General features: G+C 73.4%; 36 protein-coding genes (2 of these 36 only partly in view). 17 read left to right on the forward strand and 19 right to left on the reverse strand.

Features of this window, described 5'->3' with window-relative positions; translation table 11 throughout:
• Positions 1-8,477: the 5' portion of an SDR family NAD(P)-dependent oxidoreductase gene (locus IOD16_RS17775; protein ID WP_201440927.1), read on the reverse strand. The gene continues 3,970 nt to the left of window position 1, outside the view; the window shows 8,477 of its 12,447 coding nt (coding positions 1-8,477); the start codon lies at positions 8,475-8,477; its stop codon lies off the left edge, out of view.
• 196 nt (positions 8,478-8,673) lie between these two features.
• On the opposite strand from IOD16_RS17775, the gene IOD16_RS17780 reads away from it, so the two are divergent.
• Positions 8,674-9,048: a YybH family protein gene (locus tag IOD16_RS17780; protein WP_123741749.1), complete on the forward strand. Its 375-nt coding sequence runs from the start codon at positions 8,674-8,676 to the stop codon at positions 9,046-9,048.
• A gap of 1 nt (position 9,049) precedes the next feature.
• Complete coding sequence (locus IOD16_RS17785; protein ID WP_201440928.1) at positions 9,050-10,498, forward strand: aspartate aminotransferase family protein; 1,449 nt, start codon at positions 9,050-9,052, stop codon at positions 10,496-10,498.
• 475 nt (positions 10,499-10,973) lie between these two features.
• Here the strand turns inward: IOD16_RS17785 and IOD16_RS17790 are convergent, their stop codons facing one another.
• The 8 genes from IOD16_RS17790 to IOD16_RS17825 all read right to left on the reverse strand — a co-directional run bounded on the left by IOD16_RS17790 (position 10,974) and on the right by IOD16_RS17825 (position 20,714).
• A complete protein-coding gene (locus IOD16_RS17790; RefSeq protein WP_442978124.1) occupies positions 10,974-12,542 on the reverse strand; it encodes an acyl-CoA carboxylase subunit beta in 1,569 nt (522 codons plus the stop codon).
• An 11-nt stretch (positions 12,543-12,553) separates the two neighbouring features.
• Positions 12,554-13,078, reverse strand: coding sequence for a flavin reductase family protein (locus IOD16_RS17795; protein WP_123741751.1), 525 nt, complete (start codon positions 13,076-13,078; stop codon positions 12,554-12,556).
• Between the two features lie 64 nt (positions 13,079-13,142).
• Positions 13,143-13,559, reverse strand: coding sequence for a YybH family protein (locus IOD16_RS17800; protein ID WP_123741752.1), 417 nt, complete (start codon positions 13,557-13,559; stop codon positions 13,143-13,145).
• A 191-nt stretch (positions 13,560-13,750) separates the two neighbouring features.
• Positions 13,751-15,283, reverse strand: a complete 1,533-nt coding sequence (locus tag IOD16_RS17805; RefSeq protein ID WP_201440929.1) for a GMC family oxidoreductase — start codon at positions 15,281-15,283, stop codon at positions 13,751-13,753.
• A gap of 31 nt (positions 15,284-15,314) precedes the next feature.
• On the reverse strand, positions 15,315-16,727 hold the full coding sequence (locus IOD16_RS17810; RefSeq protein ID WP_201440930.1) for a flavin monoamine oxidase family protein: 1,413 nt from the start codon (positions 16,725-16,727) through the stop codon (positions 15,315-15,317).
• A gap of 29 nt (positions 16,728-16,756) precedes the next feature.
• Positions 16,757-17,911, reverse strand: coding sequence for an acyl-CoA dehydrogenase family protein (locus tag IOD16_RS17815; protein WP_201440931.1), 1,155 nt, complete (start codon positions 17,909-17,911; stop codon positions 16,757-16,759).
• Positions 17,908-19,161: a cytochrome P450 family protein gene (locus IOD16_RS17820; protein WP_201440932.1), complete on the reverse strand. Its 1,254-nt coding sequence runs from the start codon at positions 19,159-19,161 to the stop codon at positions 17,908-17,910. Before IOD16_RS17820 ends, IOD16_RS17815 begins: the two co-directional genes overlap by 4 nt.
• Complete coding sequence (locus IOD16_RS17825) at positions 19,158-20,714, reverse strand: aspartate aminotransferase family protein (protein WP_201440933.1); 1,557 nt, start codon at positions 20,712-20,714, stop codon at positions 19,158-19,160. The genes IOD16_RS17820 and IOD16_RS17825 overlap by 4 nt, the downstream gene beginning before the upstream one ends.
• A gap of 305 nt (positions 20,715-21,019) precedes the next feature.
• Between IOD16_RS17825 and IOD16_RS17830 the strand changes: the two genes are divergently transcribed.
• Positions 21,020-21,904, forward strand: a complete 885-nt coding sequence (locus IOD16_RS17830) for an NAD(P)-dependent oxidoreductase (RefSeq protein WP_201440934.1) — start codon at positions 21,020-21,022, stop codon at positions 21,902-21,904.
• Between the two features lie 244 nt (positions 21,905-22,148).
• Here the strand turns inward: IOD16_RS17830 and IOD16_RS17835 are convergent, their stop codons facing one another.
• Positions 22,149-25,313 carry a BTAD domain-containing putative transcriptional regulator gene (locus tag IOD16_RS17835; protein WP_236595068.1) on the reverse strand — a complete coding sequence of 1,055 codons (3,165 nt, stop codon included), beginning with the start codon at positions 25,311-25,313 and terminating at the stop codon, positions 22,149-22,151.
• A 193-nt stretch (positions 25,314-25,506) separates the two neighbouring features.
• Between IOD16_RS17835 and IOD16_RS17840 the strand changes: the two genes are divergently transcribed.
• The 8 genes from IOD16_RS17840 (at position 25,507) to qhpG (ending at position 36,786) form a co-directional block, all read left to right on the forward strand.
• Positions 25,507-26,361: an NAD(P)-dependent oxidoreductase gene (locus IOD16_RS17840; RefSeq protein WP_201440936.1), complete on the forward strand. Its 855-nt coding sequence runs from the start codon at positions 25,507-25,509 to the stop codon at positions 26,359-26,361.
• Between the two features lie 36 nt (positions 26,362-26,397).
• A complete protein-coding gene (locus IOD16_RS17845) occupies positions 26,398-27,897 on the forward strand; it encodes an MFS transporter (RefSeq protein ID WP_201440937.1) in 1,500 nt (499 codons plus the stop codon).
• An 87-nt stretch (positions 27,898-27,984) separates the two neighbouring features.
• Positions 27,985-30,108 carry a BTAD domain-containing putative transcriptional regulator gene (locus tag IOD16_RS17850; protein WP_201440938.1) on the forward strand — a complete coding sequence of 708 codons (2,124 nt, stop codon included), beginning with the start codon at positions 27,985-27,987 and terminating at the stop codon, positions 30,106-30,108.
• 325 nt (positions 30,109-30,433) lie between these two features.
• A complete protein-coding gene (locus tag IOD16_RS17855) occupies positions 30,434-31,861 on the forward strand; it encodes a ferritin-like protein (protein ID WP_201440939.1) in 1,428 nt (475 codons plus the stop codon).
• A complete protein-coding gene (locus IOD16_RS17860; protein ID WP_201440940.1) occupies positions 31,858-33,249 on the forward strand; it encodes a hypothetical protein in 1,392 nt (463 codons plus the stop codon). The genes IOD16_RS17855 and IOD16_RS17860 overlap by 4 nt, the downstream gene beginning before the upstream one ends.
• The gene (locus tag IOD16_RS17865; protein WP_123741763.1) at positions 33,246-34,112 is read left to right on the forward strand and encodes a hypothetical protein; all 867 of its coding nucleotides are present in this window, start codon (positions 33,246-33,248) and stop codon (positions 34,110-34,112) included. The genes IOD16_RS17860 and IOD16_RS17865 overlap by 4 nt, the downstream gene beginning before the upstream one ends.
• Positions 34,109-35,440: a radical SAM/SPASM domain-containing protein gene (locus IOD16_RS17870; protein WP_201440941.1), complete on the forward strand. Its 1,332-nt coding sequence runs from the start codon at positions 34,109-34,111 to the stop codon at positions 35,438-35,440. Before IOD16_RS17865 ends, IOD16_RS17870 begins: the two co-directional genes overlap by 4 nt.
• Positions 35,437-36,786 carry a flavin-dependent monooxygenase QhpG gene (gene qhpG / locus IOD16_RS17875; protein ID WP_201440942.1) on the forward strand — a complete coding sequence of 450 codons (1,350 nt, stop codon included), beginning with the start codon at positions 35,437-35,439 and terminating at the stop codon, positions 36,784-36,786. The genes IOD16_RS17870 and qhpG overlap by 4 nt, the downstream gene beginning before the upstream one ends.
• 23 nt (positions 36,787-36,809) lie before the next feature.
• On the opposite strand, the gene IOD16_RS17880 is transcribed toward qhpG, so the two are convergent.
• Entirely contained in the window at positions 36,810-38,147 is a 1,338-nt protein-coding gene (locus tag IOD16_RS17880) for a glycosyltransferase 87 family protein (protein WP_201440943.1), read from the reverse strand.
• Positions 38,148-38,497: 350 nt separating this feature from the next.
• Between IOD16_RS17880 and IOD16_RS17885 the strand changes: the two genes are divergently transcribed.
• On the forward strand, positions 38,498-39,886 hold the full coding sequence (locus tag IOD16_RS17885) for a protein kinase domain-containing protein (protein WP_201440944.1): 1,389 nt from the start codon (positions 38,498-38,500) through the stop codon (positions 39,884-39,886).
• Positions 39,887-40,088: 202 nt separating this feature from the next.
• Positions 40,089-40,973, forward strand: a complete 885-nt coding sequence (locus IOD16_RS17890) for a Vgb family protein (RefSeq protein WP_201440945.1) — start codon at positions 40,089-40,091, stop codon at positions 40,971-40,973.
• On the opposite strand, the gene IOD16_RS17895 is transcribed toward IOD16_RS17890, so the two are convergent.
• Positions 40,974-41,582, reverse strand: a complete 609-nt coding sequence (locus tag IOD16_RS17895) for a TetR/AcrR family transcriptional regulator (protein ID WP_123741769.1) — start codon at positions 41,580-41,582, stop codon at positions 40,974-40,976.
• 145 nt (positions 41,583-41,727) lie between these two features.
• Between IOD16_RS17895 and IOD16_RS17900 the strand changes: the two genes are divergently transcribed.
• Positions 41,728-43,461: an ABC transporter ATP-binding protein gene (locus IOD16_RS17900; RefSeq protein ID WP_123741770.1), complete on the forward strand. Its 1,734-nt coding sequence runs from the start codon at positions 41,728-41,730 to the stop codon at positions 43,459-43,461.
• Entirely contained in the window at positions 43,458-45,323 is a 1,866-nt protein-coding gene (locus IOD16_RS17905) for an ABC transporter ATP-binding protein (protein WP_123741771.1), read from the forward strand. The genes IOD16_RS17900 and IOD16_RS17905 overlap by 4 nt, the downstream gene beginning before the upstream one ends.
• Before the next feature lie 81 nt (positions 45,324-45,404).
• On the opposite strand, the gene IOD16_RS17910 is transcribed toward IOD16_RS17905, so the two are convergent.
• From IOD16_RS17910 to IOD16_RS17925, 4 genes are all read right to left on the reverse strand, one after another.
• Positions 45,405-46,955 (reverse strand): S8 family peptidase, encoded by a 1,551-nt coding sequence (locus IOD16_RS17910; protein WP_201440946.1) that lies wholly within the window; start codon positions 46,953-46,955, stop codon positions 45,405-45,407.
• A 217-nt stretch (positions 46,956-47,172) separates the two neighbouring features.
• Positions 47,173-48,033, reverse strand: a complete 861-nt coding sequence (locus IOD16_RS17915) for a TIGR03619 family F420-dependent LLM class oxidoreductase (protein ID WP_201440947.1) — start codon at positions 48,031-48,033, stop codon at positions 47,173-47,175.
• 97 nt (positions 48,034-48,130) lie between these two features.
• Positions 48,131-48,505, reverse strand: a complete 375-nt coding sequence (locus tag IOD16_RS17920) for an STAS domain-containing protein (protein ID WP_201440948.1) — start codon at positions 48,503-48,505, stop codon at positions 48,131-48,133.
• 195 nt (positions 48,506-48,700) lie between these two features.
• Entirely contained in the window at positions 48,701-49,816 is a 1,116-nt protein-coding gene (locus IOD16_RS17925) for a GDSL-type esterase/lipase family protein (RefSeq protein ID WP_236595069.1), read from the reverse strand.
• 170 nt (positions 49,817-49,986) lie between these two features.
• On the opposite strand from IOD16_RS17925, the gene IOD16_RS17930 reads away from it, so the two are divergent.
• Complete coding sequence (locus IOD16_RS17930) at positions 49,987-51,279, forward strand: sensor histidine kinase (protein WP_201440949.1); 1,293 nt, start codon at positions 49,987-49,989, stop codon at positions 51,277-51,279.
• The gene (locus tag IOD16_RS17935; protein WP_123741778.1) at positions 51,243-51,908 is read left to right on the forward strand and encodes a response regulator transcription factor; all 666 of its coding nucleotides are present in this window, start codon (positions 51,243-51,245) and stop codon (positions 51,906-51,908) included. The genes IOD16_RS17930 and IOD16_RS17935 overlap by 37 nt, the downstream gene beginning before the upstream one ends.
• 58 nt (positions 51,909-51,966) lie before the next feature.
• Here the strand turns inward: IOD16_RS17935 and IOD16_RS17940 are convergent, their stop codons facing one another.
• From IOD16_RS17940 to IOD16_RS17950, 3 genes are all read right to left on the reverse strand, one after another.
• A complete protein-coding gene (locus IOD16_RS17940) occupies positions 51,967-54,534 on the reverse strand; it encodes an ABC transporter permease (protein WP_201440950.1) in 2,568 nt (855 codons plus the stop codon).
• Positions 54,534-55,301, reverse strand: coding sequence for an ABC transporter ATP-binding protein (locus tag IOD16_RS17945; protein WP_236595070.1), 768 nt, complete (start codon positions 55,299-55,301; stop codon positions 54,534-54,536). The genes IOD16_RS17940 and IOD16_RS17945 overlap by 1 nt, the downstream gene beginning before the upstream one ends.
• A gap of 307 nt (positions 55,302-55,608) precedes the next feature.
• A protein-coding gene (locus IOD16_RS17950; RefSeq protein ID WP_201440952.1) for a helix-turn-helix transcriptional regulator crosses the window boundary here: on the reverse strand, positions 55,609-57,671 show its 3' portion. Its footprint extends 733 nt past the window's final position; 2,063 of the gene's 2,796 nt are visible here — the last part of the coding sequence; its start codon lies off the right edge, out of view; the stop codon is at positions 55,609-55,611.

Raw genomic sequence — 57,671 nt, forward strand, 5'->3', positions numbered from 1 at the left:
GCTTCGATCGGGTCGCCCAGCTTCGTCCCGGTGCCGTGCGCCTCGACCAGGTCGACGTCCGCCGCCGACAGCCGGGCGGCCGAGAGCGCGGCCTGGATCACCCGTTCCTGAGCCGGGCCGTTGGGCGCGGTGAGGCCGTTGGACGCGCCGTCGGAGTTCACCGCCGAGCCGCGCACGACCGCCAGCACGCGGTGGCCGCGCTTGCGCGCGTCGGAGAGCCGTTCGACCACCAGCAGGCCGACGCCCTCGGACCAGCCGGTGCCGTCCGCGTCGGCGGAGAACGACTTGCAGCGGCCGTCGGCCGACAGCCCGCGCTGGCGGGAGAACTCGACGAACGTGCTCGGCCCGGCCATCACCGTGACGCCGCCCGCCAGGGCCAGGTCGCACTCGCCGTGGCGCAGCGCCTGCGCCGCCAGGTGCAGCGCCACCAGCGACGACGAGCACGCCGTGTCGACCGTGATCGCCGGGCCCTCCAGGCCGTAGGTGTAGGCGAGCCGCCCGGAGATCACGCTGGAGGTGTTGCCCGCCAGCAGGAAGCCCTCGACCTCGGCGGGCGTCTCGGGCAGGCGTGAGGCGTAGTCGTCGTACATCACGCCGGTGAACACGCCGGACCGGCTGCCGCGCAGGGTCGCCGGGTCGATGCCCGCGTCCTCGAACGCCTCCCAGGCCGTCTCCAGCAGCAACCGCTGCTGGGGGTCGGTCGCCAGGGCCTCCCGCGGCGCCATGCCGAAGAAGGCCGCGTCGAACAGGTCCGCGTCGTGCAGGAACCCGCCGTGCCGGGTGTAGGTGGCGCCCAGCTTCTCCGGGTCCGGGTCGTACAGCGCGTCGACGTCCCAGCCCCGGTTGGTCGGGAAGCCCGAGATCGCGTCACGGCCCTCGGCGACCAGCCGCCACAGGTCCTCCGGCGACCGCACCCCGCCCGGGAAGCGGCACGCCATGCCGACGATCGCGATCGGCTCGTCCGCGCGGGTCGGGACCTTCTGCCCGGTCTTCCGGTTGCCCGCCACGAGGAACGCGGCCAGCGCGGCCGGCGTGGGGTGGTCGAAGACCAGCGTCGTGGGCAGCTTGCGCCCGGTGGCCGCGATGAGCCGGTTGCGCAGGTCGACGCCCGCCAGCGAGTCGAAGCCCTGGTCCCGGAACGCCTTCTCCGGGTCGATCGGGTTGCCGTCGGCGTGGCCGAGCGCGGCGGCGGCCAGGGAGCGCACCAGGTCCAGCGCGTTCGCCTCGGTCACCGTGGTCGACACGGTCTTGGCGGCCCGCCGCTTCACCAGACCGCGCAACGGCGGTGGCACGTCGCCGTCCACCCGGGACGGCTCCAGCGCGGCGGGGACGAGCAGGCCCGCGTCGCCCGCGAGCGCGCGGTCGAACAGCGCCAGGCCGTGCTTCGGGTCCAGCGGCGTGACACCGGCGCGTGCCCAGCGGGCCAGGTCGGCCTCGCCCAGCGCCTCGCCCATGCCCGCGTCCCACAGGCCCCAGGCCAGCGACACCGCGGGCAGGCCCTGCGCGCGGCGGTGCGCGGCCAGGGCGTCCAGGTAGGTGTTGGCGGCGGCGTAGTTGCCCTGGCCCGCCGTGCCGAGCACGCCGGAGATCGAGGAGAACAGCACGAACGCCTCGACGTCGCCGGCCAGTTCGTGCAGGTGGCGGGCCGCGAGCGCCTTGGGCGCCAGGACCCGGTCCACCTGCTCGTCGGTCAACGCCGTCGTGGTCGCGTCGTCCAGGACACCGGCGGCGTGGACGACGGCGGTGATCCGCTCACCGGCCAGCAGCTCGGCCAACGCCTCACGGTCGGCCACGTCCACCGCGGCGACCCGCGCGCCCAGCTCCTCGGCCAGGTCCCGCGCGCCGGGGGCGTCCAAGCCGCGCCGGCTGATCAGCAGCAGGTCGCGCACGCCGTGCCGGTCGTGCAGGTGCCGGGCGATGAGCGCGCCGAGCCCGCCCGTGCCGCCGGTGACGAGCACCGTGCCGTGCAGCCGCACGGGCTCGCCCAGCCCGGTCCGGGTCAGGCGCGGCACGAGGAACCGGCCGTCCCGCACGGCGACCTGCGGCTCACCGGTCGCCACGGCGGCGGGCACCTCGTCGGCGTCCTCGGCGTCCACCACGACCACGCGGTCCGGGTGCTCGGACTGCACGACCCGCGCCAGACCCCACACGGCGGCGTTGGCGAGGTCGTCCACCGGCTCGCCGGGCTCGGCCGCGACCGCCCGCCGGGTGTGGAACACCAACCGGTCGCCGGGGTCGTGCTCCTCCGCGAGCCAGTCCTTCACCAGCCCCAACGCCCGGCGCACGGCCACTCGCGGGTCGTCGGTCCCCGCCGGTGGCACGACCACCAGGTCGCCCACCGGCTCGTCCCCGGTGACCTCGGTCCAGGCCACGGCGAACGTGGAACTGCCCGCGAGGGCGTCCTTGGCGACGGCGCGCAACGTGATGCCGTCGATGCGCCCCAACGGCACGCCCGCCGTGTCGGCCACGTCGACGGCGAACGTGTCGCCGCCGGCGGGGGTGATGCGGACCCGCAGCCGGGTCGCGCCGGCCGCGTTCAGCTCCACCCCGCTCCACGCGAACGGCAGCCTGATGCGTCCTTCCCCGGCCGGTTCGAGCACGAGTGGGTGCAGCACGGCGTCCAGCAGCGCCGGGTGGACCGCGAAACCCCTGGCCGGCGCGGTGATCGCGACCTCGGCGTAGGTCGTGTCGCCGTCGCGCCACATCGCGCGCAAGCCGCGGAACGGGTCGCCGTAGTCGTACCCGAGAGCCGCCAGGCGGTCGTAGGCATCGCCGATCGGCTCTTCGTCGACCTCGGGGGGCCACGGGAACGGCTCAGGCGCGGTGGCGGCGTCGGTGAGCGTGCCGGAGGCGTGCCGCTGCCAGGAGTCCTGGCGCGAGTGCACGGTGAACCGGCCCTCCCGCACGGTGACCTGCACCGGCACCGACCCCGTCGCCGGCACCACCAGCGGCGCCTCCAAGGTCAGGTCCTCGACGCGCGGCAGGCCGACCCGCTCCCCCGCCGCCAGCGCCAGCTCCAGGAACGCCGTGCCGGGCACCAGCACCGAGCCGTTGACGACGTGACCGGCCAGCCACGGCTGGGCCGTCAGCGACACCTCGCCGGTGAGCACGACCTCCTCCCGTTCGGCCAGCTCGACCGCCGTGGTGACCAGGCCGGCGGCGCGGGGCTGGGCCGTCAGCCAGTAGTGGTCGCGGCGGAACGGGTAGGTCGGCACGTCGTCCGCGCGGTCCACGCCGGGCACGAACGAGGCCACGTCCAGCGGCGCGCCGTGGGCGTGCGCGTGGGCCATTCCCCACACCGCCGTCGCCGCCTCGGGCCTGTTCGCGCGCCCCAGCGACACCGCTGTGACGCCGGCGGCCTGCGCGAGCGGCGCCAGCACCGCGTCCGGACCGACCTCCACGAACACCGTCGCGCCGCGCTCCTCCAGGCCGCGCACGGCGTCCAGGAAGCGGACCGTGCCGCGGATCTGGCGCGTCCAGTGGTCGGCGTCGGGGACCAGTGGCGCGCCGGTCACGCTGGAGATGACCGGGATGCGCGCCTCGTGGTGGGCGACCGTCGCGGCGACCGCGCGGAACTCGTCCAGCACGTCGTCCATGTGCGAGGAGTGGAACGCGTGGCTGACCTTCAGCCCGCGAGCCCGCGGGAACCGGTTCGCGAACGCCGTGACAGCCGCCTCGTCGCCCGCGAGCACCAGCGAGGTCGGGCTGTTGACGGCCGCGAGCGCCACACCCTCCGGCAACTCCCCGAGGTCGGCCTCGGCGGCCTGCACGGAGACCATCACGCCGCCGCGCCGGGCCGCCTGCATGAGCCGGCCGCGTGCGGCCACCAGCCTGGCCGCGTCGTCGAGCGTGAGCACACCCGCGACGTGGGCGGCGACCAGCTCGCCGACGGAGTGCCCGGCCACCAGGTCGGGGGTGAGGCCGTGGTGCTCGGCCAGCCGGAACAAGGCGGTCTCGAAGGCGAACAGGGCCGGCTGGGTGCAGCGGGTCTCGTGCAGCTCCGGGCGGTCGCCGAACATCAGGTCCTTCAGCGGCACGTCCAGGTGCGGCGCGAAGGCGTCCACGACCTCGTCCAGGGCGCGGGCGAACACCGGGAACGTCTCGTGCAGCTCGCGTCCCATGCCCGCGCGTTGCGCGCCCTGGCCGGTGAACAGCACCGCCGTGCGGCCGTCCGGGACCGCGCGACCGGTGAGCGGCGCGGCGGTGGCGAAGTCCTCGGGCGTGACGCCGACCAGCACGGCCCGGTGGTCGAAGCGCGTGCGGCCGGCCAGCGCGCGGGCCACTTCGGCGACGTCGGTCCGACCACGGACCCGGTCCGGGCCGGCGACGGCGGCTTCGGCGTCCCGGCCGCTGAACACCCACGGCACGGGCGCGGTCACCTCGGCACGCGTCGGCTCGTGGACGTCGCCCTGTTCCAGCACCAGGTGCGCGTTGGTGCCGCTGATGCCGAACGACGAGATGCCGGCCCGGCGGGGCTCGGGCCACTCGCGCGCGTCGGCCAGCAGCTCGACCTTGCCCGCCGTCCAGTCGACTTTCGGCGTGGGCTCGCCGACGTGCAGGGTGCGCGGCATGACGCCGTGCCGCATCGCCTGCACCAGCTTGATCACGCCGCCGACGCCGGCCGCCGCCTGCGCGTGGCCGATGTTGGACTTGAGCGATCCCAGCCGCAGCGGCTCGTCGCGGTCTCGGCCGTAGGTGGCGAGGATGGCCTCGGCCTCGATCGGGTCGCCCAACGACGTGCCGGTGCCGTGGGCCTCCACCAGGTCGACGTCCTCGGCGGCGAGCCCGGCGTCGGCCAGCGCCTGCCGGATCACGCGCTGCTGCGAGCGGCCGTTGGGGGCGGTGAGACCGTTGGACGCGCCGTCGGAGTTGATCGCGCTGCCCCGGATGACCGCCAGCACCCGGCGACCGTGGCGGCGGGCGTCGGACAGCCGTTCCAGCATGACCATGCCGACGCCCTCGGCCCACGCCGTGCCGTCCGCGTCGGCGGAGAAGGACTTGCAGCGCGCGTCGGCGGCGAGGCCGTGCTGGCGGGAGAACTCCAGGAACATGCCGGGCGTGGCCATGACCGTGACACCGCCCGCGATGGCCGCGCCGGACTCGCCGCTGCGCAGCGACCGCACCGCCAGGTGCAGGGCCACCAGGGACGACGAGCACGCCGTGTCCACGGTGAGCGCGGGTCCGATCAGCCCGAGCTGGTAGGCGATGCGGCCCGACATCACGCTCGGCGTCGCGCCGGTCAGCACGTGGCCCTCGGCCTGGTCGGACGCCTCGTGCATGCGCGGCCCGTAGTCGGCCGCCGTGCCGCCGACGAACACGCCGGTCCGGCTGCCGCGCAACGACTCCGGGTCGACGCCCGCCCGTTCGACGGCCTCCCACGCCGTCTGGAGCAGCAACCGCTGCTGCGGGTCCATGGCCAGCGCCTCGCGCGGCGAGATGCCGAAGAACGCCGGGTCGAACTCGCCCGCGCCGGCCAGGAAGCCGCCCTCCCGCACGTAGCTGGTGCCGGAGCGGTCCGGGTCGGGGTGGTAGAGGTCGCCCGACCAGCCGCGGTCGGTCGGGAACGGGCCGATCGCGTCCCGGCCCTCGGCGACCAGCCGCCACAGGTCCTCCGGCGACTCCACGCCGCCCGGGAAGCGGCACGCCATGCCGACGATCGCGATCGGCTCGTCGTGCTGCTGCCGCTGCTCGAACACCTCCTCGGTGACGTCGTCGTCCTCTCGGAGGTACGCGATCACGGCTTGCGGCGTGGGGTGCTCGAACAGCAGGCCGGTGGGCAGCGCGCGGCCGGTCGCGACGGCCAGGCCCTCCCGCAGCTCCACGCCCATCAGCGAGTCGAACCCCAGGTCGCGGAACGGGCGGCGCGGGTCGACCTTGCCGGGGTCCGCGCCGAGCACGGCGGCGACGTGGCGCAGCACCAGGTCCGCGACGTCCGCCGACCGCTCGACCCGGACCGGCTTCGCCTCCTCGGCCAGCCAGTGCCGTTCGCGCTGGAACGGGTAGGTGGGCAGCTTCACGCGCCGCCCGGCGGGCAGGGCGGACCAGTCGACGGGCACGCCGCGCGTGTGGGCGGCGGCGAACGCGGCCAGCGCCGTGGTCACCTCGTCGTGGCCCCTGCGCATCATCGGGAACGCGCGCACGCCCGCGTCGGCCGCCATCGCCGAGCACACGCCGTCCGGCCCCGCCTCGACCAGCGTGGCGACTTCCAGCGCCCGCACGGCCTGGAGGAACCGGACGGGTTCGCGGACCTGGCGAACCCAGTGCTCGGGGTCGGTGAGGTCGGCGTCGGGGCGCACGGTCGACACCACCGGGATGACCGGCTGGTGGAACGTGAGACCGCGCACGACGTCCCGGAACTCGTCGAGCATCGGGTCCATCAGCGGCGAGTGGAACGCGTGGCTCACGGTGAGCTGCTTCGTGCGGTGGCCCGAACTCCTCGCGTAGGCCAGGACGGCGTCCTCGCGTCCCGACAGCACGACCGCACGCGGACCGTTGACCGCGGCGAGCGCCACGCCGTCCGGCAGGTCCAGTTCCTCCTCGGCCGCCTCGACCGCGACCATCGCGCCACCGGCGGGCAGCGCGCCCATCAACCTGCCGCGCGCGCTCACCAGGGCGCAGGCGTCGGGCAGGGACAGCACGCCGGCGACGTGCGCGGCGGCGATCTCGCCGATGGAGTGGCCCAGCACGACCCCCGGCACGAGGCCCCAGGACTCGGCGAGCCGGTAGGCGGCCACCTCGACGGCGAACAGGGCGGGCTGGGTCCAGGCGGTGTCGTCCAGGCCCTCGCCCGAGGTGATGACGTCGCGCAGACCCGGGTCGAGGTGCGCGCAGACCTCGTCGAACGCCTCCGCGTACACCGGGAACTCGTGGTGAAGCCGGGTGCCCATGTCGGGGCGCTGCGCGCCCTGGCCGGTGAAGACGACGCCGAGCGTGCCGTCCGCGACGGGGCCGCTGACGACGTTCGGCGCGGGCACGCCCGCCGCGACGGCGTCCAGGCCGGCGTCGAGGGAGACGCGGTCGGACGCGACCACCACCGCCCGGTGCTCGAACGTCGTGCGCGTGGTGGCGAGGGACCAGCCGAGGTCACGCGGCTCGCCCTCGGTCTCCTTGAGGAGGGCGGCGTGCGCGCGCAGCGCCTCGGGCGTGCGGCCGGACACCGGGACGACCGCGGGCGAGGACGTCCCGGTGACGTCAGGCGCGGCCTGCGGGGCAGGCGGTTCGGCGACGACCACGTGGCAGTTCGTGCCGCCCATGCCGAACGAGCTCACGCCGGCCACCAGCGGCCGGTCGGGGTGGGGCCAGTCCCCGTGGCCGGTGTGGACGGCCAGGTTGCGCTCCTCCAGCCGCGCCTCGGGGTTGGGCGTGTCGAAGTTCAGGCTCGCGGGCAGTTCGCGGTGCCGGATGGCCAGCACCGACTTCAGCAGGCCGACGATGCCCGCCGCCCCCTCCAGGTGCCCGATGTTCGTCTTCACCGACCCCACCGGCAGCGGCTCGGCCCGGCCGGCGAACGCCTCGCCCAACCCCGCCGCCTCGATCGGGTCGCCGACCGGCGTGCCGGTGCCGTGCAGCTCCACGTACTGCACCGCGCCGGCGTCCACCCCCGCCCGCCGCTGCGCCGCCCGCACCACCGCCGCCTGCGCCGCGGGCCGCGGCACGGTCAGGCCCGGCGTCGCGCCGTCGTTGTTGACCGCGCTGCCCCGGATCACCGCGTACACGTCGTCACCGTCGGCCAGGGCGGCGCGCAACGGCTTGAGCACCAGCACCGCCGCGCCCTCGCCGCGCACGTACCCGTTGGCCCGCGCGTCGAAGGTGAAGCACCGGCCGTCCGGCGACAGACCGCCGAACTTGTCCGCGCCCAGCGCGCCCTCGGCGAGGATGTTCAGGTTCACGCCCGCCGCCAGCGCCAGCGGCGACTCGCCGTTGCGCACGCTCTCCGCCGCGAGGTGCACCGCGACCAGCGACGACGATTGCGCGGTGTCCACCACGACGCTGGGCCCGCGCAGGTCCAGCGCGTAGGACACCCGGTTGGCGATGATGCCGCGGTGCGTGCCGGTGTTGGTGTGCTGGGTGATGGCGCCGCGCCCGAGCACCAGCCCGGCGTAGTCGTCGCGCAGCGAGCCGACGAACACCGACGCCGCCGTGCCCGCCAACGAGCCCGGCACGATCCCGGCGTCCTCCAACGCCTCCCACGCCAGCTCCAGCACCAGCCGCTGCTGCGGGTCGGTGGCGGCGGCCTCGCGCGGGGAGATGCCGAAGAACCCGGCGTCGAAGTCGCCGACCGCGTCCAGGAACGCGCCGTACCGCGCGCCCCGCGCCGCCTTGGTCTCCGGCGACAAGGTCTCCCATCGGTCCGCGGGCACCTCCGTCACCGCGTCCCGGCCGTCGCGCAGCAGCCGCCAGAACGCGGCCGGGTCGGTCGCGCCGGGCAGCCGGCAGGACACACCGACCACCGCGACCGTGTCGTCCAGGTTCGTCATCGACAAGCCCTTCGCGAGCGGGATGGTTTTCCGATCTCCGGTTCTACCGAGTAATTCCGCCCGCGCAGTCATGAAGCGGTAGGCGGGCGTTCTCCGGTCAGCGAATTACCGACCCGTGACCGAGTCCTGGTTAACGTCGGTCACGCCATTCCGAGCTACCCCGGAACCGACTGAGCCCAGGAAAGGACTGGTCCCCATGACCACGAAATTCCCGCTGCCCGAGGACGCCACGAAGATGACCGCGTTGTACGTCAGCGCGATGAACGCGGGCGACGCCGACGCCGTCCTGTCGCTCTACACCGAGGACGCGGCGTCGGTGTGGGACCAGGAGCAGGCCGTCAGCGGCGCCGAGCACGCGCAGGCCGTGAAGGAGCTCATGGCCAAGCGGCCGGTGATGCGCGCCGAGCTCAAGGAGTCGTACGTGACCGGGGACACCGCGCTGCTGGTGGTCGACTGGTCGTTCGACATCGAGGGCGAGGAGCCGCTGTCCGGGACGGGCCTCGACGTGCTGCGCAAGGGCCCGGACGGCAAGTGGCGCTACGCCATCGACAACCCGTTCGGCGACAACTGACATGGAGCCGCGACTGGCCGAGGCGCACTTGGGCGGCCTGTTGTCCCAGCTGGGGCTGGACGCCGAGTACGTGCGCGGCGAAGCGGACACGCTGTGGTGGCGCCGGCCGTCCGGTGACGAGGTGCCGGTGGTGGACTTCGTCGGCGGCTACGGTTCGCTGGTGCTGGGCCACAACCACCCGGAGATCGTGAAGCACGCCCAGGAGGTGCTGCGACGGCAGGTCCCGGTGCACGCCCAGTTCTCCTACCACCCCTACGCCAACGACCTGGCCCTGGCGCTCAACCGCGTGCTGTGGCGGGAGTTCGACACCGATGAGCCCTACTCGGCGATCTTCGCCAGCACCGGCGCGGAAGCCGTCGAGGTCGCCCTCAAGCACGCCGAGATGGCCCGCGGTGCGCGGGTGGCGGCGCTGCGGGAGGAGATCGAGGCGCACCTGGCCGACGCGCCCGCCGAGCTGGCCGAGCGGGTGCGCGAGCACAACGAGGACCGGTACGACGCGCCCCCGGTGTTCCTGACCCTGGAGGGGTCCTTCCACGGCAAGCTGGCGAGCAGCGTCCAGCTCACCCACAACGCGGGCTACCGGCTGCCGTTCCGGACGCTGGCCGTGCAGGCGAGGTTCGTGTCCGGGGGCGAGGTCGCCAAGGAGGTCGAGGCGTGCCGCGTCACGCTGCTCGACGTCCAGGACGGCGGACTGGTCGAACGCGACCTGCCCGTGATCGCCGCGTTCTTCGTCGAGCCGATCCAGGGCGAGGGCGGCATCCACGTCCTGGACACCGGGGTCGCGGCCGACATCCGCGCCGCGGCCGACGCCGGTGGCTTCCCCGTCGTGGTGGACGAGATCCAGACCGGTGTCGGCCGCACGGGCGCCTTCTTCGCCTCGTCGCACATCGGGCTGCTCGGCGACTACGTGCTGCTGGCCAAGGCGCTGGGCGGCGGCATCGCCAAGTCGGCGGTGACGCTGATGCGGCAGTCGGCGTACGTGCCGGACTTCGAGCTCCTGCACAGCTCGACGTTCGCCAAGGACGCGTTCTCCTGCCTCATCGGTTCACGGGTGGTCGAACTGGTCGAGCAGCTCGACGCCTGCGGACGTGCGGCGGAACGCGGCGCGGCGCTGGAGTCGGCGTTGCGCGCGGTGCAGGCCGACTTCCCCACCGTCGTCGCCGACGTCCGCGGTCGCGGCCTGATGCTGGGCCTGGAGTTCCACGACCAGTCCGGTGCCGCGGGCCCGGTGGGCGAGCTGGCCGGTCAGGGCCTGCTCGGCTACGTGCTGGCGGGCTACCTGCTCAACGCCCACCGCGTCCGCGTCTTCCCCACCGCCAGCGCCTCGCACACCCTGCGGTTCGAACCTTCGGTGTTCATCACCGACGAGGAGATCGGACAGCTGGCCGCGGGCCTGCGTGCCGTGTGCACGGCCCTGCGCGACAACCCGTTCGCCCTGCTACCCGGCTGACCCACACCCCCAGGGGTCGGCTGTCCCGACGGCCCACCGACCGCGTCCCCCCGGTCGGTGGGCCGTTCTCGGCTCTTCAGGACACCGAGGAACACCCGGAACGCCCGACTGGACCGAACAGCGACGTGCCCGACTCGCGGCTCTCGGCGTCCGGCCGTTCCGGCAACGCCCTCACCCGGTCGCGCGTTGCGAGTCGACGCAGTCCGCCGAGCGCTCGGGAACCCGGACCGGTGGCAGCTCTTGCCGCGACTCGGTCACCGGGCCGCCGCAGCGCCGGTCCGGCTGGTGCGGGCTGCCGTCGGCGTCCTCGACCGACCGAGGACGAAGTCCTGGGAACGGCGGTCGTGAAGCTCGACGATCGGCGCCGATCCCGGTGTCGATCCTCCCGGTCCGGCTGGTCAGCGACCCCACCACCGGGCACGAGGTCGAGGTCGCCGGGCGAGCCGCCCGACGACCTCGACCTCCCGCCGCCCGGCTACAGCGGCACGTTGCCGTGCTTGCGGGCCGGGCTGCGGCGGCGCTTGTCGCGCAGCATCTCCAGCCCTCGGCGCACCGCCGCCCGCGTCTGCGCCGGGTCGATCACGTCGTCCACGAGGCCGCGCTCGGCCGCGTAGTACGGGTGCGCCAACTCGTCGGCGTAACGGGCCACCAGCACCTGTCGCAGCTCGTCCGGATCGGCGGCGGCGGCCAGCTCCTTGCGGTGGATGACGTTCACCGCCGCCTCCGCTCCCATCACCGCGATCTCGTTGGTCGGCCACGCCAGGGACAGGTCGCAGCCGATGGACCGCGAGTCCATCACGATGTACGCCCCGCCGTAGGCCTTGCGCAGGATCACCTGCACCCGCGGCACCGAGGCCTCGCAGTAGGCGTACAGCAGCTTCGCGCCGTGCCGGATCGCGCCGCCGTACTCCTGGTCCGTGCCCGGCAGGAAGCCCGGCACGTCCACCAGCGTCACCAGCGGGATGTTGAACGCGTCGCAGAACCGCACGAAGCGGGCCGCCTTCTGCGACGCCGCGGTGTCCAGCACGCCCGCCAGCACCAGCGGCTGGTTGCCGACCACGCCGACGACCTCGCCGCCGACCCGGGCGAACGCGCACACCACGTTGGCCGCCCAGCCCTCGTGCACCTCCAGGAGGTCACCGTCGTCCACGACCTCGCCGATCACGGCCCGGATGTCGTAGGGCTGGTTGGGCGACACCGGCACCAGCGAGGCCAGTTCGGGCCGCACGTCGTCGGCCCCGTCAGGCGGCTCGCACGACGGCGGCGGCTCCAGGTTGTTCGACGGCAACAACGACAGCAGGTAGCGCACGTCGGCCAGGCAGCTCTCCTCGTCGTCGTGCACGAACGACGCCACGCCCGACAACGAGCCGTGCACGTCCGCGCCGCCGAGCTGGTTGTGCGTGACCCGCTCGCCGCTCACCGCCTTCACCACGTCCGGCCCGGTCAGGTACATCTGCGCGGTCTCGCGCACCATGAACGTGAAGTCGGCCAGCGCGGGCGAGTACGCCGCGCCGCCGGCGCACGGCCCCAGCACCACGCTGATCTGCGGGACGATGCCGGAGGCCTCGACCTGGCGGCGGAAGATGCCGCCGTAGCCGTTGAGCGCCATCACCCCTTCCTGGATGCGCGCGCCACCGCTGTCGTTCAACGCGATGATCGGCGACCCGGTGGCCACCGCCAGGTCCATCACCTTGTGGATCTTCTCGGCGTGGCCCGCGCCCAGCGAACCGCCGGAGATGGTGAAGTCCTGCGCGTAGACGAACACCCGGCGTCCGTCCACCGTGCCGGAGCCCGCGACCACACCGTCGGTGTGCGCGCCGGTCGTGCCCCGGCGGTACATGTCGACCTCGACGAAGGAGCCCTCGTCCAGCAGCAGCTCCAGCCGTTCCCGCGCGGTCCGCTTGCCCAGCCGGTGCTGGCGCTCCACCGCGACCCGGTCACCCAGGCCGATGCGACCGGCCAGCTCGTCACGCCGGTCGCGCAGCGCCCGCATGGTGCGCGGCGGTGGCGGCGACGTCGGGCGCACGGCCGGCCGCACGTCCATCTCGGAGATGCTCATCGTCGCCTTTCGCTCGTGTCGACCTGCCAGTACGCACCGTCGAAGAACAGCAGCCCCGCCGGGCCGTCGCCGCGGCCGGCGCCCAGCACCCGGCCGAAGAACACGGAGTGGTCGCCCGCCTCGTGGACGTCGGCCAGCTCGCACTCCAGCCACGCCAACGAGCCGGCCAGCACCGGCGCCGCGGTGGCCGGGCCGGGCACCCAGTCGACCTCGTCGAACTGGGCCGGTCCCAGGGGCCGGTCGCGGGCGGCGAACCAGCGAGCGCTGGTCTCCTGGTCGCCGCGCAGCATCGAGGCGGCGAAGTGCCCGGCCGCGGTGATCGCGTCGTGCATGACCGCCGTGCGGGCCACGCAGCACAGCACCAGCGGCGGGTCCAGCGACACGGAGCTGAACGCGTTCGCGGTCATCCCGTGCATGTGCTCACCACCGACGGTCAGCACCACGACGCCGGTGGCGAAGCGGGCCAGGGTGGAGCGCATCTCGGTCGGGGACACCCCGGTCAGCTCGGGTGCCAGTTCCATCGCACACGTCCTTCCCGCGAACAGGGCGCGGACCGCGCCGGACGACGCGGTCCGCGCGTGCGGCTCAGCCCTGGATGTCCTCGACGCTGTCGGCGACCGGGCGGTCCACCGCCATCACCCACTTGCCGTCCTCGCCACGCACCAGCACGTCCGTGCACTTGCCGAGGATGCGCTGCTTGCCACCGTCGGGCTTGGTGACCTCGAGGTCGTAGTCCACGATGATCAGCGACGTGTCGCCCGCCGTGTAGTTGGCCCTGACCTTCGACGTCAGCTTCGGCTTGGTCGCCAGCAGCGCGGTGATCGCGTCCGTGCGCGCCTGGCCGGTCAGCGGCTCGCCGGACAGGTTCGAAATCGAGTCGTCGCGGTAGAGGCTGTCGAAGATGGCGCCCTGGCCCGAGTTGAAGGCGGCCAGGAAAACGTCGTTCTGGACGTCCGGGTCGTCGGTCAGGTCCATGTTCTGCAAGTCGATCTGGGCGGTCATGGGAGAGTCCTCGCTTTCCTCACGGATTCCGCATCGGCTACCGGACACGCTAATGGCGCGACCAGCCGGCCCACCCACCGCGGAATAACTGGCCGCTCATTTGGCAATCAACCGCGCGGTCCGCCCGGTAATGCGCCGACGACCCGCGCGCCGGGTGGCGCGCGGGTCGTCGGAGGTGGTATCGGGTGGGGTCAGCCGCGGTCTTCCCGGAGTAGTCCGGCGGCCCGTTCCGCGATCATCACGGCGTGGGCGTGGGTGTGCCCGCGCGGCGCCTCGGGGATCACCGATGCGTCGACCACGCGCAACCCCGGCACGCCGCGCACCCGCAGCCGTTCGTCCACCACGTCGCCCATCCGGCACGAGCCGACCGGGTGGAACACGGTGCTCGCCCGCTCCCGGACGTAGTCGACCACCGCGTCGTCCGCGGGCCACGGCGCGACCGGCCCGGTGTGCAGGCCGCTCAACGCCGCCGTGCCCAGCACCCGTTCGGCGAACCGCACCCCGGCCACGTACGCGCGCACGTCGGCCTCCTCGGTGAGGTAGCCGGGGTCGATGACCGGCGGCGCGGCCGGGTCCGCCGACACCAGCGTGAGCCGTCCCCGGCTGCGCGGGCGCAGCAGCACCACGCCCACCGTGTAGCCGGGGATCGGGTCGCCGTCGTCGGAGAACGCCATCGGCGACCAGATCAGCTCCACGTCCGGCGGCCCGTCGCCGCCGTCGGCGCGCAGGAACGCGACCGCCTCGCCGATGTTCGAGCTCGACGGCCCGGTCCGGTCGCGCTCGTACTGCTCGCGGCCGTCCTGGAGGAAGCGGGTGGCGGCCGGCGCGTGCACGGCCAGGTCGAGGATCATGTGGTCGTGCAGCCCGCGACCCACGCCGGGCAGGTCCACGCGCGGCGTCACGCCCGCCGCGCGCAACTCGGTCGCGGGCCCGATCCCGGACAGCAGCAGCAAGTGCGGCGAGCCGACCGCACCAGCGCACAGCACCACCTCCCGCCGGGCGGTCACCGCGCGGTCCGCCAGCCGCACGCCGGTGGCCCGGCCGTCCCGATCGAGCATGATCCGCTCCGCCCGCCGCCCGCTTAGCACGGTCAGGTTCGGCCGGCCCGAAGCGGGCTTGAGGTAGGCGTCGGCGGAGCTCCACCGGACGCCTTCGCGCTGCGTCACGGGCGTCAGGGCGCATCCGGTGTTGTCCGGACCGCCCAGGCCGCCCTCGACGGGCTTCAGGCCCACTTCCGCGCACGCGTCGAGGAACCGCGCGCTGCTCGGGTCGGGATCGCGCTGCGGCGAGATCCACAGCGGACCCGTCGTGCCGAACTCCGGACCGGCCTCGCGCTCACCCGCCCAGCGCTCCGCCCGCCGGAAGTACGGGTGCACGCGCTCCCACGACCACGACGGGTGCCAGTCGTCGAAGTCGGCCGCGTGGCCGGGCACCCACATCTGGAAGTTCGTGGCCGACGAGCCGCCGTGCACCCGGCCGCGCGGCCACGGCACCTCCCGTCCACCGAGGCCGGGCTGCGGCGCGGTGGTGAACGCCCAGTCGACCTCCGACCCGAACAGCTCCAGCGCGCCCAGCGGCACGCCGATGGCCGGGTGGTCGTCCGGACCGCCCGCCTCCACCAGGGCGACGGTGACGGCCGGGTCCTCGGTCAGGCGGGCCGCGACCACGCAGCCCGCCGAGCCCGCGCCCACCACCACGTAGTCGAACTCCTCCGCTTCCACCACGGCAACTCCTCCCACGAACGGGTTCGACGCGTCAGCGGGCCACCCGGACCGCCACCTGCTTCGCCGCCACCAGACCGGACTCCATCGCCCCTTCGACGTAACCGCTCCACCCGGAGGCGATGTCGCTGGTGGCGAACGAGATCCGGCCCTGCGGCTGCTGCACGGCGCGCAGCAGGCCGGTCAGCTGCCGCGGCTGCCGGAACGACCAGCCGCCGAGCGCGAACCGGTCGCCGCCCCAGTCGTGGCCCTTCACCGACAGCACCCGGGCGTCCGGCACGATCAACCGCACGGCTTCCTGCACCTGCGCGGCGTTGTTCACGTCCAGCCGCGGCTCGCCGCTGAACCCGATCATCAGCCAGCCCCGGGACGTCTGCTTGTACGGCACCAGGGTGTCCACCGGGTACCCCTCGGGCGCGTGCACGTAGGTGTTCCCGATCGAGGAAGCCAGGTGCAGCCACAGCTTCTTGGCGTTCGGCACGCCGAACGTCTCCTGCGACGCCTGGAGCTTGGCCGTCGACAGGCCGGGCGCGAACTCGATGGTGCGCCACACGTTCACCGGGACGGCCACGACCACCGCCGCCGCCGTGTGCGCCGAACCCGCCGCCGTGCGCACGGTGACCTGCCGGCCGTCGTCGGTGATGGACTTCACCGGCGTGTTCAGCAGCACCTCGGCCTGCGCCTCGGCCAGGATCGACCGGGCCAGGCCGTTCATGCCGGTGCTCGGCTTGTAGGTGTTGATGCCGTAGTACTGCTCGGCGTTGTAGTTGCACAGCGCCCACCAGTGCAGGAACTGCGTGTACGCGCCCCGCGTCGAGGCGCCGCCCAGGCCGCCGGTCGCCCCGGTGAGCCACTTCTCGTCCAGCGCGGACAGGTTCATCGAGTCCAGGTGCCGCCGGATCGTCAGCGCGTCCGGCGCCCGGAGCAGGTCGGCCCGCGCCAACGGGTTGTAGGCGTCGGGGAACAGCTCGCGGGCGCGTTCGCTGAACCGCGTCAGCAGCTCGCCCTGCCGGCCGAACGACTCCTCCGGCGGGAAGAACCCGAACCCGTTCTCCGTCGGGAAGAGCGTCCGCTCGGCGGCGCCGTCGGCGACGAACCCGATGCGCTGGGCCTCGATCTCCCGCCACACCGTGGTCTGCAACGGGTCGACCCACGTGCCACCCAGCTCGACCTGCTCGCCCTCGAACGTGGTCGTCCACGTCCGGCCGCCGATCCGGTCGCGTGCCTCCACCACGAGCACCCGCAGGCCGCGGCGGCGCAGCTCCCGGGCGGCGGTGACGCCGGCGAATCCGGCGCCCACGACGATCACGTCGTGGGTCGACCGGGTGCCCGTGCCCGCCGCCGACGCGACGGCGGGAGGCAGGGCGCTGCCCACGACGGCGGTCGTGGCCAGCGCCTTGAGGAAGCCGCGGCGGGTAGGGCCGGCGGCTTTGACCGACTGACTCATGTTTCTCGTGCCCCCAGTGGCATCCGGTGTTACAGGAACGGGGTCTCGGGGTCGAGGCCGACCAACACCCGCCCGTGGACCTCCAAGCTCATGTCGGGTGACATGAGGCCGTGCGTGGTCAGGCCGAGCAGGTCGCGGTGGTAGCGCTGGAACGACGCGGACCTGCTCAGCGCCGACGCGCCCGCGATGGTCTGGAGCGCCTCCACGGCTTCCTTGACGAGCAGGATCGCCGTGCCCGCCTGGCCGCGGACCGCCGCTTTCTCGTCCCACGTCGGCTGCTCGCCCGCGTCGGCGCGACGCTGGAGCAGGTCCACGTAGGACGCCGACAGCGTCTCGGCCGCAGTGATCTTGTTGGCGGCCAGCGCGACGCGGTGCTGCGTCAACGGGTGCTGCCGCTGGTCGGTCCACGACGTGTAGGCCAGGCCGCGGCCGGGCAGGCGCTCCAGGAAGACCTCCAGCGCGCCCTTGGCCATGCCGATGTAGGCGGCGACGGACTCCGCGACGACGTAGCTGATCAGGCTGTACGCCCGGCCCTGCGCGGTGGGCGTGCGGCCGGCGACGCCCTCCATCAGCGCGTCTTCACCAGTGACGACGCGGTGCGCGGGCACGAACACGTCCTTGGCCGTGGTGGTGGAGCTGCCGGTGCCCGACGCGGCGGACACGTGCCAGTCGTCCGCGATGGTCAGCTCCGACATGGGCACCATCGCGAACACCTCCTCCTCCGTGCCGTCGGGGTGTTCGGCGATGGCGGCCAGCAGGTCCCAGTGCGCGCCCCGGCAGCCGGTGTTGAACCGCCACGAGCCGTTGAGCAGGTAGCCGCCCTCGGTCGGGGTGGCCTTGGCGGTGGGCGTGAAGCCGCCGGAGATGCGCACCGACCCGCCCGCGAAGATCTCGTCCTGCGCCTGGTCCGGGTACAGGGTGGCCATCCAGGCACTCGACACCCACGCGACCGCCGTCCACGCGGTCGACCCGCAGCCGCGGCCGATCTCGGTGAGCACGGCGATCTGCTCGGCCATCGGCAGGTCCAGGCCGCCGAACCGGCGCGGCACCGCCATCGAGAACACGCCCGCCTTGTCCAGCAGGTCGACGTTCTCCTCGGGAATCCAGCGGTTCTGCTCGGCCTCGGCGCCGTTCTCGCGCAGCCTCGGCACGATGTCGCGGACCGCGTCCAGCACTTCGCTCATGGCGTTTCCTCCCCGGTTCGGGTCAGCACTACGGGCAACGTCTCGTGGCCGTTGGAGATGAACGACCCCAACGGGCGCAGGTCCTCGGTCGGCACCGCGAGCCGCAGCCGCGGGAACCGGGCGAACAGGGCGGGCAGACCGACCGCGGCCTCCAGGCGGGCCAGCGGCGCGCCCAGGCAGTGGTGCACGCCGTGGCCGAACGCCAGGTGGTCGCGACGCGTGGGCCGGGTCGGGTCGAACTCGGCGGCGTCCTCCCCGTGCACCTTCGGGTCACGGCCGGCCGCGCCGAAGGCGATCACCATCGGGTCGCCCTTCGGGATGAACGCGTCACCGAGGTCGATGTCCTCCACGGCGTAGCGCAGCGGCAGGTTCGGGAACGGCGCTTCCAGCCGCAACGACTCCTCGACCACGTCCTCCCACGCCGACGAGCCGTCCAGCACGGCGGCGTGCCGCTCGGGGTGGGTCAGCAGCAGGGCGATGGTCTGGTCGAGCAGGTTCACCGTCGTCTCGTGGCCCGCGGTGAACATCAGCAGCACGGTGTCGACCAGCTCGCGCTCGCCGAGGTGGCCGCCGTCCTCGTCGTGGGCCTGGATCAGGCCGGTGGTGACGTCGTCGCCGGGCCGGGTGCGCTTGATCGCGACCAGCTCGTGCAGCAGCCGGTACAGCTCCAGCTCGTTGGCCTTGACCTGCTCGGGCGAGGCGGAGGTGTCCATGATCTCGTGCACGGACCGCAGCAGCGGACCGCGGATCTCGTCCGGGATGCCCAGCAGCTCGGAGATCACCCGGACCGGCAGCGGGTAGGCGAACCGCTCGCGCAGGTCGACGACCTCGCCCGCGGGCACCTCGGCCAGCCCGTCCAGCAGCTCCTCGGTGATGGCCTCGATGCGCGGGCGCATCGCCTGCGTGCGGCGGGCGGTGAACGCCTTGGCCACCAGCTTGCGCAGCCGGGTGTGCTCCGCGCCGTACGCGGTGATCATGTTGCGGTCGGCGACCCACATCGCCAGCGACCACGTCTGCGCCAGCTCGCTCTCGCCGTTCTCCCACGCGGGCCAGTGCCGGTAGGTGTCGCGGGACACCCGCCGGTCGGTCAGCAGCTGCTTGATCAGCGCGTGGTCGGTGACCCACCACGCGATCACCCCGCCGGGGAGCTCCACCCGCACGGCGCGCCCGAGCGCGCGCAGGCGCTCGGACTCGCCGTGGATGTCGCGCCCGGCCGTGTCGATGACCGGGTAGCCGACTTGGTTGGTCATGCGAACTTGCTCGCGTCCTGGTCCCGGAGGATCCGGCACACGTCCCGGAACCCGGCGTCGACCTGGGCCAGCTCCTCGTCGCTGAGGTAGATCGACGGCTCGAAGCGCATCGTCTCCAGGTTGGAGGCGGTGGAGAAGATGCGGATGCGGTGCTTGCGCAGCAGGTGGCCGCCGATGACGAACGCCAGCGCCTCGTACTCGACGGCCTCGCGGATCTCCGGGTCGGCCGACTTGCTCTGGTCGTGCAGCTCGAAGCCGAGCATCAGGCCTTTGCCGCGGACCTCCTTGACCACGTCCGGGTAGTCGGCCTTGATCGCTTCCATCATCGCCACGGCCTTGGCGCCACGCTCGGCCGCGAGCTGGTAGGCCTTGCCGCCGTCGGCTTCCAGCATCTCCAGGAACTTCAGCGCCAGACGGCTGGAGAAGCCGTCGCGGCCGAAGGTGGAGGTGTGCATCAGCTCGAAGTCCTTGCGGTAGCGGTGCTCGTTGACCAGCACCACGCCGAGCTTCGCCAGGCCGCCGCCCAGCGCCTTGGCCAGGATGATGTAGTCGGGCTTCAGGTCGATCTGGGTGCCCGCGAGGAACGTGCCGGAGCGGCCCATGCCGGACTGGATCTCGTCGGAGACCAGCGGCACGCCGATCCTGTCGCACGCCTCCCGCAGCGCCCGGGCCAGCTCGCGGCTGATCGGGAAGATGCCCGCCTCACCCAGGATCGGCTCGACCAGGAACGCGGCGAACACCGGGAAGTCGCGCTCGACCAGGTCGACCACGCCGTCCTGCACGACGACGTCCAGCAGCGCGGCCCGCTCCTCCTCGACGACCTTCTCGATCATCTCCGGGCGGTCGCGCGGGATGAACCGGGCCTGCGCGGCGAGCGCCTTGAACGGGCCGCGGAACTCCTCGTTGAACGTGAGCTGGACGCTGCTGACGAGCTTGCCGTGGAAACCGCCCTCCAGGGCGAGGAACAGCGGCGGCCGGGCCTCGGTCTCGGCGTTGCGGCGGCGCACCTCGGCGACGAGCCGGTCGAAGTCCGCGCCGCCGGCGAGCCCGGCGGCGGCCTCGGAGACGCGGGCGCCACTCGCGATGGCGGAGCGGGCGGCCTCGACGTTGGCCTCGATGCCCTCCTTCAGCTCCTTGATCCGCATGCCGCGGTCGAGCTCGGCGTGCTTGATCGTGATTTCCACGGCCTCGGCGCCGGAATTGCCGAACAGGCCGTAGAACTTCTCGTCGGTCTTCAGCTCGCGGCGGATGATCTCGTTCAGCTTGGCCGCGAGGTCGAGCGCGTAGGAGTAGCCGGAGAACTGGGCGTGCACGGGGGTCTGCTGGTCCAGCAGCCACTTGGCGTGCTCGACCAGTTCGGGGTTGTTGTGCCCGAACATCAGCGATCCGAACCCGCTCGCGGCGTCGAAGACGCCGACCTCGCTGCCGTCGTCGGCCAGGTAGTGGAGGGTGTTGCCCTCGGCGCGCACGTACTTCAGCGCCAACCCGAACTCCGACAGCACTTCGACGAGGTAGGAGTCCGCGAATTCGGGCGCACCAGGAGAAGCGCTCATTTCTCACTCCGATCGAGGTGAATGGTGAGGTGGAGGTCCGCGCCCGCGGTTTCGGCGAGCGACGCTGTTCTATCGCAGGTCGGAGGGGGTGCCGGTCATCGCGGGTTCACCGGAACGGCCGATGACCGGGCGATGAGCGGGCAATTACCCGCACGCCCCGGAGGCGGACCTCTCGCCGGCGGCGGAGCGGTTGGAGAGCGGCCTGAGAGGGGGTCGCGCCAGACTGGCGTGGCGGTAGGCGAACGACGGTGGGGAGCACCACCCCGCCCTCCGTCGAACCAGGACAGCATGAGGAGAACTTGCAGATGACTTCGGACAACCGCGCACCGGTGACAGTGGTCGGCTTGGGGTCGATGGGCTCGGCGCTCGCGAAGTCCTTCGTGGCCAAGGGGCACCCGACCACCGTCTGGAACCGCACGCCCGAGAAGGCCGACGACCTGGTGGCCGAGGGCGCGGTCCGGGCCGCCTCCGCGGCCGAGGCGGTGGCCGCGAGCGAGCTGGTCGTCGTGTGCGTGCTCGACTACCACGCGATGCGCGAGCTCTTCGACCCGCTCGGCGACGCGCTCTCGGGTCGCACCGTCGTCAACCTGACCTCCGGCACGCCGGAGGAGGCCCGGGAGACGGCCGAGTGGGCCGCCGAACGGGGCTTCGACTACGTGGACGGCGCGATCATGGCCGTCCCCCCGATGATCGGCTCCGAGGAGGCGCTGATCTTCTACGGCGGGTCGAAGGCGGTCTACGACGCCCACTCCGCGAGCCTCGCCACGATCGCCGGCGCGGGCACCTACCTGGGCGAGGACGTGGGACTGCCGTCGCTGTACGACGTGGCGCTGCTCGGCCTGATGTGGACCACCTGGGCGGGCTTCATGCAGTCGCTCGCCCTGGTGAAGTCGGAGAACGTCGCCGCTGCGGCGTTCCTGCCGTACGCGCAGGCGTGGTTCGAGCACGTCGTCTCGCCCGAGGTGCCCGGCATCGCGGGCCAAGTCGACGCGGGCGACTACCCGGACGAGGGTTCGGCGCTCGGCATGCAGGCCATCGCGATCGAGCACCTGGTGGACGCGAGCCGCGCCCAGGGCGTGGACGCCGCGCTGCCCGAGTTCCTGAGGCAGCGGGCACAGGAGGCGATCAAGCGCGGGCACGCGGGCAGCGGGTTCGGCGCGCTGTTCGAGGTGCTGCGCAAGCCCGAGTAGCCGGCCGACGACGGCGCACGCCCACCCTCACGACCGGGGCGTGCGCCGGTGGTCCGACCGGGTCCGGGCGAGTGGGCGGTCCGGGCGCACGGTGTTCGCGGGTGCGGCCGGCGGCCGGCGGGCTGTGTCCGCGGCGGTGGTCGTCGCGGGTGTGTCCGCGCCCTCGACGCGGACCGCCGTGCCGGGTGTGGCGGGCCTGCGGGCGAGGGTCGTGATCGGAGCCGCCGCAGCGCGCTCCCGGCCGTCACGGTTCTCGGCCGACCAGGCTGTGCGCCGTGACGGGGTCGAGCGCGCGGCCGTGCGCGTGGTGAGTCTCGAACTCGTCGCCCAGGGCTTCCCGCAACGTGCTCTCGATCCGCCTCACGTCGCCGCGCTCGGCCTCGGGCAGCGGCGCGCCGGCGGTCTCGCGGGCGGCGGTGGCGGCGCCGAGCAGGATGGCCGACTCGACGTGGCGGCGTGCCACCATCAGCGCGCCCGCCAGACCTTCCAGGGCCAGCGCGAGCGAGCGGGGGTCGCCGGTGGTCTTCGCCGCCGAGTACCCCTGCTGGTGCAGCGCCAACGCAGCCGCCGCGTCGCCGCGCTGCTCGGCCACGAACCCCAACTCGGCCAGGATCAGCGCCTCGCCGACGTCGCCGTCCAACTGGCGGCACCAGTCCAGCCAGCGCCGCAGGTGCGCTTCGGCCGCGTCCAACCGGCCCTCCCTGCGCGCGCCGAGCCCCAGCCCGACCTCGGCGAACTGCTCGCCGAAGGTGAAGCTCTGCTCCGCGGCCAGCCGCATCGCGCGCTCGTGCAGCTCGCGCGCCTGCGGGTAATCGGCCTTGAGCAGCGCGATCCGGGCCAGGCCGGACAGCTTGGTCGACACCTCCGACCACAGCCCCAGCGTCTCGGCGATGCGCAGGCCTCCGCGGTGCACGCGCACCGCGTGGTCGTAGTCGCCGCGCACCTCGGCCAGCGACGCCAGCGCGTCACCGGCCTGCAGCTGGCCCCAGCCGTCGCCGATGTCGCGGAACAGCCCGGCGCTCTCCTCGCCGTACTGCTGGGTCGTGCTCAGGTCGCCGCGCAGCACGGCCTGCGTCGCCAACGCGGCCAACGCCGCCGCCGTGCCCCACCGGTCGTCCAACGCGCGGAACTCGCCCAACGCCCGGTCGATGCGCTTCTCGCTGCTGTCCTGGTCGCCGTACCCGATGCGGGCGAACCCGAGGAACCAGCGCGCCGTGGCCCGGCCCAACGGGTCGGCGATCTCGTCGGCCAGCTCGTCGTAGTTCTCCAGCGGGTAGCTCGACTCGCCCGCGCGCAGGCTGAACCCCGCCTGCCAGGCGAGGGCCTTCGCCCGCTCCGACGGGTCGCAGCGCCCTTCGATGGCCAACGCCGCCGCGAACGCCCGCGTGGCTTCGCCGAGCCGTCCGCGCAGGAACCAGTACCAGGCCAGCGCGTTGACCGTGCGCAACGCCAGGTCCGCCCGGCCCTGGTGCGCCGCGGTGTCCAGGGCGACCCGGAGGTTGGCGGCCTCGACATCGGTGAGTTCGAGCCAACGGCGCTGGTCGGGGCCGCGCAGGTGCGACATCACCCGCACGGCGAAGTCCGCGTGGTAGGCGGCGTGCCGGGCCCGCGTCCGATCGTTCTCCCCCGCTTCGCGCAGCCGCTCGGCGCAGTAGGCGGCCACCGACTCGGGCAGCCGGTACCGGCGCGTTCCGGCCACGTCCGACGCGCTCACCAGGCTCCGGTCGACCAGCCGGGCCACCAGGTCCAGCACCTCGTCCTGCCTGATGCCGTCGCCGGCGCACACCTCTTCGGCCGCGGTCAACGGGCAGCCGCCGCTGAACGCCGCCATCCGGCGCAGCACCACGCGTTCCCGGTCCGACAGCAGCTCCCAGCTCCAGTCGACCGCCGCGCGCAGGGTCTGCTGCCGCGCGGGTGCGCCACGCCTGCCCACGGTCAGCAGCGTGAAGCGGTCGCGCAGGCGGCCCGCGACCTCGTGCACGCCCAGCGCGCGCACCCGGGTCGCGGCCAGCTCCAGCGCGAACGGGATGCCGTCCAGCCGGCGGCAGATCGCGTGCACGGCGTCCACGGTGGACTCGTCGAGCGCGAAATCCGGGGCCGCCGCGGTCGCGCGCGCCACGAACAGCTCCACGGCCGTGGACACGCCGTCGCTGTCGGGGAGGGTCAGCGGCGGGACGGTCCACAGCCGCTCGCCCGCGATGCCCAGCGGTTCCTGGCTGGTGGCCAGGATGCGCACGCCGGGCGCGGCCATCAGCAGCATCTCGGCCACCTCGGCGACCCGCTCGACCACGTGCTCGCAGTTGTCCAGCACGAGCAGCAACTGCTTGGTGCGCAGCGCGTCGGACAGCCGGGTGATCAACGCGATCGGCGGCCCCGCGCCGGTCACGTCGTCCCGCACGCCCAGCACCGTCGCCACGACCTCCACCACGCCCTCCGCCGACTCCAGCGTGGCCAGCTCCACGAGCCAGATGCCGTCCGGGTAGTGGTCGGCGACCCGGGTCGCCGCGGCCAGCGCCAACCTCGTCTTGCCGACGCCGCCGATGCCGTTGAGCGTGACCAGCCTGCTGGCGTCCAGCAGCGCCCGGACCTGCCCGATCGCCGCGTCCCGGCCGATCAGCGGCGTCATCTGGGCGGGCAGGTTGGTCAGCGGCCGGGCGGCGGTCGTGATCGGGGACGGCATGGGCGTGAGCTGGAGGTCGCGCTCCAGGACCTTCTGGCGCAACGCGACCAGCTCGGCGCTCGGCTCCAAGCCCAGCTCGCCGACCAGCACCGACCGCAGGGCGTCGAAGCTCGCCAGCGCCTCGCTCTGCCTGCCCGCGGCGTACAGGGCGCGCATGTGCGCGGCACGCAGTCGCTCGCGCAGCGGGTGGCGGGCGAGGAGGTCTCCCAGCTCGCCGACCAGCAGCCCGTGCTCGCCGAGGCCCAGCATCACCTCCGCCCGGTCCTCCAGCGCGGTGAGCCGCAGTTCCTCCAACCTCGCCACGACCGGGTGGGCGAACTCGGCGTCGGCGAAGTCCGCGAGCGCCGGGCCGCGCCACTGCGCCAGCGCGTCGCCCAGCACCGCCGCCCTGGCCCGCAGGTCGGCCGTCTGGTGCGAGGCGGCCAGCAGCGCGGCGAACCGGCGCGCGTCCACCGCGTCGGCGGGCACGTCCAGCAGGTAGCCCGGCGGGCGGGACACCACCAGCTCGCCCGCGCCCGGCTCGGCGTCCTCCAGCGCCCGGCGCAGCTGCCAGACCTTGGTGTGCAGGGCTCCCGCCAGGTTGCTCGGCGGCGAGTCGCCCCACAGCTCGTCGGCGAGGCGGTCCGCCGAGACGGCCTCCCCGTCGTGCGCCAGCAGGCACGCCAGGAGGGTGCGCGCCTTCACCCCCGGGACGGGGACGACGTGGTCGTCCTCCGTCCAGACGGTCAAGGGCCCCAGGATGCCGAAACGCACAAACACACCATAACGGGATCTGATCAAGGTCAAGTGTCACGAAGCGCGTGCTCACGAACACTCACCGAGAGACCCGAGAGGCCTCCGAGAGGTGATCGGGAGGTGCCTCGGCGAGGGTGGTGACGTCATGATGAGGAGGGCGGAGATGACGGCGGGCGACCGTTCGCCTGTGACGGTGATCGGCCTCGGGCCGATGGGTTCGGCGCTCACCCGGGCGTTCGTGGACGCGGGTCACCGGACGACGGTCTGGCACCGCTCCCACCAACGCCCCGACGAGCCGGCGGCCAACGGCGCGATCCGCGCCGCGACGCTGGTGGAAGCCGTGTCGGCGAGTCCGATGGTGGTCGTTCGCGTGGTCGATCACCGCGCGATGCGGGAGATCGTCAACTCGCTGGGCGACACCACCGGCCGGGTGCTCGTGAACCTCACCGCGGGCACTGCGGAAGAGGCCCGCGACACCGCCTCCTGGGCGGCGTCGCGGGGCGTCGGTTACCTCGACGGCGCGATCCTCACGACCGCTGAAGAGCTGGGTGCGGATACCACGCTGACGTTCTACGGAGGTCCGAAGGAGCTGTACCAGGAGCACGAGCCGACGCTGGCCGCGTTGGGCGGCACCTGCACTTACCTGGGCGACGACGTCGGGTTGCCCGCGCTGTACGAGGTGGCGTTGCTCGGTGTGATGTGGAGCGCGTGGGCCGGTCTGCTGCACGGGCTCTCGCTGGTGTCGACCGAGCACCTGGCCGCCACCGACTTCCTGCCGCACGCCACGCGGTGGCTGCGGCGGGTCGTCGGCTCGGTGCCCGAGCTGACGGCCGGCGTGGACCTCGGCGAGTACCCCGGCACGACGCTCGGCCACCAGGCCGTGGTGGTCGAGCGCCTGCTCGCCGCGAGCCGCGCGGGCGGGGTCGACGACGGCTTGCCGCGCTTCCTGCTCGCGCGGGTGGAGCAGGCGATCCGCCGCGGCCACGCGGGTGACGGGTTCGCGAGCCTGATCGAGGTGCTGCGCGACCCGCACTCCGACTGAGCACGCTCACTTGCCTGGAACTGGAAGGGGAAGCACATGGAACGCACCGAACGGGCCGGGGCCAAGGAGTGGCTCGGGCTCGCCGTGCTCGCGTTACCGACCCTGCTGTTGTCGGTGGACGCGACGGTGCTCTACCTGGCGTTGCCGCACCTGGGGGCGGACCTGCGTCCCAGCGGCGCGGAAACGCTGTGGATCATCGACGTGTACGGGTTCATGATCGCGGGATTCCTGATCACGATGGGCACGCTCGGCGACCGGATCGGCCGCCGGAAGCTGCTCATGATCGGCGCGCTGGCGTTCGGCGTGGCGTCGGTGGCCGCCGCCTACGCCACCGACCCGGCGCTGCTGATCGGCGCGCGGGCCCTGCTCGGCATCGCGGGCGCGACGCTGATGCCCTCCACGCTGGCGCTGATCACCACCATGTTCCACGACCCCGGTCAACGCGGTGCCGCGATCGGCGTGTGGGCGGCCTGCTTCTCGGCGGGTGTGGCGGCGGGTCCGCTGATCGGCGGCGCGCTGCTGGAGCTGTTCTGGTGGGGCTCGGTGTTCCTGCTCGCGGTGCCGGTGATGGTGCTGCTGCTGGTGGCCGCGCCGATCCTGCTGCCCGAGTCGCGCGACCCGCAGCCGGGCAGGCTCGACCTGGTGAGCGTCCTGCTGTCGCTGGCGGCGATCCTGCCGGTGATCTACGGGCTCAAGGTCGTGGCGTCGGACGGCGTCGAGGCGGGTGCGGTCGCGGCGGTCGTGGTCGGCTTGGTGGCCGCCGTGGTGTTCGTGCGCCGGCAGCGGTCGCTGCCGGACCCGTTGCTGGACGTCCGGCTGTTCGCGCGGCCCGCGTTCCTGGGCGCGCTGCTGGCCCTGCTCGTGGGTCTGGCGGTCGTCGGCGTGGTCTACATGTTCGTGACGCAGTACCTGCAGATGGTGGCGGGGCACTCGCCGCTGGCCGCGGGCCTGTGGCTGCTGCCCTCGGCGGTGGCGATGATCGTGGCGTCCATGGCGGCGCCCGCGCTGGCCAGGCGGGTCCCGGCGGGCCGGCTCGTCGCGGCGGCGCTGGTCGTGTCGGCGGCGGGCTACCTGCTGCTGGCGTTCGTGGACGGTCCCGGCGGCCTCGCGCCGGCCGTGATCGGGCTGGTCGTGGTGTACCTCGGCATCGGACCGATGATGGCGCTGGGCACGGAACTCGTGGTGGGCGCCGCACCTCCCGCGCGGGCCGGGTCCGCGGCGGCGATGTCGGAGACGAGCATGGAGTTGGGCCTGGCGCTGGGCGTCGCGGTGCTGGGCAGCGTGGGCACCGCGGTGTACCGGTCCGAGCTGCCCGAGGGCACGCCCGCCGACGCGGTGGAGTCGCTGGCCGGCGCGCTCGCCGTGGGCGGCGCGGACGTGGTCGAGGCGGCGCGGTCGGCGTTCACCTCGGGGTTGAACGTCGTCGGCTTGGTCAGCGCGGTGGCGACGGTGGCCATCGCGGTGGTGACGGCGGTGCTGGTGCGCCCGTCCTCGACGTCCGGCCAGGAGCCTGTGGCGGAGAAGAGCAACGCCTGACGTTTCACTCGGCAAGGCCGCGTCAGACGTGGTGGCCGGGGCGGGACACCTGCTCCGGCCGGTCCGACAACAGCTGGGGGAACAAACATGGAGTTCCGATTACTGGGTCCGTTGGAAGTGCTGCACGACGGGCGACCGAGCTCGCTCGGCGGCATCAAGCAGCGTGCCACGCTCGGTTTCCTGCTGCTCAAGGCGAACCAGGTGGTGCCGACCAGCCAGTTGCTGTGCGCGCTGTGGCCGGGGGAAGACCCGCCCGCGTCGGCGCGGAAGATGCTGCAGAACGCGGTGTGGAGCCTGCGGGCCGCGCTGTCGTCGAGCGACGGGCCGGGCGCGCCCCGGCTGTCCACCCAGGCGCCCGGGTACGTCTTGCAGGTGGACCCGGCGCGGGTCGACCTGTTCCGGTTCCACGAGCTCGCCGAGCGCGGCCGGGCCGAGCAGGGCAGGCCCGAGGTGGCGGCGAAGGTGCTGCGGGAGGCGTTGGCCACGTGGCGCGGCGCGGCGTTGGCCGACCTCGTGGAGAGCGGCATCTGCTGGCCCGAGCTGACCGTGGTGGAGAACGCCCGCCTCGACGCGATGGAGGACTACTTCGACGCGGAGCTGGCGTGCGGCAGGCACCAGTCCGTCCTGGGCGAGCTGGAGGCGATGGTCGAGGCGGAACGGCTGCGGGAGCGCTCGTGCGGCCAGCTGATGCTGGCGCTGTACCGGTGCGGGCGGCACGCGGACGCGCTCGCCGTGTACAGCAGGCTGCGCACCTCGTTGGTGGACGACCTGGGCCTGGAACCCGGGCCGGCGCTGCAGGCGCTCCAGCACGCCATCCTCACGCACGACCCTTCGCTGGCGCTGCCCGCCGGACGGGAGCGGGCCGTGGTGCGGCACCTGCGGCCGGTGGAGCCGATCCCGGCGCCCCGGACGTCGTCGGGCGCTCAGCGGCGGCGCCTGACCGTGGCGCTGGTGCGGGTCCGGCCGCGTCGCGGCGTCACCGGCGCCGACCCCGCCGTGGTGGACCACGCGCTGGCCGCGGCGACCACGATGGTGCGGTCGGGCATCGAGGAGCTGGGCGGCACGGTGGCCACGTCCATCGGCTCGGCGTCGCTGGCCGTGTTCGGCGGGCCGTACTCGCAGGGCGACGACGAGGCCCGGGCGGTGCGGGCGGCGTTGGCGCTGCGCGACTGCTTCGCCGACGGGATGAGCCGCGACCTCGCCGTGCACATCGCGGTGGCGACCGGTGAGGCGCTGGTGCTGACCGAGCCGGACGCGCCGCCGACGGTGAACGGCGCGCTGGTCGACCACTGCCACCAGGTGCTGTCGTCGGTGCCGGAGGGCGCGGTGTGGATCTGCCGGCGGACCAGGGAGCTGGCCGGCGCGTCTTTCCACGGCACGGAGACGGCGGACGGCGCGTGGGAGGTCACGGGTTGTCGCGGCCACGCCGACGAGCACGACAGCGAGCTGGCCGTGGTGCGCGGGCTGCTGGACCGGACGCTGCGCCGCGAGGCGCCGCACCTGGTGACGGTGCTGGGCGAGCCCGACGGGTTCCTGGACCGGTTCGCCGGCTCGGTCGACGGCGTCCGGGTGCTGGACAGCCGGGTCGTGGACGGCGAGCCGTCGGGCGCGGTGGCGGACATGCTCCGCCGGTGTTGCGGTGCGCGGCCGGAGGACGGCTCGGACACCGTGCGGGCGCGGCTGGCGGCGGCCGTGTGCGCGGCGGACCGGGCCGAGGCGGACGTGCTGGCGACCCGGCTGCTGCCGCTGTTCGACCCGACGTCGCCGGACGCCGGTGTGCTGACGGCGTGGCGGCGGTTCGTGGAACTCGTCGCCCGCGACCACCCGTTGGTGGTGGTGCTGCGCGACGTGCACCTGGCGGGCGAGGACGTCCTCGACGCGGTGGAGCGCCTGGCGGACTCGGACAACCCCGTGCCGCTCCTGGTGGTCGTGTCCGCCCGACCCTCGCTGCTCGACCGGCGGCCGAGCTGGGGCGGCGGCAAACCGCACGCGGCGTCCATCACCCTGGACCCACCGCGTGACGGCACCGTCGACCGGCTGCGGCGGGTGATGCTGTCGACCGCGGACGACGGTCCGTTCGGCGCCGGTGGCGCCGACGCGTGGCCGAGGCGCGAGCCGGAGAACGCCACCCTGGCCCTCTGGCGTCCGGACCGGCGTGCCGCGCACGTCATGGCGCTGGCGGGGCTGCCGGCAGGCGCGAACGGCGCCTGACCGGCCACGCTCCGGTCCACCCGGGCCTCGGGTCGTCGAACTCTTCCTCGGACAGACGACCCGAGCCCCCTCTCCACGCGACCCCGGCCATCCCGCCGCCGACCCGGCCGGGCATCCCATTCGCCGATCCCGACGGGTGATGCCGGCGACTGTCCGTCAGCACGGGTGCCCCGGCCGGATGAGGGGGTTCACCGGCTCGACTGGCGTCGGCCGTGACGGGGGCGCGGGGCGTCCGGACGCCGGCACTCTCGCCCGTGCGCCCTTCAGTCGGGCGGGACGGGGGTAGGGCATGCGGTCGAGGGTGCACAGGCATCTCGCTTCGGTGGTGCCGGAGCTCTTCGAGGACCAGGCGCCGGCGGTGGCGGCGTTGTCGGTGGCGGGGTCGCTCGGCGCGGAGGAGAAGCGGCCGGTCCTGCCGCCGGAGTTCAACTGGCGCGACTACACCGTCATGCTGCTGCACGTCGCGGCCGAGATCGAGCACTCGCTGATGGTCCAGTACCTGTTCGCCGCCTACTCGATGGGCGGGCCGCAGGTGCCCGAGGCGCGGCGGGACGACGTGCGCCGGTGGCAGGAGGTCGTCCTCGGCATCGCGAAGGAGGAGATGGGCCACCTCGTCACGGTGCAGAACCTGCTCACCGCGCTCGGCGCGCCCGTCAACCTCGACCGCGAGGACTACCCCTGGGGCTCGGACTTCTACCCCTTCCCGTTCACGCTGCGCCCGTTCAGCGCGACGTCGCTGGCCGCCTACGTGGTCGCGGAGAGCCCCGAGACGTGGTCCGGCCCGAAGGCCGACGAGATCAAGCGGGTGGCCTTCGAGTCCACCGGGCAGTACGTCAACCGGGTGGGCGCGCTCTACAGCCGGGTCGACGCGATCCTGAAGGACGAGGAGTTCCTGCCGGACGAGTCGTTCCACTCCGGGACGCTGCCCTACCAGGCGTCCTGGGACGAGTGGGGCCGCGGCTACACGCGGGGTGAACGCGGGCAGGACTCCGGGAACGTGCCGGACGTCAAGTCGCCCGAGCTGCTGGTCTTCGGCGTGTTCTCGCGGGACTCGGCGCGCCGGGCGCTGCACGAGATCGGCGAGCAGGGCGAAGCGCCGGACGCGGACCTCGAGGACGAGACCTCCCACTTCAACCGGTTCCTGGGCATCTACGAGGAGCTGACCGCGTGGCCCGAGGGCGACCAGGCGCTGGTGTCGCGGCCGGTCGCGCAGAACCCGGTGACCGAGCACCGGCTCGACGAGTCGGAGGTGGCGGCGCTGGGCGTCGCGGAGGTGACCACCAGCCCGATCACCGACCCCGTCACGGCGCTGTGGGGCCACCTGTTCAACCTGCGCTACCGGATGCTGCTCACCGACATCTCCCACGCGTTCCGGCTCGCCGGCCCGGTCGACAACGGCGGCGTGCTCACCGGGCGCGGCGCGCTGGTGCACCGGGCGTTCGCGGAGATGTACAACCTGCGCGCGCTCGCCGGGCGGTTGGTGGACCTGCCGCTGGAGCGGGACGCGCCGGACGGCCCGCGCGCCGGGCCGCCGTTCGAGATGCCCTACAGCCTCGAACTGCCGCACCACGACCACGACCGCTGGCTGCTGCAACGCGATCTGGTGCAGGCCTCCCGGTTGCTCACCGACCAGCTGCTGAGCACCGACCCGTCGTGCGGCGGCGACCCCTACCTGGTCGCGCTGCGCGAGTCCGACCAGCGGGCGCTGGAGCAGGTCGAGCACATCCTCAGCCGCAAGGGGTGCACGCGATGACGTCGATCGAGGAACTGCGCGTCCTGCCCCCGCTGGCCGTCGGACGGCTCGGGGCGGCCGTCGAGCCGATGGACAACTACACCGCCGAGACCGACCCCGACCAGCCGCTCGCGCCGCGTCGGCTGCGCCCGGCGCCGACGTTCCGCGTCGACCGGACCTCCGGCGCGATCACCGGCGTCGAGACCCCCGGGGAGCTGCGGTTCACCGACGGGCAGGGCAAGGTCCGCCCCGTCGCGCCGTTCCTGGAGGTCTGGGCGCTGACCGACGACCACGTGCTGCGGCCCCTCACCCTCGACCTGCTGCGCCTCAACGGCCTGACGCCGGGCGACGTGCGGTGGCGGGTCCGGGTCGGCAACCACAAGATCCAGCGCCGCACCTACGACGACCGGGACCGGATCGACGCCGACACGGAGTGGTTCAGCGACCACGCCGCGCACGCCTTGAACGGGCTGTGCCCCAACTTCCTCGAGGGCCGGTCCCTGCCGCTGGGCCACGCGCGCTACCTCCAGCCGACGCCCGGGTTCCCCGGTGTCCGCCTGCGGTTCACCCCCGCCGGCGGCCACGTCTACGGCTCCGCGTACACCGACCGGCCCACCGACCCCGACCCGAACGTCGTCGACTTCCTCTACGACGCCACCAAGGGAACGTGGCGCGGTCACGCGGACCAGGCGGGCGACCCGCGGCTGACGATCCCGGCGCAGATCTACGCCGGCGACGACGGCCCGAACGGCTCCTGGGTGAGCCGGGGCTACCTGGACGACGAGTGCGACGGCCTGGTGCACGTCAAGCTCGAGGTCTCGGGCCGGGAGCTGACCGCGTTCGGCCGCATCGGCGCGGGCCCGCCCGCCTACGCGCCGGACTCCGTCCCGATCCGGACCGTCGCGGACGAGCTCGACCAGGCGTTGTCCGGGCCCAGGGCCACCGCCGGCGACACGCTGGAGCAGGCCCGCGCCTTGGCCGAGGAGGTGCTGCGCCGGGCCACCGAGACGGTGCGGCTGATGAACACGGAGGTGATGAACGGCAACACGGTGGACGGGCGGGTCGACGCGGCCAGCACGATGGTGCGGCAGGACACGGCCGACACCGGGAGGTTGTTCGAGCCGATCATGGCGCCGTCCCTGGTGGACACCGCCGCGGTCCTCGCCCTGCACCAGAACGTGCTCGCCGCCCTGCGCAGCGGCACCGCGCCGTGGTTCGCCGACGTGCTGCGCGACCACGACGAGGTGGGTGACCTGACCGCCAAGGGCAGGCGCAAGATGCCGGCGCTGATGCGCGGCGCGGACGGCCGGTCACTGGCACTGACCCGCCGCCAGGTCGACCTCGTCCGCCTGGCGGCCCGGCAGGCGATCTTCCGGCAGGACACCGACGACCCCGAGGTGCCGCGATGAGCGACGATCACATCGACCCGATGAACCTCACCGCGCAACTGCACTACCGAGCCGCCGGCAACCCGCCGAGCACGCTGCCGGAGTCGGCGATCTCCAACGCCTTCCCCGGTCTGGAGTTCGACATCCGCAACATCTGGCGCAGGCTGCTGGTCGGCATCGAGCTGCACGAGTCCGACAACTACGTCGTGGCCGCCGACCCGGGGCACGAACGGCTCGTCGGCCGCCGCCTGCTGACCGTCGCCGGCCACGACGTCATCGGCGGCCTGGTCGGCCCGACCCGTCCCGGCGCCGGGTCCTGGCCGCTGACCACGCCGACCAACCCGGACGGCGTGACCATGCTGGAGTGGTCGAACTCGCTGGCCGACGTGCTGGCCGAGCACGTGGGCCGGAGCGTGCCGTGCCTGTTCACCAGCGGTCCCGCGCCGAACCCGGTCGGCAAGCCCGCGGCGCTGCCCGACCCCGGCTTCGAGGTGGTGGAGCTGGAGGTCAGGCCGCTGTTCGCGAGGAGCGCGGAGACCGGCGACCCGCTCGCGGTGATCGCCGAGGAGATGGCCGGGCCGGGCGATCTGACCCGCGGCCTGTGCTCGCCCTGGCAGAACGACTACCGCGAGTGCGCCTGCTACTACTGGGCCGCCAGCCGGCCGGACTACGTCAACGTCGAGGACACCGCCGCGGGCACCAGCACCGGCAACCACTGGTTCGCCAAGGACCGCGAGCCGCGCGTGTACGTGCTCGACGGCCGCGACGACTCCCGGCTGGTCAGCTACGACGACCTGTTCCAGGACTGGCAGGGCAGGTTGCGGTTCATCGTCGGCGGCAACGACGCGCCCGAGCACCTCGAAGCCGAGCAGGAGGACCGATGACCGCGAGCCGGCTGTTCGAGGCGTCCACCCCCGTCCACCCCGACGTCCACCTGCTCGACACCGACGCCGGGCCGCGCGTGCTCGTCGCCGACGGCAGCCGCCTGTTCGGCGTCGGCCGGGCCCTCTACGACCGGATCGACGCCGCGCGCCGCGACCCCGACCCGCGGGCGATGGACGTGCTCCTGGCCGACCTCGGCCTCGACGCGCCGCGCCAGGTGGACGACCTCGCGCCGGATCCGCCGCCGGTGCGGGCGCTGTCGCTGGCCGTCGCCCAGAAGTGCAACCTCGGCTGCACCTACTGCTACGCCCGGCAGGGCGACTTCGGCGGGCCCGCCAAGAACATGCCGGAAGCGACCGCGTTCGCCGCCGTGGACACCCTGTTCCGCGACGCCGCCCCCGGTGAGCGCGTCAACCTCGCGTTCCTCGGCGGCGAGCCGCTGATCAACCGACCGGTCGTGCGCGCCGCGACCGGGTACGCCGTCACGGTGTCGCGGCGGACCGGCATCCCGGTCACCTTCTCCATCACCACCAACGGCACCCTGCTCACGCCCGAGGACGGCGAGTTCTTCGAGGCGCACGGCTTCGCGGTCACGGTCAGCCTCGACGGCGTCGGCGCGCGCCACGACCTGCTGCGACCGCACCGCGACGGGCGCGGCAGCTACCGGCGCGTCATGGACCGGGTCGCGCCCCTGCTGGCGATGCAGCGCCGGATGCAGGTCTCGGCCCGCGTCACGGTCACCCCGCTCAACCTGGACCTGCCGCGCACGCTGGACGAGTTCACCGCCGCCGGGTTCCACGGCGTCGGTTTCTCCCCCATGCTCAGCTCCCCCACCGGGCAGGGCGAGATGGCGTCGGCGGACCTCGAGGTCATGCTGGAGCAGATGACCGCGTGCGGCGAGGAGTTCCTCCGCCGGGTCCTCGCCGGGCAGCGCTACCCGTTCACCAACCTGGCCACCGCGCTGCGGGAGATCCACCGCGGCACGCACCGGCCCTACCCGTGCGGCGCGGGCGCGGGCTACCTCGGCGTGTCGGCCGACGGCGACCTCTCGGCGTGCCACCGGTTCGTCGGCGACGAGGACGGCGCGATGGGCGACCTGACCACCGGGGTGGACGACGTCAAGCGCGCCCGCTGGCTGACCGACCGCCACGTGCACCGGCAGGAACCGTGCAACGGCTGTTGGGCCCGGTACCTGTGCGGCGGCGGCTGCCACCACGAGGTGATCCGCCGCGGTCGGCCCGCCTGCGACTACATCCGGGGCTGGCTGCACCACTGCCTGACCGTCTACAGCCGCCTGCTCGCCGCGCGCCCGGACTACTTCACCGGATGACGGACGTCTGCGTGATCGGCGGCGGCCCGGCCGGTTCCGCGTGCGCCCTGCGCCTGGCGCGCCTCGGCCACCGGGTCGTGCTGCTGGAACGCCGACCGTTCCCCCGCCCCCACGTGGGCGAGGCGCTGTCGCCCGGTGTCCGGCCGCTGCTCGACGTGCTGGACCTCGGGCACGCCCTCGACGACGCCTTGCCGTCCACGGGCGCCTTGGTGCGCTGGGAGGACGCCACGACCCGCCTGGTCGCCCCCGATCCCCGTGCCGCCACCGTCGACCGGGGGCGGTTCGACCACGCCCTCCTGGCCGCCGCGCGGGCCGCCGGTGTCGAGGTCCGCCAACCGTCCCGCGCCGGACGCCCCAAGCGCACCGGCGCGGGCTGGGACATCCCCCTGGCCGGGGGGACGCTGCACGCCCGGTTCCTGGTCGACGCGAGCGGGCGGCACCGCGTCTCGGGCGGCACGACCACCGCCGCCGGACCCAGGACCCTCGCCCTGCACGCCGTCTGGCACGGGGCCGGCCCGACCCGGATCGGCACGGGACCGCAGACCTGGTGCTGGGGCGCGCCCCTGCCCGACGGCACGTTCCGCGCCATGGCGTTCACCGACGCCGAGCTCCTGCGCGCGCACCGCCCGGACCGCCTCTACCACCGGCTGCTGGACAGCACCGGCCTGTTCGCGGACCGCCCGGCGTCGCTCGACGTCGCCGTCTGCGACGCCACGGCCTACCGCGACGACGACCCCGTCACCGAGGACAGCGTCAAGATCGGAGAAGCGGCCTTCACCCTCGACCCGCTGACGTCGTCCGGAGTGGACAGCGCGCTGCACAGCGCCTTGGCCGCCGCGGTCACCGTCCACACCGTCCTCTCGGACGGTGACCGGGTCGCCGCCCTCGCGTTCTACCGCGACAGCCGGGACCGGACCGCGACCCGCCACACCACGTGGACGGCCGCCCACTACGACCGCCACCGCCCCCACCGCGACCGACCGTTCTGGCGTCGCCGGGCCACCCCGCCACCCCGGACCCCGCCGCCCTTGATCCCGCCGCCCACCCCGCTGGCCCCCGAGCACCTGCACCGCCCGGTCCGGCTCTCCCCCGACGCCGTCGTCGTGCCGACCCCGTGCCCGGTGGGAGACCTGGTCACGATGCGCCGGGCGCTGACCCACCCGGCCCTGGCCACGCCCGTCGCCCACGTCGGGGGCGCCGAGCTGGCGCCGCTGCTGGACTGCGTCGAGCGCAGCGCGTCCCTCGCCGACCTGCTCCGCACCTGGTCGGCCCACCTGCCCGCCCGGCACGCCGAGGCGACGGCGAAGTGGCTGTTCGACGCGGGGCTGCTGGTGGTCGCGCGGTGAGCTGAGCCCACCGCGCGACGGCTTCAGCTCCTGTGCGTGGCCTGTGGTCGTGCCTGCTGCGGTTCGGCCTGCTCCGGCACGGCGTCCACCGGCGCGACGCCCACTGGCACGATGTCCGCCGGTGCCACGTGCACGGGTTCGGCCGACCCGGGTTCCGTCGGTCCGATCCGGGCCGGGCGCAGCCTCGGCAACCACACCGGCAGCAGGGCGATCACGATCGCGGCGGGCGTGACGATGCCGGTGAGGGTGACGAAGAGGTTGCCCAGAGGGGTGAAGCTGAACGGCAGGTCGTCGGACGGCCCGCGCATGCCGATGATCCACAGCGGCGTCGCGTACCACGCGAACCCCAGGACCAGGAGCACCCGCGGCAGCACGGTGGCACGCCGCCACGTGGCGGTGGCCAGCCAGACCAGGGCGGGCACCACCCACACGCCGTGGTGCACCCACGTGATCGGCGAGACCAGCTGCGCGCCGAAGGCGATCACCAGGAGCCCGACCACGTCGTGACCGCGACGGTGCGCCCACACCGCCCCGGCCAGGCACGCGACCGCCACGACCGCGCTCACCGCCAGCGCCCAGGCCGGCGCGGTCCCCTGGGCGGACAGGCGCGCGAAGAACCCCGCCAGCGAGTAGTTGACCACCAGGTTGTTCGGCGAGATGCGCGTGGTGTCGAAGAAGACGCCCTGCAACCAGTAGGCGCGCGAGTCGGCGAGCAGGAGGGCGGACCCGACCAGCACGGTGGCGGCGAACGCGGCGAGGGCCTGGCAGGCGGCGCGACGGCGGCCGGTGAAGAACAGGTAGGCGACGAAGAACAACGGCGTGAGCTTGATCCCGGCGGCGATGCCGGTGGCGATGCCCCGGTAGCGCTCGGGCAGCGCCGGCAGGAAGTCCAGCAGGATCAGCGCCATCAGCAGCAGGTTGACCTGCCCGAGCAGCACGTTGAGCTGCACGGGCGCCAGCAGCGAGGCGCCGGCCGTGCAGGCGGCCACCAGCAGGGCCGTGTTCCGCCGGGCGGTCGTCGTGCCGGTGAGCCGCAGGACCATCCAGACGGACGCGCTCAGCGCGAGGTAGCCGACGGCGGTCCAGGTGAACTGCGCGGCCACCACCGGCAGCAACGCCACCGGCACCGCCACGACGGCGGCGAACGGCGGGTAGGTGAACAGCATGCCGTTGTGGAAACCGGTCTCGTAGAGCCGCTGGCCGTCCAGGACGGCTTGGCCCGCACCCCGGTAGACCGCGAGGTCGATCATCCAGAAGGGGATGAACACGCCGGAGAACAGCACGGCGTGCGCGGCGAGCGCGAGCGCGACCGCGAGGGCCGGGCCGATGGCGACGAGCCGACGTCGGCTGAGGTTGGTCATGGTGGGTTGTCCTTCACCGGTGCGGATCAGCGAACGGTTTCCGGGATGACGCCCAGAACTGCTCCGTCGATTGTTCGATCTCCTCGACGCAGGGCACTCGACCGAATTCGATCACGAGCCTACAACGCCCTGATCAGCCATGTTCTTGCACGAAACGGTGAAACACCGACCCGTAGGCGTGAAGCCCGAGCGATATCTAGCTTTGCGTGACCGCTCGGAAAAGCATTGTTCGACGGTGGTCGGACGCGGGTGGCAACCGGCCCCGGGCGGGTGCGGATCGGCGAACGGGTCGCGTCGCGGCGAGGCCGCGGAGGTGGCCGACCGACCGGTCGGACAAGTAGCTTCTGGCTGTGTCGGAACGGGACGAGGTCATCGCCGGGCGGTATCGGCTGGTCGAGTTGGTCGGGCGCGGGGCGGCCGGCGCCGTCTGGCGAGCGCGCGACGAGCGCCTGGGGCGGTCGGTCGCGGTCAAGCTGCTCAACGCGGCGGACTCGCCGAGCGCGGTCGAGCGGATCGTCCGGGAGGGCCGGGTGGCCGCACGGCTGCGGCACCCCCACGCCGTCACCGTGCACGACGTCGTGGAGCACGGCGGCAAGCCCTGCCTGGTGATGGAGTACCTGCCGTCGAAGACGCTGGCCGAGCTGGTCGACGAGCGCGGCCCGCTGCCCGAGGAGCTGGTGGCCGGCGTCGGCTGGCAGGTGGCGTCCGCGCTGGCCGCCGCCCACGCCGACGGGATCGTGCACCGGGACGTCACGACGTTCAACATCCTGCTGGGCGAGGACGGCACCGCGAAGATCGCCGACTTCGGCATCGCCCGGGCGATCGGCGAGCACACCGTGACCGACGCGCGGGTGGTCGTCGGCACCCCCGCGTTCCTCGCGCCGGAAGTGGCCGCGGGCCAGGAGGCGGTGTTCGCCTCCGACGTGTACTCACTGGGCGCGACGCTCTACGCCGCGATGGAGGGCCACCCGCCGTTCGGCACGACCGACAACCCGTACGCCCTGCTCCGCCGGATCGCGGACGGCGAGGTCGCGCCGATGCGCTTCTCCGGCCGGCTGGGCGACGTCCTGGCACGCGTGCTCCGCCGGGACCCGGCCGAGCGGCCGACGATGGCCGAGCTGCACGGCCTCCTCGGCGCGGTGATGGAGGGCAGACCGCTGCCGGGTGAGCCCCGGCCCGAGCCCGACGCCGCGCAGAACGGCGACACCCGCCCGCTGCCCGCGCCGCGCCGCGTGCCGTGGCGTCGGGTCGCCCTCGTCGCCGGCGCCGTCGTGCTGGTCGCGACGGGCATCGTGATCGGCGACTCGCTGTCCCGCACGGACCCGGCCGGCAACGCCGAACCGGCCCCGGACGACTCGACCACCGCGACCACGACGACGAGCAGCAGCACCGCCACCGCCACGACCAGCGCCGCCGTCAGCTCGACAGCCACCACGCCGGCCGCGTGCACCGCCCGCTTCGGGATCACCAACTCCTGGCCGGGCGGCTACCAGGCCCACGTGACGGTGCGCAACACCAGTGGCCGCGCCCTCAGCTCGTGGACGGTGACCTGGCCGCGCCCGGACGGCCACGCGATCAGCAATTTGTGGAACGGCGGCCTCACCCTCGACGACGATTCGGTGACCGTGGTCAACGCCGCCCACAACGGCAAGCTGCCCGTCGACGGCTCGACCACGTTCGGCTTCACCGCCAACGGCCCGTCCGTCCCGGACCCGGACCTGACCTGCGCGTCCGGCTGAGCGGGTGGGCGGCGCGAGGGGAAAAGGGTGGTCAGACCGGCGCGGAGGCTGGTTTGCTCAACGTTCCGCGCCAGTCTGACCCGGTCGACCGGAGCCGACCTACCGTGTAGACACGCGTGCACACGGCCAGCCGGGACTACCCCGGTCGGACGCTGCGTACACGTGCGCGCACGAACCGAGTTCCAGGAGTTGGACGACCCGCATGCCACCCACTGTCGAGACCCACGTCGTGGCCGACCGCGACAGCGGCCCGTACGCGATCGCCACCGGCCCGGACGACGCGCTCTGGTACACCCTCGTCTCAGCCGGCGGGATCGGCCGGCTGGTGCCCGGCGAGCCGCCGACCAGGCACGACCTCGACCCCGACAGCCGGCCGACGATCATCGTCACCGGCCCGGACGACGCGCTCTGGTTCACCCAGTACCAGGCCCACCGGATCGGCCGGATCACCACCGGCGGCGAGATCACCGAGTTCGCGCCGCCCACCCCGGACTGCGGCCCCTACGGCATCACGCCGGGTCCGGACGGCGCGCTCTGGTTCACCGAGGCCAACGCCGACCGCATCGGCCGGATCACCACCGATGGCGACATCACGGAGTTCCCGCTGCCGCTCACCGGCGCGTTCCCCTCGGGCATCACCTCGGGCCCGGACGGCGCGCTGTGGTTCACGCTCAACCAGGCCGACGCCATCGGCCGGATCACCGCGGCCGGCGACGTCACCGTCCACCCGCTCCCCGCGGGCGCGGCGGGACCGGTCGGCCTCTGCGCCGGCCCGGACGACGCCCTCTGGTTCGTGGAGATCGCCGCCGGCCGGATCGGCCGGATCACCACTCACGGCGAGGTCACCGAGTTCCCGCTCCCCGACCCCGCCGCACGCCCGCACGCCATCGTCGCGGACGGCCGCGGCGACCTCTGGTTCACCGAGTGGGGCGCCAACCGCGTCGGCGTGATCACCACCGACGGCTCCGTCGAGTCGCACGCGCTGCCCGCGGACCACTCGGAACCGCACGGCATCGCGGTGGGCCCCGACGGCGCGCTGTGGATCGCCCTGGAGACCGGCGCCCTGGCCCGCGTCACCCGAAGCTGATCAGCCGTCCTGCCGAAGCGCCGCCAAACCGTGCAGCAACGGCACGTACACGTCGTCCACCAGTGACGCCACGGCCTCCTCGGTCAGCGGCGCCCCGCAGGTCATCGACTCGTTGCGGATGAGGTCCAGCGGCAGCCGTTGGACCCGGTGCGGCACGTCGACCGGTGGCAGTTCGGCGCGGGCCACCGCCTTGTCGACGATCGTCCGCACGGCGTCGGTCAGCGGCGAGGGGTTGGCCAGGCGCTCGCCCAGCAGCGCCGCCACCTCGGGGTGCCGGAACGCCTCGCCCATCACCCCGGCCACCATCTCGTTCATCATCGAGTCGGCCCGGCGGGCGATGCGGCCGAACAGGGTGCGCAGGTCGCCGCGCAGGGTCCCGGTGTCGGGGGTCTCCGGCTCCACCGGCAGGTTGCGGAACCACGCGGCCAGCACCAGCTCCGCCCGACCGCCCCAGCGCCGGTAGATGACCGGTTTGCTCGTTCCCGCCCGGGTGGCCACTGCCTCTATGGTGAACCGCGCGTAGCCGACTTCGCGCAGCTCGGCCCAGGCCGCGTCCAGGATGGCCTGCTCCAGCTGCGCCCCACGTCGGCGCGACTTCACCACCGTCACCCTGCTCCTGCCCCTTCACCGAACCCGCCGACGAACCCGCCACCGGACCAAGCCTTTACCGAGCCTTTAGATACTTTGCGTTTCTTATCGCGCGGGTCTATCTTCGCACACGTTAGACACGATCCGTTTCTTATGGGGGAAACCGTTGCTCAGCCGCTTGCTGCGTACCCACCTGCGGCCGTACAGACGCGAACTGACGGTCGTGCTCGTGCTACAGCTGATCGGCACCGTCGCCTCGCTGTACCTGCCGAGCCTCAACGCCGACATCATCGACTTCGGCATCGCCGCCGGTGACACCGGCTACATCCTGTCCACCGGCGGCTGGATGGTCGGCGTGTCCGTCATCCAGATCCTCTCCTCGATCGGCGCGGTCTACTTCAGCGCGAGGGTGGCGATGAGCTTCGGCCGCGACGTGCGCGCGGCCGTCTTCCACCGAGTCGGCGAGTTCTCCGCGCGCGAGGTCGCCACGCTGGGCCCGTCGTCGCTGATCACCCGCACCACCAACGACGTGCAGCAGGTCCAGCTGCTCGTGGTGATGGGCTGCACCATGCTGGTCAACGCGCCGATCATGTGCGTGGCGGGCATCGTCATGGCGCTGCGCGAGGACGTCGGCCTGTCGTGGCTGCTGGTCGTCTGCGTGCCCGCGCTGGCGATCGCGGTCGGCCTGATCGTGATCCGCATGGTGCCGCAGTTCCGGCAGATGCAGGAGCGCATCGACGAGGTCAACCGGGTGCTGCGCGAGCAGCTGGCCGGCATCCGCGTGGTCCGGGCGTTCGTCCGGGAACGCGCCGAGACCCAGCGCTTCGCCGACGTCAACGGCGCGCTCACGGAGACCACGCTGCGCGTCGGCCGGCTCCAGGCGCTGATCTTCCCCGTGGTGATGCTGCTGCTCAACGCCTCCAGCGTGGCCGTGCTGTGGTTCGGCGCGTTCCGCGTGGACACCGGCGAGATGCAGATCGGCGCGCTGACGGCGTTCCTGAGCTACCTGATGCAGATCCTCATGGCGGTCATGTTCGCGACCTTCATCTCGATGATGATCCCGCGTGCCGCGGTGAGCGCCGAGCGGATCAACGAGGTGCTGGAGACCGACTCGTCGGTCCTGCCGCCCGCCGCGCCGCTGCTCGACCTGCCCACGCGGGTCTCGGTGGAGTTCCGCGGCGCGGAGTTCCGCTACCCGGGCGCGGACGAGCCGGTGCTGCGCGACATCAGCTTCCGCGCCGAGCCCGGTCACCGCACGGCGATCATCGGCAGCACCGGCACCGGCAAGACGACGCTGCTCAACCTCGTGCCCAGGCTGATCGACGTGACCGGCGGCGGTGTGCTCGTCAACGGCACCGACGTCCGCGAGATCGACACCGACACGCTGTGCGCGCGCATCGGGCTGGTGCCGCAGCGCCCGTACCTGTTCACCGGCACGGTCGCGTCCAACCTCCGCTACGGCAAACCGGACGCCACCGACGAGGAGCTGTGGGAGGCGTTGGAGATCGCCCAGGCGCGGGACTTCGTGGAGGCCATGCCGAACGGGCTCGACTCGGAGATCGCCCAGGGTGGCACGAACGTCTCCGGCGGCCAGCGGCAGCGGCTCTCCATCGCCCGCGCGCTGGTCCGCAAGCCGGACGTCTACCTGTTCGACGACGCGTTCTCGGCGCTCGACCTGTCCACCGACGCGCGGCTGCGCGCCGCGCTGCGACCGCACACGCGGGACGCGGTCGTGGTCGTCGTCGCCCAGCGCGTGTCCACGATCCTGGACGCCGACCGGATCGTGGTGCTCGACGGCGGCAACGTCGTCGGCATCGGCACCCACCACGAACTGCTGGACTCGTGCCCCACCTACGTGGAGATCGTCGAGTCGCAGCTGACCTCGGAGCAGGCCGCATGAGCACCACGACCCCTCCCCGTCCCGCCACCCCGCCACCGCCCCGCATGGGCGGCGGCATGCCCGGCATGGGCATGCCGATGGGCAAGGCGGAGAACTTCGGCCCGTCCGCGCGCCGGCTCGTCGCGCGGATGCGCCGCGAGCGGGTCGCCCTGCTGGCCGTGGTCGTGCTCGGCGTCATCAGCGTCGCGTTCTCCGTGGCCGGGCCGAAGATCCTCGGCCACGCCACCGACATCATCTTCGAGGGCGTGCTGGGCCGGATGCGCGGCACGGCGGGGGCGGGCATCGACTTCGCCGCGCTCGCCGAGGTCCTGATGTGGGTGATGGGCCTGTACCTGGTCTCGTCGCTGTTCGGCTGGTGGCAGGGCCGCGTGCTGAACAACGTGGTGCAGCGCTTCGTGTTCCGGCTGCGCTCCGACGTCGAGGACAAGATCCACCGGCTGCCGCTGCGCTACTTCGACGGCCAGCCCCGCGGTGAGCTGCTGTCCCGCGTCACCAACGACATCGACAACGTGTCGACCACGTTGACGCAGACGCTGAGCCAGCTGCTCACGTCGCTGCTGACGGTCATCGGCGTGCTGGTGATGATGCTGACCATCTCGCCGCTGCTGACGCTGATCGCACTGCTGCTGATCCCGATCTCGGTGGTGGCGACCGGGCGGATCCGCAAGCGGTCGCAGGCGTTGTTCGTGGCCCAGTGGAAGCACACCGGCGCGTTGAACGCGCACATCGAGGAGGCGTTCACCGGCCACCAGCTGGTCAAGGTCTTCGGCCGGCAGCGCGAGTCGGAGGCGGAGTTCAAGCGCCGCAACGACGAGCTGCTCGGTTCGGCGATGGGCGCGCAGTTCGTGTCCGGCCTGATCATGCCGATGATGATGTTCCTGTCGAACGTCAGCTACGTGGCCGTGGCGGTGGTCGGCGGCCTGCGCATCACGTCCGGCTCGATGAGCCTGGGCGAGGTGCAGGCGTTCATCCAGTACTCCCGCCAGTTCACCCAGCCGTTGACGCAGGTGGCGTCGATGGCGAACCTGATGCAGTCCGGCGTCGCGTCGGCCGAGCGGGTGTTCGAGCTGCTCGACGCCGAGGAGCAGGAGCCGGACCCGGCGGAGGCGTCGCTGCCCGCCGAGCGCCGGGGCCGGGTGGAGTTCGAGCACGTGAGCTTCTCCTACCGGGCCGAGCAGCCGCTGATCGAGGACCTGTCCCTGGTCGCCGAGCCGGGGCAGACGGTCGCCATCGTCGGCCCGACCGGCGCGGGCAAGACCACGCTGGTCAACCTGATCATGCGGTTCTACGAGCTGGACGCGGGCCGCATCACGCTGGACGGGGTGGACATCACCGCGTTGAAGCGGGAGGACCTGCGGTCGCAGACCGGCATGGTGCTGCAGGACACGTGGCTGTTCGGCGGCACGATCCGGGACAACATCGCCTACGGCAACTCCGCCGCCACCGAGGAGGAGATCATCGCCGCGGCCCGCGCCACCTACGTGGACCGGTTCGTGCGCACGTTGCCGGACGGGTACGACACCGTCATCGACGAGGAGGCGACCAACGTCAGCGCCGGCGAGAAGCAGCTGCTGACCATCGCGCGGGCGTTCCTGGCCAACCCGTCGCTGCTCATCCTGGACGAGGCGACCAGTTCGGTGGACACCCGCACGGAGTCGTTGGTGCAGCACGCCATGGCGGCCCTGCGGTCGTCGCGGACGAGCTTCGTCATCGCCCACCGGCTGTCGACCATCCGGGACGCCGACGTGATCCTGGTGATGGAGTCGGGGCAGATCGTGGAGCAGGGCAGCCACGACGAGCTGATGGCCGCCGAAGGCGCTTACCACCGCCTCTACGCGGCCCAGTTCGCCGCCGCGGTCTGACACCCGCCTCGGCGGTGGCCCGGGGTCCGGGTCACCGCCGAGGGCGTGGTCACGGCCCGGTCATCGCCGGGCGGTCGTCGGTCAGTCGAGGAAGTAGCCCAGGTTGCCCTCGGTGATCTGGCCTTCGCAGTTCGAGTCGTAGGACTCCATGTGGTCGCCGTTGTTCCGCACCAGGCAGCGGTAGATCGGGTGGCTGCCGGCGACCTGGCCGTCGTGCGCGTAGCCGAGCAGGCCGACGCGGGTCTGGCCCTCGCAGTTCACGTCGTACGAGGTGAAGTTGTCCCAGCCGATCGAGCAGCGGTACAGCGGGTGGGTGCCCGCGGCCTGGCCGGTCAGGAGTCGGCCCAGGGACGCCTCGACCACGTAGCCCGAGGGCGCGCCGGTGACCGAGGTGAGGTGGTCGCCGCGCCCGCCGACGTAGCGGATCGCCGTGACGGTCGACGGGCCGCCGGTCGTGGCGCCCGTGTAGAGCAGGCGGTTCGGCGAGCCCGCGCCCGCGTCGGTGATCTTGTTCGGCGTCGAGGCGTTGACGAGCGCGGCCTGGACGGTCGCCGGCGCGTCACCGGGATGCGTGGCCAGGTACAGCGCGGCGGCGCCCGCGACGTGCGGCGCGGCCATCGAGGTGCCGCTGATGGTGTTCGTGGCGGTGTCGTTGGTGTGCCACGACGAGGTGATGTTCAGGCCCGGCGCGAAGATGTCGGTGCACGTGCCGTAGTTGGAGAACGACGCCCGCGCGTCGGTGATGGTCGAGGCGTTGACCGTGACCGCCTCGCGGACCAGCGCCGGGCTGTAGCCGCACGCGTCGGCGCTGGAGTTGCCGGACGCCAGGGAGTACGTGACGCCGGAGGCGATGGAGTTGCGCACCGCCGCCTCCAGGGGCGCGGTGGCCGCGGAGGCGGGCGCGCCGAGGCTCATGTTCGCCACCGCGGGCTTCACCGCGTTCGCGGTCACCCAGTCGACCCCGCTGATCACCTGGGCGAACGTGCCGGAGCCCGCGCAGTTGAGCACGCGCACGGCGACCAGCTGCACCGCCTTGGCGACGCCGTACTGGCTGCCGCCGACGGTGCCCGCCACGTGGGTGCCGTGACCGTTGCAGTCGGTGTTGGTGCCGTCCACCGCGTCGTAGCCCCACGACGCCCGGCCGCCGAACGTCGAGTGGGTGGTCCGGATGCCGGTGTCGAGGATGTACGCGCGCACGTTCGCCGCGCCCGTGTCGTAGCTGTAGGACGAGTTCAGCGGCAGGTCGCGCTGGTCGATGCGGTCGAGCCCCCACGACGGCGGGTTCGGCTGCGTGTCGACCGCCTCGACCACGCCGTCCTCGCTGACGGACCGCACGGCGGGGTCCGCGGCCAGTCTTCTCGCTTCCCGTTCACTGGCGCTGACGGCGAAGCCGCGCAACGCGTGCCGCCACGTGGCCGTGACCGTGCCGCCGTGCTTGGCGGTGAGGTCGGCGGCCTGGGTGCTCACCTCGTCCTTCAGCACCACCAGGTAGTGCCCCGGCACGGCCGTGCCGGCGGCGGCGAGCTTGATGTCGCCCGCCGCGGCGCCCGCCGGTGGCGCGCCGACCAGCAGACCGGTGGTGAGCGCCACCGCGCCCAGCACCCCGTTGACCGCGAAGACCTTGCGCTTCATCGAAACCTCCGCAGGGTTGAGATCCGACCACCGAGCGTGACACGGTGCTCGGCGCCGCGGGGCAGACCGGTGCGGCAGCCCGAAGGACGGCGTCGCAGGGACGTGACCGGGCACGGCCGAAGGGCGTCCGGCGTCGTCGCCATCCGCCGTGCGCGCCTGCTGCGAACGGCCGGCGACGCGTGGCACGAATGGTCGTCACGTGCCGCGCCGGACGTCCTCACCGGCCGGGGAGGCCGAACCTCTCCGCGAACGCCGACAACTGGTCCCGCTGCTCACCGGGGTCCGCGCTGGTCGCGCTCACCACGACCCGGGTCACGCCCTGCGCCGCGAACGCCGCCGCCGTGTCCGTGGACATCCCGATGGAGCCCCACCTCGTGTAGTCCAGCGCGGCCGGGTCACGACCGGCCTCGACCGCCGTCGCCCGCACGAGGTCCCACTGGAGCGCGCGTTCGTCGGGTGTCAGCGCCCCGCCCGGGAAGTACCCGTCACCGCGGCGGCCGGCGCGGCGTGCGGCGGCCCGGCTCGAACCGCCGACGTGGATCGGCAGGTGCGCCACCCCGAGCGGTTTCGGGAAGCTGCACAGGTCCTCGAAGGCGAAGAACTCCCCCGAGAAGCCCACGCCCTCCTCGCCGCCCGCCCACAGCGACCGCAGCACGTCGATCGCCTCGTCGGCGCGGCGGCCGCGCGTGCCGAAGTCCACCCCGATCGCCCTCGCCTCGCCCGGCAACGTGCCCAGCCCCACGGTCAGCAGCCGCATCCGGCCCTTCGACAGCACGTCGACGGTCGCCAGGCGCTTGGCCAGGACGACCGGGTGGTGGTAGGGCAGCAGCAGCACGCCCGTGCCGAGCAGGATCCGCCGGGTCGCCGAGGCGACGAAGGCCAGGCAGTCGAGCGGGTCGGCGTAGGGCAGCCCCGGCGGGATCTCGTGCCCGCCGACCGCCGCGCCGGGGTACACCGCGATGTGCTCCGGGAGGTACAGCGCCTCGAAGCCGCACTCCTCCGCGTGCCGGGCGTGGGCGACGAGCCGGTCGGGGTCCACGCCGAAGTACGGCGTGCTGTAGCTGACGGCGAACTTCATCGGGCGGTCCTCATGCACGCCGACCGTAGGCGTTGACGCTGGCGTCAAGGCAACACCTGCCCTGCCGTGCCCCGGCGGAGCACGGCAGGGCAGGTCGTCAGCCCACCAGCAGCAGGTGCCGCGAGGCGCCGGCCGTGGCCGCCTCTTCCGCTTCCGCGGGGAAGTCGTGCAGGTGCAGCGAGTCGGCCACCCCCGCCGCGTCCAGCACCTGGCGGACCATCGGCGTCACCACCACGTGCAGCCCGCCCCTCCGGCTCGCCGCGGCCAGCGCCGCCGCGCCGGCCGACGAGAAGAAGGAGACGTCGCTCAGGTCCACCACCACGCCACCCGGAGCCCCCGCCACGCCGGCCAGGCGCTCTTGCAGCACGTGGACCGTCCCGGTGTCGACACAGCCTCGCACCACCAGCACCGAGGCCGACCCCAGCCGCTTGAGCGACACGACCACGCCGCCATCGGCAATCTGCAGACCCATTCCACCCCTCGCCCATCACGGCAGTGCCGTCCGCGAATCGGAACGCCGGCGGACACCGGCCTGGTACCGGTTCCCTGCTTCGTGATCCGGCAAACCTCGACAATCGGGTGACGTGCCGGCCGGTCGGACCCGGCCCTGGTCGGGCGGTCGGGCGGGCGGCGGGTCACCGGACCCCGAAGGCCACGTGCCTTCGGGTCAGCGGTCGAGCCGGAGGTCGCCGTCCGGGGTGGGCACGCACCTCGCCGTCGCCGCGTCGGTGGTCAGGAACTCGCGCAGGCAGGACGCGAACCGGGCGTGACCCGCGGCCGTGGGGTGGAACGACTGCTGGACCAGGTGCGGCAGCACGTCGGCGGGTGTGCCGACGCGCAGGGCCCGGGGGTCGACCGTCAGGCCGCGCTGCCACTCGCCGCTCCGGTCGTCGCCGCCGCTGCACGCCTCGCGGCCCTCGGTGGCCCGGGACAGGTCCAGGAAGCGGGCGTCCGCCCCGCCCGCCACCTCGCGCAGCGCGTCCGCCAGCTGCGGCACGGCTTCGAGGCGGCCGTAGGCCGCGTCGTCGAGCTTCAGCGGGCAGCCGTCGACCCCGTGCCCGGCGCGGTCCATCTTCTCCGTCACCGGGGAGGCGTAGGACAACACCACCAGCTCGTAGTCCTCGTCCCGGTAGCCGGCGTCGCGCAACACCGTCCGGACGTCGGTCAGCACCGCCGCGACCTTCGGGCGCATCGCGGTCAGCCTCTCAGGCCACTCCTCGCGCAGCGACGTGCGGCAGCCCCGGCCGAACGGGTTCAGCCAGGCGATCACGCAGTCCACCATCGTGTCGCCGAAGCGCGGGTCGTCGTTCGCCCCGGTCTGCACCACGACGGTGGTGACCCGGTAGCGCTTCGCCAGGTCGGCGAGCCGCCGCACCTGCGAGCCCTCCGCGTGGTGCACGGCGTCGCCGAGGGCGACGTCGGCGGAGGTGGCGCCGGAGCACGCCAGGTTCACCGCCCGGTCGGCCACGGCCAGCTTGTGCACCAGCGCCTCGGTCGAGCGATGGCACCAGTTGCCGTTCTCGCCGTCGGTGCCGGGTTCGTACGAGCCCGCTCCCTCGCCCGCCAGGACGCTGTCGCCGAGGGCCACCGCGGCCGTCGGGCGCTCGTCCGCCGCCGGCACCTCCGACGCGGTCAGCGCCATCCCGGCCGCCACCCCGATCGCCAGCCCCAGGGCGATGCCGATCACCGCGCGCAGCAACGCGTTCCCTCCCCCTCCCCTACCCCCGGACCCGACCGTAGAGACGTCCTCGACCAGCGACAAGGAGCTGAACGGCTCGGACATCGGCTACCGAGCGTGACCTCCGGACGGCCCGGCCCGCGACCGGCGGGACCACCGGGGACGCACCTGCCCCGACCGCCGCCGGACACCGCTAGGCTTGCGGCAGAGGATCGCTTCGGCGTTGTCCCCGCGTGGGTTCCGGGGCGGCGTCGCGGCCCGACAGGCGGAGCACGATGAGCACCTCGGCCACCGGCCGCCACCGCACGGCGCTGCGCGCGACCGGGCACGGGTTGTTGCTGTGCGTGAACGCCATGGCCGGCCTGGCCGCATTCATTGTCACGGCGATGTCGCTGGCCTTCCTGCTGCTAGGGGTGGGGGTGGTGCTCCTGCCCGCCGCACTGGGCCTGCTGCGCGCGACCGCGAACTGGGGCCGCCGGCTGGCCGGCGGCGCCGGCGAGCCCATCCCGACGCCCTACCTCCCGCGCCCCGACCCCGGCGAACGCGCGATGCTGGGCCTGGTGCACCGCGTGCACTGGCTGCTCACCGACCCGGCGACCTGGCGGGACCTGCTGTGGGCGCTGCTCAACACGCTCATCGGCTTCGTCCTGGGCATGGTCCCGATCACGGTGCTCGGCTACGCCGTCGAGGGCCTGCTGATCGCCGGCGGGCTGTGGATACCGCTGCGGAAGGCGGACATCGACCTCTGGTACACCTTCGTGCCGCTGACGGACTGGCGCTTCGCCGCGCTGGCCGGGCTGATCGGCCTGGCGGTGCTGGTGCTCTGGCTCGGCGCCGCCCCGCTCGCGGTCAAGGCGCACGCCCTGATGACGCGGGCGCTGCTGTCGCCCACCCAGCGGTCCAAGCTGGCCGCCCGGCTCCGGGCGCTGTCCGAGACCCGGCACGAGATCATCGACATCCAGGCCGCCGAGCTGCGTCGCATCGAGCGCGACCTGCACGACGGCGCCCAGGCCAGGCTCGTCGCCATCGGTCTCAAGCTCGGCGCGGCCAACCGCTACCTGGAGTCCGATGTGGACAAGGTGCGCACCCTGCTCGCCGAGGCGAGCGACGCGTCGGTGAAGGCGCTGGAGGAACTGCGCAACCTGGTGCGCGGCATCCACCCGCCGGTGCTGGCCGAACGCGGCCTCGGGCCGGCGATCCACGCGTTGGCGCTGGAGAGCCCGCTGGACGTCGAGCTGGAACTCGAGCTGCCGCACCGCCTCTACCCGCCGATCGAGTCGGCCGCCTACTTCGCGGTGTCGGAACTGCTGACCAACGCGGCCAAGCACGCCGACCCCCAGCAGGTCGCGATCACCGCCCGGATCACCGGCGACCTGCTGCGCATCGTCGTCCGGGACGACGGGCGCGGTGGCGCGAACATGGGTGACGGCACGGGTTTGCGGGGGATCGCGCGGAGGTGCGCGACCTTCGACGGTAGCCTTGAAGTCCGAAGCCCGGTCGGAGGACCGACCGTCGCGACCCTGGAGCTGCCGTGCGCGTCGTCCTCGCAGAGGATCTCTACCTCCTGAGGCAGGGGTTGGTCCAGCTGCTCGAAGCGGAGGGCTTCGAGATCGTCGCGGCCGTGGCCAACGGGCCCGAGTTGCTGCGCGTGCTGGTGGACGAGCGCCCGGACGTCGCCGTGGTGGACGTCCGGTTGCCGCCGACGTTCACCGACGAGGGCATCCAGGCCGCGCTGGAGGCCCGCCGCCAGGTGCCCGGCCTGCCGGTGCTCGTGCTGTCCCAGCACGTGGAGAGCCTGTACGCGCGCGAGCTGCTGGCCGACGGCGCGGGCGGGATCGGTTACCTGCTCAAGGATCGGGTGTTCAACAGCGACCAGTTCGTGGACGCGGTGCGCCGGGTCGCCGACGGCGGCACGTCGATGGACCCGCAGGTGATCTCCCGGCTGCTGGCGGGCAACGCGCGGCGCGAGCCGCTGGCCGCGTTGACCCAGCGGGAGCGCGAGGTGCTGTCCCTGATGGCCGAGGGGTGCTCGAACGCGGCGGTGGCGCAGCGGTTGACCATCAGCCAGGGAGCGGTCGCCAAGTACACCACCAACATCTTCACCAAGCTCGACATCGTGCAGTCCGACGACCACAACCGCCGGGTGCTGGCCGTGCTGGCCTACCTCAACACCCCGAAGGACGCCGCCGGGGCCTGAACGGGGTGGGCAGCGCCCCGCGGCGGGGGTTCCCGCGGGACGCTGCCGGGCCGGTCGGTCAGTCGACGGCTCGCGCGGCTTCCGCCGCCGGCACGTCGAGCAACTTGCGCGCCGGGAGCAGCGTCGCGCCCAGGGCCAGCACGATCGAGGCCGCGGCGACCGCGATGAAGATGAACACCGAGCCGGACGGGACCGGTCGCCCGAGCACCACCGCGCTGAACGGGATCAGCGTGGCCAGCGAGGCGATCGTGCCGAGCACGATGCCGATGATCGCCACCACCGAGGCCTCCGCGGCGAGCATCCTCATCACCTGCTTGGGCGTGGACCCGATCAACCGCTGCACGCCCAGCTCCCGCTTGCGCGCCGCGGTCGCCATCACCAGCGTGTTGGTCACGGAGATGAGGGTGTAGCCGGTGATCACGCCGATCAGCATGTAGTTCACCCAGGTCTGGGTCCGGGTGCCCTCGGCGAAGCCGGCGATGGTGTCCCGGTCGCCGACGACCGCTCCGGGCACGCTCGCGACCTGCCGGGTCACCGTCGCCGCCAGGTCGTCGGGGTCGACGCCGTCCCGGCCCGCGACGAGGATCTGCCGCACCATGCCGGTGGTGGAGTGCGCCGCGACGAGGGCCGCCGGGGCGACGATCATCTCGTAGCCCTCCTTGGCCTCGAAGAGCGCCACGACCTCGACCTCCGCCTGCCGCCCGTCACCCATCCGCAGGGTCACCGAGTCCCCGATGTCGACGCCCATGTCCGCCGCCTGCACGGTGGGCAGCGCGGCCGTGTCGCCGGACAACCGACCCAGGTCTCCGCGCACCGGGGTGATGCCGGTGATCAGCGACGCGTTCTGCGCGTCCACGCCCTGGATGGGCCACGGGCTGGCCACGTGCGAGCCGTCGTAGGGCTTGTCGATCCAGCCCGCGCTGGTGATGTACCGCGACGCCGCTTCGACGCCCTCGACCGACCGCACCCGGTCGACCACGTCCGGCGCGAGACCGCCGATCGTCGAGGACACCACGGCTTCGGCGCGCAGCGGCTCGGTGAACCAGCGCGCCGCCGCGGCCTCCTGGGTGGAGGAGGTGTAGAAGTTCGCCAGCGCGATGCCGACCATGAGCATGATCGGGGTGACCGCGGCGGCCATCCGCACGTTGCGCAGCCGCAGGTTCGCGTTCGCCAGGTAGCCGGAGATGCCCGCGGCCGCGCGGACCGGGCCCGCCAGCAGCTTGGCGAACAGCTTGGTGAACCCCGGCGCGAGCAGCGCCAGCGAGATCGCCCAGGCCATCACCGCCGGACCCGCGGTGGCCGACGCCACCGGACCCGACATCACCGCGCCGGTCACGATGAACAGCGCGACGCCGATGCCGAAGAACAGGAACGCGAACAGCACGCGCCAGAAGCTCAGCCACCGCCGCTGCACGGACGCCTCGGCCAGTGCCGTGGCCGGGCTCACCTTGGCCGCGCGGGAACTGGTGATGCGCGCCGCGATCAGGGTGGTCACCAGGGCGACCCCCGGGCCGATCAGGTAGGCCAGGAAACCCTGGTGGAACTGCACCACCGGTGAGATGACGCCGTTGTCGGACATGATGGAGAACAGGAACGGCCCGATCAGCATCCCGGGCACGCAGCCGAGCGCCGCGGCGATGATCGCGATGAAGAACGCCTCGCCGATGACCATCCGCCGCACCTGGCGCGGTGTCGCGCCGATCGCGCGCAGCGTCGCCAGCTCACGGGTGCGCTGCTGCACCGAGAGCCCGAGGGTGCTGGACACCACGAACATCGCGATGAAGATCGCCATGCCGGCGAACACCGCGGCGAGCGGGATCAGCTGCGCCCGGCCGCCGACGGCTTCGGGGTGCTCGGCCACGCCCCGGTCGTCTTCGGTGAGCACCGTGTACGGCCTGCCGTCGAGCTTCTCCTCCAGCGTCTCCGCCAGGGCGTCGACGTCCGTGCCGGGCTTGAGGAACAGCCCGTAGGAGCTGACCTGGTCACCGTGCTCGCCGAGGTCGCCCATGGCGGAGGAGGCGAAGAACAGCAGGGACTGCGCGTCCTCGCCCGCCGCGGGGACCAGGCCGGTGAGCCGGAAGTCCTCGACCACGCCCTTGGTCGAGACCTGCACCCGGTCGCCGACCTTCGCGCCGGCGGCGGACGCGGTGGCCGCGTCCAGCACGACGTCCCGCTCGTCCTTCGGCTCGTCGCCGTCGGTCAGCTCGAACGGTCCGAGGACGGCGGAAGCCCAGTCGTGGCCCCACGACTGGGCGCCGACCACCACGGGCTGCCCGTCGCGCACGACGGTCGCGGCGATGTTCGCCTCACCGACGACGCGCTCCACGCCGGCCACGCCCGCCAGTTCGCCGGCGAGCGCCGGGTCCAGCCACTGGCGTTCGACGAGGGCGACGGTCTTCATGTCCTTGAGGTCGTTCGGGTCCTCCTTGGGGACCGTGTACGCCTGCTGGCCGCTGATCACGATCGGCGCGGCGGCGAGGCGCTCCGGCGGCACCGCGATCCGGATGCCGGTCTCCATCAGACCGGCGCAGGCCACCACCAGCGCGGAGCCCAGCAGGACCGCGATGAACGTCGCGACGAAGCTCTGCCTGCGGTGGCGCAGCGTCGCGAGAGCCACTTCCCACATCAGTAGTAACCCCTCTTGCCGCTCTGGCCGGCGCCGTAGGTCCGGCGCGGCTGCTCGACCAGCGCGGTCAGGTGGGTCATCCGGTCGGCCACCGCCTCCGGGGTGGGGTTGCGGATCTCCCCGGCGATCTGGCCGTCGATGAGGAACACCACGCCGTCGGCGTACGAGGCGGCCACCGGGTCGTGGGTGACCATGACGATGGTCTGGCCGGTCACCATGACGGACTCGCGCAGCAGGTCGAGGACCTCGGCCGCGGTGCGGGTGTCCAGGGCGCCGGTGGGCTCGTCGGCGAAGACCACCGCCGGTTCGGTCACCACGGCGCGGGCGATCGCGACGCGCTGCTGCTGGCCGCCGGACAGCTCGCCGGGCAGGTGCTTGAGCCGCTGCTCCAGGCCCACCCGGCGGATCACGTCCGCCACCCGGTTGCGGTCGACCCGCCGGCCGGCCAGCTTGAGCGGCAACGTGACGTTCTGCTCGATGGTGAGCGCGGGCAGCAGGTTGAAGCTCTGGAAGATGAACCCGACCTTCTCGCGGCGCAGCTCGGTCAGGGCGACCTCGTTCTTGCCGGTGAGGTCGACGCCGTCCAGGAGCACCCGGCCGGCCGAGGGCTGGTCCAGCCCGGCCGCGGTCTGCAGCAGGGTGGACTTGCCCGAGCCCGACGGGCCCATCACGGCGGTGAAGCTGCCGTAGTCGAACTGCATGTCGATGCCCCGCAGGGCTTCCACCGCGCTGTCCCCGTTGCCGTACGTCTTGCGCACGGCCTCCATGCGGACTGCAGCTCGGGGCCCACCGCTGCTCTCCACTCGCTCAGGGCGCCTGCCGAACATCATCACTCCTGGTTCCGGTCCTGGTTGTCGTTCATGACAAAAACTATTGGCGGCGGGCGTTGCGTCCTATGGCCCTAGGAACACAGTTGAGGTGGGCCTAGACCTACCCGGCGCTCCCGGGCCGCCGCGGGCGGTCGGACCGCGGCGACGGCCGCCGGCTCCGCGACCGCGCCGGACGCCCTGACAAGTCACGCGATGGGCGCTCCACCGGGACGTCGGCCCGGTGTCCGACGCCCCGTGCCACCGGTCACCGGTGGACCGAGGTGGAGCGGATGGAGCTCAGCGCCGCCGTGGTCTGCACCGGCAGCGGACCGGCCCACAGATCCGCGGAGCCGGGCAGCAGACCGGTCGGCAGGTCGGCGCGGCGGCGGACCTTGAGCTTGCGGTACACGCGGGTCAGGTGCTGCTCCACGGTGCTGACCGTGATGTAGAGCTTGCGCCCGATCTCCCGGTTGGTGTGCCCCAGCGCGGCCAGCGCCGCGACCCTGCGTTCGGCGGAGCTCAGCGTGGCCAGGTCGTCCGGCTCCTCGTCGACCCCGGCGGCGGGCTCGGCGTCGCCTTCGGCGGCGGGCGCCAGGTCCAGCTGCGGCAGCAGGTGGCGGCGGCACAGCGCGCCGGCGCCGCAGGCCTCGGCGACGCGGATCGCGCGCTTGGCGACGATCTCGGCCGCGCCGGCCTCGCCCAGCTCGTCGTGCGTCGTGCTCAACGCGGCCAGGGCCAGCGAGAGCTCCACCTGGTCGCCGGCGTCCTGCAGCAACGTCACCGCTTCGCGCAGCATGGGCAGCCGCGGCTTCGCCTCGGCCGCGGTGGACAGCAACCGCAGGGACGTGCCGCGCACCCGGGGCACGTGCGCCCCGGGCCGGTCGAGCTGCGCCAGCGCCAGCTCGCCCACCCGCTCGGGGCGCTGGAGCCGGATCAGCGCCTGGGCCAGGTCGGTGCGCCACGGCAGCAGCGCCGGCAGGTCGAGGTCCCAGTGCACGGCCAGCGCGCCGCACTCGTCGAAGTCGGCGAACGCGGCGTCCGGCCGGCCGGCCGCCAGGTGCGCGTGGCCGCGCGCCCGCAGGTACACGGCCCAGTGCGCGGTGTCGCGAGCCGCGATCGGCACGCTGCGCCGCAGGTGCGCACGCGCGTCGTCGTGCTTGCCCTGCCAGGCCGTGGACAGCACCAGCGCCGCCAGCGGCGAGGCGATCGCCGGGCCCCAGTCGTGCGGCGCCAGCGCGGTGAGGGCGAGCCTGGCGAGCCGCTCCGCGGTGACCAGGTCGCCCTCCATGAGCGCGAGGTGGGCGCGGACGTCGGCGAGCACGGCCTTCCACGCCGACGCCTGACCCGAGCCGATCTCCTCGCGCAGCGCGTCGTACCACTGGCGCGCGCGGGCGACCGCGCCGCACGCGCCGAGCGTGAGCAGGGCGTGCACGGCCAGTTCGGGCGCGCTGTCGGGCATCCAGCGGTTGCGCAGGACCCACTCGGCGGAGGCCAGCACCTCTTCGGGGTGGTCCCGGGCGAGCGCCGTGCGGCGGTCACCGCTGCCGGAGTGGACCGCGACGGCCACGGTGGGGTGCACCGCGCGCACCCAGTCCCGGAGCACCCGGTGCTCGGTCACCGCCGGGGCGCCCGCCGGTCGGACGGCCACCTCGGTGGCGTCCTCCAGCGCGCGCAGGGTCTCCTCGGCGTCGGCGGTGTGCCCGTGCCAGAGCTGGTAGCGCAGCAACGCCCTGGTGTCGCGCACGGTCAGGTGGCCCTCGCGGGCCGCGCGGCGCAGCGGGGGCAGGTGCCGCGCGACGACGGACGGCGCGGTGCGCCACTGCACGGCGGCCAGCGCGGCGACGAGCGAGGCGGTCGCGGTCGGGTCGTCGCCCGGCGCGACGGTGCGGGCCAGCTTCAGGCACTCGGCGGCGCGGTCGAGGCGGTGCTCGGCCAGCGCGCTGTCCGCCGCGTCGCGCAGCACCGCCACCGCCCACGGCGCGTCGGCCGAGCCCGCCGCCACGAGGTGCGCGGCGATGTCGGTGCTCGGCAGGCCTTCGGCGAAGAGCAGGTCGGCGGCGGCGCGGTGCAGCCGGGTGTGCTCGTACGCGGGCAGGTCCCCCAGCACGGCCGTCCGCACCGCCGGGTGCCGGAACCGGCCGTCGTCCAGCAGGCCGGCGTGGTCCAGCGCGGTCACCGCCTCGGCCGCCGCGGCGGGGATGCCGCGCAACCTGCCGAGCAGTTCGGGCGCGGCGTTCTCGCCGAGCACCGCGATCGCCCGCACGACGTGCAGCAGGTCGGGACCCCAGCGGTGCAGGCACGCCAGGACCGCCTGGCGGAACGCCTCGC

The organism is Saccharothrix sp. 6-C, from assembly GCF_016695385.1.
GTDB lineage: Bacteria > Actinomycetota > Actinomycetes > Mycobacteriales > Pseudonocardiaceae > Actinosynnema > Actinosynnema texasense.

What these genes read in the sequence shown, in the direction of transcription:
- IOD16_RS17785 (WP_201440928.1), top strand. Translation starts at nt 9,050, where the DNA reads ATGGAGCCGCGACTGGCCGAGGCGCACTTGGGCGGCCTGTTGTCCCAG.
- IOD16_RS17790 (WP_442978124.1), bottom strand. Translation starts at nt 12,542, where the DNA reads ATGGACGTGCGGCCGGCCGTGCGCCCGACGTCGCCGCCACCGCCGCGC.
- IOD16_RS17825 (WP_201440933.1), bottom strand. Translation starts at nt 20,714, where the DNA reads ATGAGCGCTTCTCCTGGTGCGCCCGAATTCGCGGACTCCTACCTCGTC.
- IOD16_RS17940 (WP_201440950.1), bottom strand. Translation starts at nt 54,534, where the DNA reads ATGTGGGAAGTGGCTCTCGCGACGCTGCGCCACCGCAGGCAGAGCTTC.
- IOD16_RS17925 (WP_236595069.1), bottom strand. Translation starts at nt 49,816, where the DNA reads ATGTCCGAGCCGTTCAGCTCCTTGTCGCTGGTCGAGGACGTCTCTACG.
- IOD16_RS17815 (WP_201440931.1), bottom strand. Translation starts at nt 17,911, where the DNA reads ATGAGCGAAGTGCTGGACGCGGTCCGCGACATCGTGCCGAGGCTGCGC.
- IOD16_RS17910 (WP_201440946.1), bottom strand. Translation starts at nt 46,955, where the DNA reads ATGAAGCGCAAGGTCTTCGCGGTCAACGGGGTGCTGGGCGCGGTGGCG.
- IOD16_RS17810 (WP_201440930.1), bottom strand. Translation starts at nt 16,727, where the DNA reads ATGAGTCAGTCGGTCAAAGCCGCCGGCCCTACCCGCCGCGGCTTCCTC.
- qhpG (WP_201440942.1), top strand. Translation starts at nt 35,437, where the DNA reads ATGACGGACGTCTGCGTGATCGGCGGCGGCCCGGCCGGTTCCGCGTGC.
- IOD16_RS17860 (WP_201440940.1), top strand. Translation starts at nt 31,858, where the DNA reads ATGACGTCGATCGAGGAACTGCGCGTCCTGCCCCCGCTGGCCGTCGGA.
- IOD16_RS17830 (WP_201440934.1), top strand. Translation starts at nt 21,020, where the DNA reads ATGACTTCGGACAACCGCGCACCGGTGACAGTGGTCGGCTTGGGGTCG.
- IOD16_RS17920 (WP_201440948.1), bottom strand. Translation starts at nt 48,505, where the DNA reads ATGGGTCTGCAGATTGCCGATGGCGGCGTGGTCGTGTCGCTCAAGCGG.
- IOD16_RS17945 (WP_236595070.1), bottom strand. Translation starts at nt 55,301, where the DNA reads ATGGAGGCCGTGCGCAAGACGTACGGCAACGGGGACAGCGCGGTGGAA.
- IOD16_RS17865 (WP_123741763.1), top strand. Translation starts at nt 33,246, where the DNA reads ATGAGCGACGATCACATCGACCCGATGAACCTCACCGCGCAACTGCAC.
- IOD16_RS17795 (WP_123741751.1), bottom strand. Translation starts at nt 13,078, where the DNA reads ATGGAACTGGCACCCGAGCTGACCGGGGTGTCCCCGACCGAGATGCGC.
- IOD16_RS17915 (WP_201440947.1), bottom strand. Translation starts at nt 48,033, where the DNA reads ATGAAGTTCGCCGTCAGCTACAGCACGCCGTACTTCGGCGTGGACCCC.
- IOD16_RS17870 (WP_201440941.1), top strand. Translation starts at nt 34,109, where the DNA reads ATGACCGCGAGCCGGCTGTTCGAGGCGTCCACCCCCGTCCACCCCGAC.
- IOD16_RS17890 (WP_201440945.1), top strand. Translation starts at nt 40,089, where the DNA reads ATGCCACCCACTGTCGAGACCCACGTCGTGGCCGACCGCGACAGCGGC.
- IOD16_RS17905 (WP_123741771.1), top strand. Translation starts at nt 43,458, where the DNA reads ATGAGCACCACGACCCCTCCCCGTCCCGCCACCCCGCCACCGCCCCGC.
- IOD16_RS17800 (WP_123741752.1), bottom strand. Translation starts at nt 13,559, where the DNA reads ATGACCGCCCAGATCGACTTGCAGAACATGGACCTGACCGACGACCCG.
- IOD16_RS17880 (WP_201440943.1), bottom strand. Translation starts at nt 38,147, where the DNA reads ATGACCAACCTCAGCCGACGTCGGCTCGTCGCCATCGGCCCGGCCCTC.
- IOD16_RS17780 (WP_123741749.1), top strand. Translation starts at nt 8,674, where the DNA reads ATGACCACGAAATTCCCGCTGCCCGAGGACGCCACGAAGATGACCGCG.
- IOD16_RS17930 (WP_201440949.1), top strand. Translation starts at nt 49,987, where the DNA reads ATGAGCACCTCGGCCACCGGCCGCCACCGCACGGCGCTGCGCGCGACC.
- IOD16_RS17820 (WP_201440932.1), bottom strand. Translation starts at nt 19,161, where the DNA reads ATGACCAACCAAGTCGGCTACCCGGTCATCGACACGGCCGGGCGCGAC.
- IOD16_RS17845 (WP_201440937.1), top strand. Translation starts at nt 26,398, where the DNA reads ATGGAACGCACCGAACGGGCCGGGGCCAAGGAGTGGCTCGGGCTCGCC.
- IOD16_RS17850 (WP_201440938.1), top strand. Translation starts at nt 27,985, where the DNA reads ATGGAGTTCCGATTACTGGGTCCGTTGGAAGTGCTGCACGACGGGCGA.